Annotated in this window: 55 protein-coding genes and 1 pseudogene (1 of these 56 cut by a window edge); 33 read left to right on the top strand and 23 right to left on the bottom strand. The window is 72.7% G+C overall.

The features are described 5' to 3' along the window. Positions 1-59 precede the first annotated feature (59 nt). Both ACIPK4_RS27560 and ACIPK4_RS27555 read left to right on the top strand, forming a co-directional pair. Positions 60-2,129, top strand: a complete 2,070-nt coding sequence (locus tag ACIPK4_RS27560) for a discoidin domain-containing protein (protein WP_402317115.1) — start codon at positions 60-62, stop codon at positions 2,127-2,129. 123 nt (positions 2,130-2,252) lie between these two features. Next, positions 2,253-2,882, top strand: coding sequence for a TetR/AcrR family transcriptional regulator (locus ACIPK4_RS27555; protein ID WP_402317113.1), 630 nt, complete (start codon positions 2,253-2,255; stop codon positions 2,880-2,882). 60 nt (positions 2,883-2,942) lie between these two features. Here ACIPK4_RS27555 and ACIPK4_RS27550 read toward each other — a convergent pair whose 3' ends face one another. Next, a complete protein-coding gene (locus tag ACIPK4_RS27550) occupies positions 2,943-3,902 on the bottom strand; it encodes a LysR family transcriptional regulator (protein ID WP_402317111.1) in 960 nt (319 codons plus the stop codon). 168 nt (positions 3,903-4,070) lie between these two features. Between ACIPK4_RS27550 and ACIPK4_RS27545 the strand changes: the two genes are divergently transcribed. Beyond that, complete coding sequence (locus tag ACIPK4_RS27545; RefSeq protein WP_402317457.1) at positions 4,071-7,556, top strand: M28 family peptidase; 3,486 nt, start codon at positions 4,071-4,073, stop codon at positions 7,554-7,556. A gap of 119 nt (positions 7,557-7,675) precedes the next feature. Here ACIPK4_RS27545 and ACIPK4_RS27540 read toward each other — a convergent pair whose 3' ends face one another. Then, positions 7,676-7,954, bottom strand: a complete 279-nt coding sequence (locus ACIPK4_RS27540; protein ID WP_054225102.1) for a hypothetical protein — start codon at positions 7,952-7,954, stop codon at positions 7,676-7,678. Between the two features lie 262 nt (positions 7,955-8,216). Here ACIPK4_RS27540 and ACIPK4_RS27535 point away from each other — a divergent pair, with 262 nt between their 5' ends. The 3 genes from ACIPK4_RS27535 (at position 8,217) to ACIPK4_RS27525 (ending at position 10,742) form a co-directional block, all read left to right on the top strand. Next, positions 8,217-9,494, top strand: coding sequence for a VWA domain-containing protein (locus ACIPK4_RS27535; protein ID WP_402317108.1), 1,278 nt, complete (start codon positions 8,217-8,219; stop codon positions 9,492-9,494). Next, on the top strand, positions 9,494-10,321 hold the full coding sequence (locus tag ACIPK4_RS27530; protein ID WP_402317106.1) for a hypothetical protein: 828 nt from the start codon (positions 9,494-9,496) through the stop codon (positions 10,319-10,321). Before ACIPK4_RS27535 ends, ACIPK4_RS27530 begins: the two co-directional genes overlap by 1 nt. Before the next feature lie 100 nt (positions 10,322-10,421). Then, on the top strand, positions 10,422-10,742 hold the full coding sequence (locus tag ACIPK4_RS27525; protein WP_402317104.1) for an antibiotic biosynthesis monooxygenase family protein: 321 nt from the start codon (positions 10,422-10,424) through the stop codon (positions 10,740-10,742). A gap of 24 nt (positions 10,743-10,766) precedes the next feature. Here ACIPK4_RS27525 and ACIPK4_RS27520 read toward each other — a convergent pair whose 3' ends face one another. From ACIPK4_RS27520 to ACIPK4_RS27510, 3 genes are read right to left on the bottom strand one after another with little or no spacing between them, the layout of a single operon-like run. Further along, the gene (locus ACIPK4_RS27520) at positions 10,767-11,573 is read right to left on the bottom strand and encodes a hypothetical protein (RefSeq protein ID WP_402317102.1); all 807 of its coding nucleotides are present in this window, start codon (positions 11,571-11,573) and stop codon (positions 10,767-10,769) included. After that, positions 11,570-12,220, bottom strand: a complete 651-nt coding sequence (locus ACIPK4_RS27515; RefSeq protein ID WP_402317100.1) for a response regulator — start codon at positions 12,218-12,220, stop codon at positions 11,570-11,572. Before ACIPK4_RS27515 ends, ACIPK4_RS27520 begins: the two co-directional genes overlap by 4 nt. After that, a complete protein-coding gene (locus tag ACIPK4_RS27510) occupies positions 12,208-13,455 on the bottom strand; it encodes a histidine kinase (protein WP_402317098.1) in 1,248 nt (415 codons plus the stop codon). Before ACIPK4_RS27510 ends, ACIPK4_RS27515 begins: the two co-directional genes overlap by 13 nt. A 177-nt stretch (positions 13,456-13,632) precedes the next feature. Here ACIPK4_RS27510 and ACIPK4_RS27505 point away from each other — a divergent pair, with 177 nt between their 5' ends. Both ACIPK4_RS27505 and ACIPK4_RS27500 read left to right on the top strand, forming a co-directional pair. Continuing rightward, entirely contained in the window at positions 13,633-14,031 is a 399-nt protein-coding gene (locus tag ACIPK4_RS27505; RefSeq protein ID WP_376203097.1) for a hypothetical protein, read from the top strand. A 129-nt stretch (positions 14,032-14,160) separates the two neighbouring features. Next, positions 14,161-14,436 (top strand): hypothetical protein, encoded by a 276-nt coding sequence (locus tag ACIPK4_RS27500; protein WP_402317095.1) that lies wholly within the window; start codon positions 14,161-14,163, stop codon positions 14,434-14,436. A gap of 18 nt (positions 14,437-14,454) precedes the next feature. On the opposite strand, the gene ACIPK4_RS27495 is transcribed toward ACIPK4_RS27500, so the two are convergent. Beyond that, positions 14,455-15,114, bottom strand: coding sequence for a DUF2278 family protein (locus ACIPK4_RS27495; protein ID WP_402317093.1), 660 nt, complete (start codon positions 15,112-15,114; stop codon positions 14,455-14,457). A 147-nt stretch (positions 15,115-15,261) separates the two neighbouring features. Here ACIPK4_RS27495 and ACIPK4_RS27490 point away from each other — a divergent pair, with 147 nt between their 5' ends. Next, on the top strand, positions 15,262-15,930 hold the full coding sequence (locus ACIPK4_RS27490) for a DUF6445 family protein (protein WP_402317091.1): 669 nt from the start codon (positions 15,262-15,264) through the stop codon (positions 15,928-15,930). A 60-nt stretch (positions 15,931-15,990) separates the two neighbouring features. Here ACIPK4_RS27490 and ACIPK4_RS27485 read toward each other — a convergent pair whose 3' ends face one another. Further along, positions 15,991-17,217, bottom strand: a complete 1,227-nt coding sequence (locus ACIPK4_RS27485) for an acyltransferase family protein (protein WP_402317088.1) — start codon at positions 17,215-17,217, stop codon at positions 15,991-15,993. A gap of 277 nt (positions 17,218-17,494) precedes the next feature. On the opposite strand from ACIPK4_RS27485, the gene ACIPK4_RS27480 reads away from it, so the two are divergent. Both ACIPK4_RS27480 and ACIPK4_RS27475 read left to right on the top strand, forming a co-directional pair. Beyond that, a complete protein-coding gene (locus tag ACIPK4_RS27480) occupies positions 17,495-18,160 on the top strand; it encodes a molybdopterin-dependent oxidoreductase (protein ID WP_402317454.1) in 666 nt (221 codons plus the stop codon). Between the two features lie 154 nt (positions 18,161-18,314). Continuing rightward, positions 18,315-18,839: pseudogene (locus ACIPK4_RS27475) on the top strand (cytochrome b/b6 domain-containing protein); the annotation flags it as partial. A 143-nt stretch (positions 18,840-18,982) separates the two neighbouring features. Here ACIPK4_RS27475 and ACIPK4_RS27470 read toward each other — a convergent pair. Next, on the bottom strand, positions 18,983-20,551 hold the full coding sequence (locus ACIPK4_RS27470) for a hypothetical protein (RefSeq protein ID WP_402317087.1): 1,569 nt from the start codon (positions 20,549-20,551) through the stop codon (positions 18,983-18,985). A gap of 151 nt (positions 20,552-20,702) precedes the next feature. Continuing rightward, a complete protein-coding gene (locus tag ACIPK4_RS27465) occupies positions 20,703-20,897 on the bottom strand; it encodes a hypothetical protein (RefSeq protein ID WP_402317451.1) in 195 nt (64 codons plus the stop codon). A 525-nt stretch (positions 20,898-21,422) separates the two neighbouring features. Between ACIPK4_RS27465 and ACIPK4_RS27460 the strand changes: the two genes are divergently transcribed. Together ACIPK4_RS27460 and ACIPK4_RS27455 are read left to right on the top strand one after the other, a co-directional pair. Next, positions 21,423-22,379 carry a fibronectin type III domain-containing protein gene (locus tag ACIPK4_RS27460; RefSeq protein WP_402317084.1) on the top strand — a complete coding sequence of 319 codons (957 nt, stop codon included), beginning with the start codon at positions 21,423-21,425 and terminating at the stop codon, positions 22,377-22,379. An 84-nt stretch (positions 22,380-22,463) separates the two neighbouring features. After that, positions 22,464-24,566, top strand: a complete 2,103-nt coding sequence (locus ACIPK4_RS27455; protein WP_402317081.1) for an ATP-binding protein — start codon at positions 22,464-22,466, stop codon at positions 24,564-24,566. 144 nt (positions 24,567-24,710) lie between these two features. Here ACIPK4_RS27455 and ACIPK4_RS27450 read toward each other — a convergent pair whose 3' ends face one another. Then, the gene (locus ACIPK4_RS27450; protein ID WP_402317078.1) at positions 24,711-24,896 is read right to left on the bottom strand and encodes a DUF5999 family protein; all 186 of its coding nucleotides are present in this window, start codon (positions 24,894-24,896) and stop codon (positions 24,711-24,713) included. A gap of 155 nt (positions 24,897-25,051) precedes the next feature. On the opposite strand from ACIPK4_RS27450, the gene ACIPK4_RS27445 reads away from it, so the two are divergent. Both ACIPK4_RS27445 and ACIPK4_RS27440 read left to right on the top strand, forming a co-directional pair. After that, positions 25,052-25,489 carry an SRPBCC family protein gene (locus tag ACIPK4_RS27445; protein WP_402317075.1) on the top strand — a complete coding sequence of 146 codons (438 nt, stop codon included), beginning with the start codon at positions 25,052-25,054 and terminating at the stop codon, positions 25,487-25,489. Between the two features lie 65 nt (positions 25,490-25,554). Continuing rightward, on the top strand, positions 25,555-26,307 hold the full coding sequence (locus ACIPK4_RS27440; protein WP_402317072.1) for a hypothetical protein: 753 nt from the start codon (positions 25,555-25,557) through the stop codon (positions 26,305-26,307). 58 nt (positions 26,308-26,365) lie between these two features. Here the strand turns inward: ACIPK4_RS27440 and ACIPK4_RS27435 are convergent, their stop codons facing one another. After that, the gene (locus ACIPK4_RS27435; RefSeq protein ID WP_054225086.1) at positions 26,366-27,595 is read right to left on the bottom strand and encodes an acyl-CoA dehydrogenase family protein; all 1,230 of its coding nucleotides are present in this window, start codon (positions 27,593-27,595) and stop codon (positions 26,366-26,368) included. Positions 27,596-27,786: 191 nt separating this feature from the next. Here ACIPK4_RS27435 and ACIPK4_RS27430 point away from each other — a divergent pair, with 191 nt between their 5' ends. Beyond that, positions 27,787-28,431, top strand: coding sequence for a TetR family transcriptional regulator (locus ACIPK4_RS27430; RefSeq protein ID WP_402317069.1), 645 nt, complete (start codon positions 27,787-27,789; stop codon positions 28,429-28,431). A 53-nt stretch (positions 28,432-28,484) separates the two neighbouring features. On the opposite strand, the gene def is transcribed toward ACIPK4_RS27430, so the two are convergent. Then, the gene (def, locus tag ACIPK4_RS27425) at positions 28,485-29,048 is read right to left on the bottom strand and encodes a peptide deformylase (RefSeq protein WP_054225084.1); all 564 of its coding nucleotides are present in this window, start codon (positions 29,046-29,048) and stop codon (positions 28,485-28,487) included. A 123-nt stretch (positions 29,049-29,171) separates the two neighbouring features. Between def and ACIPK4_RS27420 the strand changes: the two genes are divergently transcribed. The 6 genes from ACIPK4_RS27420 (at position 29,172) to ACIPK4_RS27395 (ending at position 34,484) form a co-directional block, all read left to right on the top strand. Then, positions 29,172-30,410: a MurT ligase domain-containing protein gene (locus ACIPK4_RS27420; protein WP_054225083.1), complete on the top strand. Its 1,239-nt coding sequence runs from the start codon at positions 29,172-29,174 to the stop codon at positions 30,408-30,410. A 21-nt stretch (positions 30,411-30,431) separates the two neighbouring features. After that, positions 30,432-31,160 carry a type 1 glutamine amidotransferase gene (locus ACIPK4_RS27415; protein WP_054225082.1) on the top strand — a complete coding sequence of 243 codons (729 nt, stop codon included), beginning with the start codon at positions 30,432-30,434 and terminating at the stop codon, positions 31,158-31,160. 214 nt (positions 31,161-31,374) lie between these two features. Then, positions 31,375-32,400: a 6-phosphofructokinase gene (locus tag ACIPK4_RS27410; RefSeq protein WP_402317064.1), complete on the top strand. Its 1,026-nt coding sequence runs from the start codon at positions 31,375-31,377 to the stop codon at positions 32,398-32,400. A 108-nt stretch (positions 32,401-32,508) separates the two neighbouring features. Beyond that, positions 32,509-33,471, top strand: a complete 963-nt coding sequence (locus ACIPK4_RS27405) for a cytochrome c oxidase assembly protein (protein WP_054225080.1) — start codon at positions 32,509-32,511, stop codon at positions 33,469-33,471. Positions 33,472-33,503: 32 nt separating this feature from the next. Further along, positions 33,504-33,662, top strand: coding sequence for a hypothetical protein (locus ACIPK4_RS27400; protein ID WP_402317062.1), 159 nt, complete (start codon positions 33,504-33,506; stop codon positions 33,660-33,662). 111 nt (positions 33,663-33,773) lie between these two features. Continuing rightward, positions 33,774-34,484: a 1-acyl-sn-glycerol-3-phosphate acyltransferase gene (locus ACIPK4_RS27395; protein WP_054225079.1), complete on the top strand. Its 711-nt coding sequence runs from the start codon at positions 33,774-33,776 to the stop codon at positions 34,482-34,484. 34 nt (positions 34,485-34,518) lie between these two features. Here ACIPK4_RS27395 and ACIPK4_RS27390 read toward each other — a convergent pair whose 3' ends face one another. The 7 genes from ACIPK4_RS27390 to ACIPK4_RS27360 all read right to left on the bottom strand — a co-directional run bounded on the left by ACIPK4_RS27390 (position 34,519) and on the right by ACIPK4_RS27360 (position 40,969). After that, complete coding sequence (locus ACIPK4_RS27390; RefSeq protein ID WP_402317058.1) at positions 34,519-36,183, bottom strand: alpha/beta hydrolase; 1,665 nt, start codon at positions 36,181-36,183, stop codon at positions 34,519-34,521. Between the two features lie 187 nt (positions 36,184-36,370). Then, positions 36,371-37,123 carry an urease accessory protein UreD gene (locus ACIPK4_RS27385; RefSeq protein ID WP_402317448.1) on the bottom strand — a complete coding sequence of 251 codons (753 nt, stop codon included), beginning with the start codon at positions 37,121-37,123 and terminating at the stop codon, positions 36,371-36,373. Positions 37,124-37,170: 47 nt separating this feature from the next. Further along, positions 37,171-37,857, bottom strand: coding sequence for an urease accessory protein UreG (gene ureG / locus ACIPK4_RS27380; protein ID WP_054225077.1), 687 nt, complete (start codon positions 37,855-37,857; stop codon positions 37,171-37,173). Between the two features lie 66 nt (positions 37,858-37,923). Further along, positions 37,924-38,598, bottom strand: a complete 675-nt coding sequence (locus ACIPK4_RS27375; protein WP_402317054.1) for an urease accessory protein UreF — start codon at positions 38,596-38,598, stop codon at positions 37,924-37,926. Positions 38,599-38,626: 28 nt separating this feature from the next. Beyond that, positions 38,627-40,348: an urease subunit alpha gene (locus ACIPK4_RS27370; RefSeq protein ID WP_376193971.1), complete on the bottom strand. Its 1,722-nt coding sequence runs from the start codon at positions 40,346-40,348 to the stop codon at positions 38,627-38,629. Beyond that, on the bottom strand, positions 40,341-40,652 hold the full coding sequence (locus tag ACIPK4_RS27365) for an urease subunit beta (RefSeq protein ID WP_385185930.1): 312 nt from the start codon (positions 40,650-40,652) through the stop codon (positions 40,341-40,343). Before ACIPK4_RS27365 ends, ACIPK4_RS27370 begins: the two co-directional genes overlap by 8 nt. A 14-nt stretch (positions 40,653-40,666) precedes the next feature. Beyond that, complete coding sequence (locus tag ACIPK4_RS27360; RefSeq protein WP_376193973.1) at positions 40,667-40,969, bottom strand: urease subunit gamma; 303 nt, start codon at positions 40,967-40,969, stop codon at positions 40,667-40,669. 289 nt (positions 40,970-41,258) lie between these two features. Here ACIPK4_RS27360 and ACIPK4_RS27355 point away from each other — a divergent pair, with 289 nt between their 5' ends. Next, a complete protein-coding gene (locus ACIPK4_RS27355) occupies positions 41,259-41,648 on the top strand; it encodes a VOC family protein (protein ID WP_402317048.1) in 390 nt (129 codons plus the stop codon). A 23-nt stretch (positions 41,649-41,671) separates the two neighbouring features. Here the strand turns inward: ACIPK4_RS27355 and ACIPK4_RS27350 are convergent, their stop codons facing one another. Next, positions 41,672-42,121 carry an ATP-binding protein gene (locus ACIPK4_RS27350; protein ID WP_402317046.1) on the bottom strand — a complete coding sequence of 150 codons (450 nt, stop codon included), beginning with the start codon at positions 42,119-42,121 and terminating at the stop codon, positions 41,672-41,674. A 198-nt stretch (positions 42,122-42,319) separates the two neighbouring features. Between ACIPK4_RS27350 and ACIPK4_RS27345 the strand changes: the two genes are divergently transcribed. Together ACIPK4_RS27345 and ACIPK4_RS27340 are read left to right on the top strand one after the other, a co-directional pair. Continuing rightward, entirely contained in the window at positions 42,320-43,204 is an 885-nt protein-coding gene (locus tag ACIPK4_RS27345; RefSeq protein ID WP_402317043.1) for a helix-turn-helix domain-containing protein, read from the top strand. Positions 43,205-43,216: 12 nt separating this feature from the next. Further along, positions 43,217-43,438 carry a DUF397 domain-containing protein gene (locus ACIPK4_RS27340; protein WP_402317041.1) on the top strand — a complete coding sequence of 74 codons (222 nt, stop codon included), beginning with the start codon at positions 43,217-43,219 and terminating at the stop codon, positions 43,436-43,438. A 4-nt stretch (positions 43,439-43,442) separates the two neighbouring features. Here ACIPK4_RS27340 and ACIPK4_RS27335 read toward each other — a convergent pair whose 3' ends face one another. Then, positions 43,443-44,615, bottom strand: coding sequence for an 8-amino-7-oxononanoate synthase (locus ACIPK4_RS27335; protein WP_402317039.1), 1,173 nt, complete (start codon positions 44,613-44,615; stop codon positions 43,443-43,445). A 156-nt stretch (positions 44,616-44,771) separates the two neighbouring features. Between ACIPK4_RS27335 and bioB the strand changes: the two genes are divergently transcribed. Genes bioB through bioD form a run of 3 tightly spaced genes read left to right on the top strand, consistent with a single transcriptional unit; the run spans position 44,772 to position 48,031 of the window. After that, positions 44,772-46,004, top strand: coding sequence for a biotin synthase BioB (gene bioB / locus ACIPK4_RS27330; protein ID WP_402317036.1), 1,233 nt, complete (start codon positions 44,772-44,774; stop codon positions 46,002-46,004). Further along, complete coding sequence (locus ACIPK4_RS27325; protein WP_402317033.1) at positions 45,997-47,310, top strand: adenosylmethionine--8-amino-7-oxononanoate transaminase; 1,314 nt, start codon at positions 45,997-45,999, stop codon at positions 47,308-47,310. The genes bioB and ACIPK4_RS27325 overlap by 8 nt, the downstream gene beginning before the upstream one ends. A gap of 1 nt (position 47,311) precedes the next feature. Next, positions 47,312-48,031, top strand: a complete 720-nt coding sequence (gene bioD / locus ACIPK4_RS27320; protein ID WP_402317030.1) for a dethiobiotin synthase — start codon at positions 47,312-47,314, stop codon at positions 48,029-48,031. A gap of 70 nt (positions 48,032-48,101) precedes the next feature. On the opposite strand, the gene ACIPK4_RS27315 is transcribed toward bioD, so the two are convergent. Continuing rightward, entirely contained in the window at positions 48,102-48,719 is a 618-nt protein-coding gene (locus ACIPK4_RS27315) for a hypothetical protein (RefSeq protein ID WP_402317028.1), read from the bottom strand. A gap of 245 nt (positions 48,720-48,964) precedes the next feature. Between ACIPK4_RS27315 and ACIPK4_RS27310 the strand changes: the two genes are divergently transcribed. Beyond that, a complete protein-coding gene (locus tag ACIPK4_RS27310; protein ID WP_402317025.1) occupies positions 48,965-49,630 on the top strand; it encodes a class I SAM-dependent methyltransferase in 666 nt (221 codons plus the stop codon). Between the two features lie 3 nt (positions 49,631-49,633). Here the strand turns inward: ACIPK4_RS27310 and ACIPK4_RS27305 are convergent, their stop codons facing one another. Then, positions 49,634-50,059: a GNAT family N-acetyltransferase gene (locus ACIPK4_RS27305; protein ID WP_402317022.1), complete on the bottom strand. Its 426-nt coding sequence runs from the start codon at positions 50,057-50,059 to the stop codon at positions 49,634-49,636. A gap of 212 nt (positions 50,060-50,271) precedes the next feature. On the opposite strand from ACIPK4_RS27305, the gene ACIPK4_RS27300 reads away from it, so the two are divergent. The 4 genes from ACIPK4_RS27300 to purB all read left to right on the top strand — a co-directional run. Then, positions 50,272-51,612: a hemolysin family protein gene (locus tag ACIPK4_RS27300; RefSeq protein ID WP_402317020.1), complete on the top strand. Its 1,341-nt coding sequence runs from the start codon at positions 50,272-50,274 to the stop codon at positions 51,610-51,612. Then, complete coding sequence (locus ACIPK4_RS27295) at positions 51,609-52,634, top strand: hemolysin family protein (RefSeq protein ID WP_402317018.1); 1,026 nt, start codon at positions 51,609-51,611, stop codon at positions 52,632-52,634. The genes ACIPK4_RS27300 and ACIPK4_RS27295 overlap by 4 nt, the downstream gene beginning before the upstream one ends. An 82-nt stretch (positions 52,635-52,716) precedes the next feature. Further along, positions 52,717-53,508, top strand: a complete 792-nt coding sequence (locus ACIPK4_RS27290) for an SGNH/GDSL hydrolase family protein (protein ID WP_402317015.1) — start codon at positions 52,717-52,719, stop codon at positions 53,506-53,508. A 71-nt stretch (positions 53,509-53,579) separates the two neighbouring features. Beyond that, positions 53,580-53,879, top strand: the 5' portion of a protein-coding gene (purB, locus tag ACIPK4_RS27285; protein WP_030300188.1) for an adenylosuccinate lyase. It continues 1,134 nt past the right edge of the window; only the first 300 of its 1,434 coding nucleotides appear in the window; the start codon lies at positions 53,580-53,582; its stop codon lies beyond the right edge, outside the window.

The following is a 53,879-nucleotide window of genomic DNA, read 5'->3' as shown; positions in this document are numbered from 1 at the left end:
GGCTCCCCCGGACGGTCCGCGTCCTCGACCGCGCCATCCGCCGACCGATGACGTGAGTGATGACCATGACCCGAGTCCCGCACCGAAGGCGCAAACCCCTCGCGCTGCTCGCCCTTCTCCTCGCCATGGTGGCCATGGCCCTCGGCCCCGCGCCCGGCGCGGCCGCCGAGGGCGATGCCGGCTGGTGGAACCCCACGGCGCGCCCCGCGCCCGACTCCCAGATCAACGTCACCGGTGAGCCGTTCAAGGGGACGGACGCCCAGGGACGGGTGCGGGGCTTCGTCGACGCCCATGACCACATCATGTCCAACGAGGGCTTCGGCGGCCGGCTCATCTGCGGCAAGGCGTTCTCCGACCTGGGTGTGGCCGACGCCCTCAAGGACTGCCCCGAGCACTACCCCGACGGATCCCTCGCGATCTTCGACTTCGTCACCAAGGGCGGGGACGGCAAGCACGACCCGACCGGCTGGCCGACCTTCAAGGACTGGCCCGCCCACGACTCGCTGACCCACCAGCAGAACTACTACGCCTGGATCGAACGGGCCTGGCGCGGCGGCCAGCGCGTCCTCGTCAACGACCTCGTCACCAACGGGGTGATCTGCTCGGTCTACTTCTTCAAGGACCGCAGCTGCGACGAGATGACCGCCATCCGCCTGGAGGCGCAGAAGACGTACGACATGCAGGCCTACATCGACAAGATGTACGGCGGCCCGGGAAAGGGCTGGTTCCGGATCGTCACGGACTCCGCGCAGGCCCGCGACGTCGTCCAGCAGGGCAAGCTGGCCGTCGTCCTGGGTGTGGAGACCTCCGAGCCGTTCGGCTGCAAGCAGATCCTCGACGTCTCCCAGTGCAGCAGGCAGGACATCGACCGCGGCCTCGACGAGCTGTACCGGCTCGGCGTCCGCAGCATGTTCCTGTGCCACAAGTTCGACAACGCCCTGTGCGGGGTCCGCTTCGACGAGGGCGCCCTGGGCACGGCCATCAACGTGGGGCAGTTCCTGTCGACCGGCACCTTCTGGAAGACCGAGCAGTGCACCGGCCCGCAGCACGACAACCCGATCGGCCTGGCACCGGCGCCCTCGGCGCAGAAGGAGCTGCCGGCGGGCGTGGCGGTCCCCTCGTACGCGGCCGGCGCACAGTGCAACGCGCGCGGTCTCACGGACCTCGGTGAGTACGCCGTGCGCGGCATGATGAAACGCAAGATGATGCTTGAAGTCGACCACATGAGCGTCAAGGCCGCGGGCCGGGCCTTCGACATCCTCGAATCCGAGTCCTACCCGGGCGTGATCTCCTCGCACAGCTGGATGGACCTGGGCTGGACCGAGCGCCTCTACAAGCTCGGCGGGTTCGCCGCCCAGTACATGAACGGCTCCGAAGGGTTCAGCGCCGAAGCCGCACGTACGAAGGCGCTGCGCGACAAGTACCACGTCGGCTACGGGTACGGCACCGACATGAACGGGGTCGGCGGCTGGCCGGGCCCGCGCGGGGCCGGCACCCCCAACCCGGTGCAGTACCCCTTCCGCAGCACCGACGGCGGCTCCGTCATCGACAGGCAGACCACCGGGCAGCGCACCTGGAACCTCAACACCGACGGCGCCGCGCACTACGGCCTGGTCCCGGACTGGATCGAGGACATCCGGCTCGTCGGCGGCCAGGGCGTCGTGGACGACCTCTTCAAGGGCGCCGCGTCCTACCTGGACACCTGGGGGGCGTCCGAGCAGCACAAGGCGGGGGTCAACCTCGCCGCGGGCGCACCCGCCTCGGCCAGTTCCGCCGAGTGGAACCCGTTCGTCAGCTACGCGCCCGGCAGGGCGGTCGACGGCGACCGCAACACCCGCTGGGCCAGTGACTGGAACGACGACCAGTGGCTCCGGATCGACCTCGGGTCCGCCGGCGTCGTCAAGCGCGTCACCCTGGACTGGGAGCGCGCGTACGGGAAGTCGTACCGGATCGAGGTCTCCACGGACGACGCGAACTGGCAGACGGTGTGGTCCACGACCTCCGGTGACGGAGGCCTGGACACGGCGCAGTTCGCCGGCGTCCCGGCCCGGTACGTCCGCATCCACGGCGTGGGACGCGGCACCCAGTGGGGCTACTCCCTGCACGAAGTGGGCGTCTACGGCAGCTGACGGCACCGGCGCGGCGGCGGGGGCCGGCCGGATCGGACGCACCGGTCCGGCCGGCCCCGGCCCCGTCGTCCGCCCCGTCCGTCCGCTCGGGGCGGTACGTGAACGAAGGGAAACCGGATCCGCATGGCACGCATGCCGTTGGCGCAGCGGCGCCGGCAGCTGACCGAGGCGGCGATCCGCGCGATGGCCCGCGACGGCGTCCCCAGGACGACGACCCGGTCGATCGCCGCCGAGGCGGGCGTGTCACTGAGCGTCTTCCACTACTGCTTCGACTCCAAGCAGGCGCTGCTGGAATCCGTCATCGAGACGATCACCGAGCACTACCTGGCGGTGGTGAAGGAGGAGATCCGGCCGCGGGCCACCCTCCTGGAGACCGTCCGGGCCGGCTTCCGGGCCTACTGGGACCACGTCCGGGCGCACCCGGCCGAGCACATGCTCACCTACGAGCTCACCCAGTACGCCCTGCGCGAGCCCGGATTCGAGCACCTCGCGCGGCGGCAGCACGAGCTGTACTGCGCGACGTACGCCGAACTCCTCGAACAGGTCGGGGCCGGGACGGAGTTCGGGCTGCGCGTCCCCGTCCCCGTGCTGGCCCGCTATCTGGCGGCGATGACGGACGGGCTGACCCTGAACTTCCTGGTGCTCGGCGACGCCGCCGCGGCGGCGGAGATCCTCGACATGGTCGCCGAGCAGGTCGCGGGCCTGGTCCACGACGAGCGGCTGCTGCCGTCCTCCGGCCGCCGCCCCTTCTGAGGACCCCCGTCCCCGCCCTTCTCCCCCGCCCCGCCCACGCCCCGCCTGCCGCCGGTGTCCTCATCCGAGGACGGGGTGCGCCTCCGGGTGGGCGTCCCACCACGCCCGGTGGAAGGCGTTGTTGTCCACGTTGGCCAGATAGGCGGCGGCCGCCGCGCGGTAGAGGGTGTCCGCCTGTGCTGCGGAGACCGCCGCGCGGTTCCATGCCAGGCGGATCCGGCCCGTGATCGGGGTGCCGAGCAGCGGGCGCATCACCGTGCCCTCCACGGCCGGGGCCGTGGGCTGGGTCAGGGAGATGGCGCGGCCCGCCGCCACCAGGTCGTGGCGCATCTTGCGGTCGGTGATCCGGTAGCGCAGGGAGGGGGCGAAGCCGGCCTTCGCGCAGGCCTCGACCAGCGCCTCGGGGCCGCCGTCGTCGTCCTCGACCAGGGTCATCCACTGCTCGTCGGCCAGTTGTGCGAGGTCCAGGACCTCGTGCACCGCCAGCGGGTGCCGGGTGGACATCCGGATGCAGAAGGGCTCCTTGGGCACGAGGGTCCGGGCCAGGATCCCCCGGGGCAGAGCGACCTCGTGGTCGTTGACCTCGCCGTACACGATGACGTCGTACCGGCCCGCGCCGAGCATCCGTACGAGCGCGGTCACCGAGTGCTCCACGTCCACGGTGATCTCCCGCCCTGCCGGGGCCAGGTCCGTCCGCGTGAGCAGTCCGTCGATCAGGACGAGCAGGATGCAGCCGAGCCGCAGCGGGGCGTCGGTCGCCATGGCGCGGGTCTCGGCGCCGAGGGTCTCCATCTCGGTGAGCACGCGGCGCGCCTTGGTCAGGACGAACCGGCCCAGCGGGGTCGGCTCCACCCCGTGCCGGCCGCGGACGAAGAGCTCGCCGCCCGTGACCCGCTCGATCCTGCGCAGCTGCGCGGAAAGTGCGGGCTGGGAGACACCCAGCCGGCGGGCCGCGCCGCCCAGACTGCCGGAATCCGCTATCTGGCACACGGCTTGCAGATGTCTCAACTCCAGCTGCATTCCGGCAGCTTACGCAGCGTGACCCCACGACACCATAACGCGGGTCTTATGCGTGCAGGGATGTCCCAATCTCGCCATGTGCATGCCCATACTCGGCGCGAACAGCCAGCCGCACCCCCCACACACGATCGGAGTGGACTCTTGCAGCCCACCAGATGGATGGCTTCCGTGGCGGCCATGGCGCTGACCGCGAGCCTCGCCGGCACGCTGGCCACCGCCGCGTCCGCCTCGCCACAGGCCCGTTCCGCACCCTCTCCCCGGCCGACGTCCGCCGAGCGGGCGGTCGCCGCCGCCGACGCGGCCGTCCGCAGCGGCCTCGACACCCTGGTCAACTCGCCCCAGCAGCAGTACGACCGGCGCCTGGTCACCCCCTGGGTGCAGGACCTGTACTCGGTCTCCTACGAGCGCAGCTACCGCGGCCTGCCGGTCGTCGGCGGCGACGCGGTCGTCCTCGCCGACGGCCAAGGGCGCGTCCGCGCCGTCCAGTCGGCCTCCACCACCGCAGTCGACGTGGCCACCACCCCCTCGGTCACCGCCAAGGCGGCCGAGGCCACGTCGCGCGCGGAGCTGGCCAGGGTCGACAAGGTGCTCGACAGCCGGCTCGTCGTCAAGATCAAGGACGACAAGCCGGTCCTCGCCTGGGAGACCGTCCTCTCCGGCAGCACCAGGACCGCGCCCAGCAAACTCCACGTCTTCGTGGACGCCCGCACCGGAAAGGTCGTCGACCGCCACGACGAGGTCGTCGCCGGCAGCGGCAGCAGCAAGTGGAACGGGCCCAACCCGCTCAGCGTCGACACCACCGCCTCGGGCGGCTCGTACTCGCTGCGCGACCCGAACCGGCCCGGTCTGAGCTGCGCGGACTACGACAACGGCACCGTGTTCACGAAGTCCTCCGACTCCTGGGGCACGGGCAACCCGACCTCCAAGGAGACCGGCTGCACGGACCTCATGTTCGCGGCGCAGAAGCAGTGGGACATGCTGAGCCAGTGGCTGGGCCGCAACGGCGTCAGCGGCAACGGCCGAAGCTTCCCCGGCAAGGTGGGCCTCGGCGACCTCAACGCCTACTGGGACGGCAGTTCGGTCACCATCGGGCACAACAGCGCCAACGAGTGGATCGCCGGGATCGACGTGGTGGGCCACGAGTACGGGCACGCCATCGACTCCAACACCCCCGGCGGGACCAGCGGCCAGGAGGCCGGGCTCGGCGAGGGCACCGGCGACATCTTCGGCGCGCTGACCGAGGCGTACGCCAACGAGCCGGCCCCGTACGACACCCCGGACTACACCGTGGGCGAGATGATCAACCTCACGGGCAGCGGTCCGATCCGGAACATGTACAACCCGCCGGCCGTCGACAACGACCCGGCCTGTTACAGCTCCGCGATCCCCGGCACCGAGGTGCACGCGGCGGCGGGTCCGCTGAACCACTGGTTCTACCTGCTGGCCGAAGGCAGCAGCCCCGGTGGCGGCAAGCCGAACAGCCCCACCTGCAACCAGTCCGCGGTCACCGGCGTGGGCGTGCAGACCGCCGGCAAGATCTTCTACGGCGGGATGCTGCTCAAGACCAGCAGCATGTCGTACAAGAAGTACCGGACGGCGACCCTCAGCTCCGCCAAGTCGCTCGACCCGGCCACCTGCAACCTCTTCACCCGGACCAAGGCGGCCTGGGACGCGATCAGCGTGCCCGCCCAGTCCGGTGACCCGACCTGCACCCCGAGCGGCCAGAACGACGACTTCTCGATGGCGCTGAACCCGTCCTCGGGCACCGTCCAGCAGGGGGCCTCGGTCACCACCACCGTGACCACCGGCACCACCACCGGCCAGGCGCAGCAGGTGACCCTCACGGCCACCGGCCTGCCGGCCGGGGTGAGCGCCTCCTTCAACCCGGCCACCGTGCAGTCCGGCCAGTCATCGACGCTGACCCTCTCCGCCACGGCCAACGCGGCGCCCGGCTCCTCCACGGTCACGGTCAAGGGCCAGGGCCCGAGCCTCGCGCACACCGTCGACTACGCGCTGAACGTCGGCAGCACCCAGCCCGGGACCGATCCCCCGGACGTCAACGTCGCGAACGTCCAGGCCCACCTCGCCCAGTTGAACACGATCGCCTCGCAGAACGGCGGCAACCGCCGGGCCGGCAGCGCCGGCTACACCCAGTCCGTGGCCTACATCAAGGGCAAGCTCCAGGCCGCCGGCTTCACCGTCACCGAGCAGAACTGCACCTCCTGCACCTACCCGTCCAGCAACCTCATCGCGGACTGGCCCGGCGGCCCTGCCGACCAGACCGTCATGTTCGGCGCCCACCTCGACAGCGTCTCGGCGGGCCCGGGCATCAACGACAACGGCTCCGGCTCCGCGACCCTGCTGGAGAACGCGCTCGTCCTCGCCCAGAAGAACCCCACGCTGACCAAGCACGTGCGGTTCGCCTGGTGGACCGACGAGGAGCAGGGCCTGAACGGCTCGGAGTTCTACGTGGGCCGGCTCAGCAGTGCCGAGAAGGCCGCCATCAAGGGCTACTACAACTTCGACATGGTCGGCTCGCCGAACGGCGGCTACTTCATCAACAACGTCAACTCCACGACGGCAGCGCCGCTGAAGGCGTACTGGGCCTCGCTGAACCTCGCCCCCGAGGAGAACACCGAGGGCCAGGGCCGCAGTGACGACTACTCCTTCCAGCAGGGCGGCATCCCCACCTCCGGCTACGCGGCCGGTGCCAGCGCCCGCAAGACCTCGGCGCAGGCCGCCAAGTGGGGCGGCACCGCGAACGCCGCGTACGACTCCTGCTACCACAGCTCCTGCGACACGACGAACAACATCAACGCCACGGTCCTGGACCGCAGCGCCGACGGCGTCGCCTACGCGATCTGGAAGCAGGCCGTCGGCGGCGGCACCCCGGCACAGGACTTCTCGATCGCCGCGTCCCCGGCCGCCGGCTCCGCCGACCCGGGCGGCAGCGTCACCTCCACGGTGAACACCACGACCGTGAGCGGCAGCCCGCAGACACTGGCCCTGTCCGTCTCCGGCGCCCCGGCCGGCGTGACCGCGACGCTCAGCCCGGCCTCCGTGCAGTCCGGCGGCTCCTCGACGCTCAGCGTGCAGGTCGGCGCGGGCACCACGGCCGGCACCTACACCCTGACCGTCACCGGCACCGGCACGGTCACCCACAGCACGACCTACACCCTGACCGTCGGCGGCGGGGGTTCGTGCACCCCGAAGCAGGTCGTCGCCAACGGCGGCTTCGAGAACGGCAGCAGCCCGTGGACCGCCACGGCCGGGGTCGTCACCAACCAGTCGGGCCAGGTCTCGCACAGCGGCTCGTACATGGCGTGGCTGGACGGCTACGGCGCCTCCCACACGGACAGCGCCGTGCAGGCCCTGACCCTGCCCGCCGGCTGCGCCTCGGCACGGCTCGCCTTCTACCTGCACATCGACACCGACGAGAACGAGAACGTGGTCTACGACCGGTTCACCGTCTCGGTGGGCGGCCAGACCCTGGAGACCCTGTCCAACGTGGACGCGGCCCCGGGCTACGTACTCAAGAGCTACGACGTGTCCCGGTTCGCCGGCCAGAGCGTCACCCTGAAGTTCCAGGGCGTGGAGGACCAGTCGCTCCAGACCTCCTTCGTCGTCGACGACGTCACCCTCCAGGTGAGCTGACGCCCGCCTGAACCACCCCCGGGCGGCACGTGCCCCGGCCTCGCGGCCGGGGTGCGTGCCGCCCTCGGCGTCCGCGTCGGGCGACGGCGGCGGGCGGTGGGTGTCAGTAGCGGTGGGTGTCAGTAACGGCGCGGGGACATGACCTGGGGCACGGAGTCCGCTGCCTCCAGGACGCAGCGGGGGACGCCGGGCCCGGGTGTCGCGCGGACGGACACCGGTGTCGGCGGCTCGGTCGGCAGTTCCACCTGTACGGTGACGGGCCGGTCGTGGTGGGTGGTGCCGTGGCCGGTCTCCTTGCCGTCGACCAGGATCTCCACCTCGACGTGGCGGCCGGTCTCGACGGTGGCGCTGACGGAGTGCCCCGCATGATCGATGTGGAAGTGATGGCGTCGTCTCATGAGGTCGCCTCCGGCGGGCAGTGCCGATCGTCCCCCCGGTCCAGGGTAGCCGCGGGCACCCCGGGACGCAGCGCCCGGCCGGGGTGCCGGACGGGCCGGGCCGCGGGGGACGGCGGCGCGGCCGTGTCCCCGGTCTCCGCCGTGAGGAGGTTGCGGGCGGCGAGCAGCGGGTGCGGCGGCCCGTCGGAGGGGCGGAGCGCAGGTCGCTCCCCTCCCCGGGGAACGTTTTGGTTTGGCGGTCGATCCTCAATACGATCCGGCGATGATCACAAGAAAATGGGTGGCGGCCGGGGCCTGTGGCCTGTTGGCCACTGTGGCGGTCGGGCTGTTCCCGGCGAATGCCGTCGCCGGCGAACCGGTGGCGAAGGAGTCCCCCAAGGTCGAGCTGGTCCTCGACGTCAGCGGCTCGATGCGGGCGACCGACATCGACGGCAAGTCCCGTATGGCCGCGGCGAAGCAGGCGTTCAACGAGGTGCTGGACGCCACACCGGACGAGGTGCAGCTCGGGATACGGACCCTCGGGGCCACCTATCCCGGTGACGACCGGCAGCAGGGGTGCAAGGACACCAAGCAGCTCTACCCGGTCGGCAAGCTCGACCGGACCGAGGCGAAGACAGCGGTGGCCACGCTGGCGCCGACCGGCTGGACGCCGATCGGGCCGGCCCTGCTGGGTGCGGCCGAGGACCTCAAGGGCGGCGACGCCACCCGGCGGATCGTGCTCATCACCGACGGCGAGGACACGTGTGCCCCGCTCGACCCGTGCGAGGTGGCGCGGGACATCGCCGCCCAGGGCATCCACCTCGTCATCGACACGCTCGGGCTCGTCCCCGACGCCAAGACGCGCAACCAGCTGATCTGCATCGCCGAGGCCACCGGCGGCACGTACACCTCGGTGCAGCACACCGCCGAACTCTCGGGCCGCGTCAAGCAGCTGGTGGACCGGGCCGCGACCCCGGTCCTCACCCCGGTGGCGACCGAGGGTGCCAAGCAGTGCCAGGGCGCCCCGCAGCTCGGCGCGGGCCTGTACACCGACCGCGAGACCTTCGGTGAGCACCGCTGGTACCGGGTGGACGTCAAGCCCGGCCAGGAGCTGCGCGCTTCGGTGAGCATCGCCGCCGACCGCGCGGTCAACAACGACTACGGCGTCATGCTGCGGGCGACGACCGTGCACGGCCGGGAGATCGTCCGGGGGTCGGAAGCGGGTGACGGGCGCACCGACATGCTCTCGACCGGACTGCGCTACCCGAAGGCCGAGGCCGACGACGAGACGGACGGGGACGGCAAGCCGGCCGCGGAGACGGTCTGCCTGCAGGTCAGCAACTCCTTCTCGGCGCCCGCCTCGGTCAAGACCAGCCCGGGTCTGCCCGTCGAGCTGACCATCGACGTCGTCGACGGGCCCGACCACTCCGCCGACGCGGCGTCGTTCGGTCTCGGCCGCGGCTGGTGGCTGCTCGGCGTGCTGGTGCTCGCCGGTCTGCTCGCCGGTCTGCTGTGGGGCTGGATCTCCCGCTGGCGTATCTCCGTCTGGAGGACGAACTGATGCGTACCGTACGCATACTGACCGCCGCCGCCCTCGCCGTCGGGGGCGTGCTCGGCACGACCGCCGCGGCCGCGGCGGACACCCCGTCGGCGAGCGCGAGTGCGAGCCCGGGCGCCAAGGCCTCCGGGCCGAGCGAGGCCGGCACCGCCTTCCGTACCGCCACGCCGGTCCGGCCGGGCCAGCGGGCCACGGCCGACGCGTCCACCGGCGACTACCTCTACTGGGTGGTCCCGCTGGACTCGGGGCAGCGGGCCACGGTCAAGGCCACGGTGAAACTGCCTCCGTCGGCTAACCGGCACGGGGCCTCCACCTGGCAGCTCGACGTCTACGACGGGCTGCGCCGCCGCCAGGCCTGCACGTACGGCACGCAGCGGGCAGCGGCGGCCAGGGAGGCCGCCTCGGTCGAGCTGTCCTGCACCCTGCGCACCGTGCGCCCGGGTGCGGAGCCGTGGGCCAACGATCCGCTGCCCGGCAGCTACTACGTCCGCCTGACGGTCGTCGGCGTGGCCGAGGAGGACCTCGGTCTTCCGGTTCATGCCGAGGTCGAGGCCGCCACCCGGGACACGGGCGGCGCCTTCGCGGTGGACGGCGCCCTGGCGGCACCGCTCGTACCCGGCATCGGCCGGACCGCGCAGGCGGGCGCGGCGAGTTCGGCCAAGAAGCCGGCGGCCGTCGGTGAACCGGCCGACGGCTGGTCCGGCGGCCGGTGGTCCGACCGCTGGGTGTGGACCGCGGCGGGCGGAATCCTCGGAGCCCTCGCCGGCATCTTCGGCTACTCCCTCACCCGCGGCCGGGGCCGCCCCTCGCGGGTCCCGCCCCAGGCCTGACGGCCCCGGCGGCCACGGACCCGTCCGTGGCCGCCCCGGCTGGTGGCCGGCGAGTACCCGGCTAGCCTGGTGGAGGGGCCGCACGCCGAGGTGGTGGGTCATGTCCGAGAGCGACCGGTACTGGACCGCGGGGAACTGGCACGTGTCGGAGGGCCGCGAAGACGAGTTCGTCGAACGCTGGACCGCCTTCATGACCTGGACCGATGCGGCGGTGGGCGGCTTCCTCTCCGCCCGCCTGGTCCGTGACACGGCCGACCCCGCGCACTTCGTCTCCTTCGCGTCCTGGCGGGACCCGGAGGCCATCGGCACATGGCAGCGCAAACCCGACTTCCACGAGCTCTTCGGCGAGTGCCGCGCCCTGTGCGACGACGTCGACGCGGGCGGCTACGTCCTCGCCGCCGACGTCCGGCCCCGGCCGTAGGGCCGTCCTGCCGGGGTGCGTGCCTCAGTAGCCCGCATCGGCGCGGCCCGAGTCCGCCGAGATGTCCAGCCGGCCCGGCGCCGCTGGGTCGTGCATTCCGGGCGCGACGTCGCAGCGGCCCGTCCCCGCCCGGGCCGTCACCTGGAAACGGGTGGCCGTCGGCACGGTCAGCCGGACCCGCCCCGCTCCCGCCCGGGCCGTGACCCGGTCCGGCGGGGCGGCGAAGCTCGCGACGGCGGAGCCCGCCCCCGCCCGGAGGTCGGCCTGCGGCGAGGTGAGCCCGGAGGCTTCGAGGGAGCCCGAGCCGACGCTCGCCCGCAGTGGTCCGCGCAGCGCGGTCAGCAGGAGCTGCCCGGCACCGACCTCGGCGTCGACGGCGCCGGCCAGCCCGCTGACGGACACCGTGCCGGAGCCCGCCGTCACCTTCACCGGGATGCCGGCGGGCACGGTCACGTCCAGGTCGACCGAGCAGCCCGGGCCGGATTCCACGAGGCCCGCGGCCCCCGGGCAGCGGGGCGTCAGCTTCAGGGTGTCACCGAGCCAGCTCTCCTCGATCCTCGGGGCGGTCAGCGACCAGCGCACGTCGGCCTGGTAGACCACCTGCCGGTCGGAGCGGGGCGTGACGCGCACGTCGGCGCCACCCGCCTCGATCTCCACGGCGGTCACGGCCCGTTCACCGCTGGCGCCGCTCAGCGTGCCGTGCTCGGTGGACGCGTACGCCCAGCCCTGCCAGGCGGCCGGAACGAGGACGAGCACCGCGCTCAGCGCCGCGGCCACGGTCCACGCCACCCGCTGCGGACGCCACCGGGACCGGCCGGCCGCCCCGGTCACGAGGCGCCGTCCAGGAACCGCAGGACCGCGAGGACCCGCCGGTGGTCACCGTCGGCCTGCGGCAGGTCGAGCTTGGCGAGGATGTTGTTGATGTGCTTGGCGACCGCGCTCTCGCTGATGACGAGCCCGGCCGCGATCCCCGCGTTGGAGCGCCCCTCGGCCATCAGGGCGAGCACCTCGCGCTCGCGCGGGGTGAGCCGCTCCAGCGGGTCGACGCCCCCGCGGCGCAGCAGCAGCTGCGAGACGACCTGCGGGTCGAGGGCGGTGCCCCCGGCCGCCACCCGCTTGACGGCTTCGATGAACTCCTCCACGTCGGCGACCCGTTGCTTGAGCAGGTACCCGACGCCGCCCACCCGGCCCGTCAGCAGGTCGGCGGCGTACCGCTCCTCCACGTACTGCGAGAGCAGCAGGACCGCGGTTCCCGGCCACTCCTGGCGGATCATCAGGGCGGCGCGCACGCCCTCGTCGGTGAAACCCGGGGGCATCCGCACGTCGACCAGGGCGAGGTCGGGCCGGTGTTCGGCGACGGCGGCCAGCAGGGCCTCGGCGTCCCCCGTCTCGGCGGCCACCTCGAATCCGGCCATTTCAAGGACCTTGACCAGTCCTATTCGCAGCAGCACCGAATCCTCGGCGATCACAGCCCGCACGGCAGCTCCACAGTCACGACGGTCGGGCCCCCGAGGGGGCTGTTGATCAGGATGCTTCCGTCGACCGACCCTACGCGCTTGCGCAGGCCCACCAGTCCCGTGCCCCCGGCCGGGTCCGCGCCGCCGACCCCGTCGTCGGTGACGGTGATGCGCAGCACGTCGGCGGCGCGCCGGACCTCCACGCGGCAGCGGCCGGCCTTGGCGTGCTTGGCGACGTTGGCGAGGGCCTCGGACACGACGAAGTAGGCGACGGCCTCGACGGTGGGTCCGGGCCGGTGCGCCAGGTCCACGCTCAGTTCGACGGGCAGGGGCGCCCGGGCCGCGATCCCGGAGAGGGCCGCGTCGAGTCCCCGGTCTTCCAGGACCGCCGGATGCAGGCCGCGCACCAGATTGCTGAGCTCCTCGATGGCCTCCTTGGCCTCGCGGTGGGCCTCGTCGATCACGGCCTTCGCCTCGGGCGGCAGATCGCTCAGTGTGGCGCGGGCGATGCCGAGGTTCATGGCGAGGGCGACCAGACGCTGCTGGGCGCCGTCGTGCAAGTCCCTTTCGATCCTGCGGCGTTCGAGGTCGGCGGCGTCGAGGACACCGGCCCGGCTCTCGGCGAGGTCCTCGACGCGGCGTTCCAGCTCCCGGGCCCGGTTGGGCCCGAGGAGCGCGGCCGCGGCGAAGGCGTCGACCCGGGCGAGGGCGCCGGCGAGCCAGGGGGTGGCGAGGAGCAGCAGGCCGCCGGACACGGTGACGATGTCGTAGTCCCGGGTCCAGCCCATGCCGCGCTCGTCGACGGGGAGCATCCAGGCCCAGGCGTACACGCCGGCGCAGGCGGCCCCGCCCGCCCACGCGAGGACGATCAGCGCGCCGCCGACGCCGGCGAGCGGGCTGACCAGCAGGTGGTAGACGTACTGCCGCCAGGTCGACTCGGAGCGCAGCCGTTCGAGCAGGCCCCGCGCGCTCACCGGCCGGTGCTCGTGCGCGACGGCCGGTATCTCCCGCTCCAGCAGCTCCCGGAACCGGCTGCGCTGGAGCAGGGTGAGCAGCGGGCTGAGGAGCAGCACCGCGAGCAGGGCGGGCGCGGCACGGCCCGGGGCGGCCGCCGTGTACGCGAAGACGGCTGCTGCGGGCACGGCCATCGGGATCGCGGCGGTCGTGAAGGCGGTGCTCCGCCAGGCCCGCGCGGACCAGGGCGCGTGGTCGGCGAGTCGGCGAGTGGTACGCCGCAGCGCCCCGGAAAGTCCCATGCCCGTACGGTAATCGCACGGTTCGGGGGCGCTCCACCACGCTGGTGCCCGCCCGGTGGTGTAGCCAGCACCACCCCCGGTTCGGACAGTGCCGCTACTGATTCCGGTCCGCAGCGCGACCAGAGTGGTCCTCGTACCGGGGGACGGACCGCCGGCACCGGAAGGAGATCCACCGCCATGACTCTCGTCGCCCCGCACTGCCGGCCGCGCCGCATGCCCCGTCCGGCCACGCTGCTCACCGGCGCCGGGGTGGCCCTGCTGCCCTGGATGGTGGTGCTGTCGAGGACGCTGCCGCAGAGCGCGGAGGTCTCGAACTGGGCCACCGCCTGGATCGGGCTGGACGCCCTGCTGGCCGCCGGACTGACCGGGACGGGGATGCTGCTCGGGCGCCGCGACCCGCGTGCGGCGCCCCTGGCCGCGGCGACGGCGGCGCTGCTGGTGGTGGACGCCTGGTTCGACGTGACGACCGCGTCCGGCGGCGGCGCCCGGGCGACGGCCGTGGCCCTGGCGGTGTGCGCGGAGCTGCCGCTCGCGGCGGTCTGCGCGGCGGTGGCGGCCCGCCGCCCGGTGTTCTAGCGTCGGAAGGGCGGGGTGACCGGTGCGTCGACGGGCCGTTGCCCGGGGGCGCCCGCGCCGCGCCGCCCCCGCCCGTGGTCCGGCGCACCGGCGGGCCGCGTGACCGACCGAGAGAGCAGGTGCATCCGCATGCGTCCGTCGGCCCGTATCCCCAGCGTCCTCGCCGGTTTCGTCCTGGCCGTCGGCGGCGCCCTCCTCGCCGTCCCGCCAGTCGGTGCGGCGGCCCCCACCAGCGTCCAGCAGTGCGAGCAGTACGTCGTACAGCACGGCAAGCAGGTCACGGACGGCGTGGGGCAGGCGTGCTACGAGGGCCAGATCGGCAACCAGACCAGCTGCGCCGCGAGCCTCCAGGCGATCGGCTACTCCGCGGACATCGCGTCCGGGGCCTGTCGCGCGGCCCACTAGGCGCCCGTCGGACGTACGTCAGAGCGGGTGGCCGTCGGCGTCGGTGGGTTCCCTCTGGGTGGAGAACCTGGAGATGAAGACGTCGAAGAGGCCGTCGGGGCGGCGCGTCATCGTGGCCCCGTCCTGCCAGACGCCGTTGTCCGGCCACCACTGGCTGCCGTAGGGGTCGCCCTGGTTCTGGTGGATGTCGTGCATGCCGAGCCCCTCGTCGAACGGCTCGCCGAAGACCAGGACCTGCCGGCCCACGACGAGGATCGGTTCCAGGGCCTGGGAGGCCTCCAGGTAGGAGCCCGTCGTCCAGGGCCGGGGCGGGTTCAGCCGGTCCAGGATCCGCTGGACCCACTGCGGCGGGTGGCCGCCCAGCAGACAGCCGGGGCGGTCCGCGAGCGCGGGGTGCCGGAGGTAGTCGAGCGCGCCCGATCCGGAGGTGCGGGCGAGGTCGTGGTAGCCGGGGGCCGGCGAGGCGACGGGGTCGAGCACCGAGGCGTGCAGGGTGAGGACCTTCCACTGGACGCCGGTCGTGGACTGCTTGCTGTCCACGTCGACGGCGCACGCGTAGCGGCCGGCGGGCGCGTCGACCTCCAGGTGGACGTGGAACCAGCGGCCCTGGTCGTCGGGCCGGTCGCGGAAGTGGCGGTGCAGGGTTCCGGACAGCACTCCGTAGTTTTCGAGCGGCATGCCGCCAGTGAACCACCCGGTCCGCCCGGCGGCGGGCGCCCGGCCCGCAGGCGTGTCTGCGTGATCCCCCAGCCATGGCGAACAATTGACGCAACGTTGACTCCCCGTGGAGCGAGCCGCCCGGACCCGGTGACTACGGTCCGTCCCATGCCCCTACCTCCTCCCCTCCCGGTCCTGCCGTACCGCAAGCCGACCCGCGGGCGCGACTACTGGGTGCTGGACGACGTACTGCCGGACCCGGCCGCCATACGGGAGCGCTGCCTGGCCAAGGACGACTGGACCGAGGGATATCCGCACAAGCCCGAGAGCTGGCCGGGGCTGCGCGCCATGCCGGGTCTGGAGCCCGCTGAACTGGCGCTGGTGGAACGGCTGGTGCGCAAGTCGACCGGCGCCCCGAAGATCTGGGCCGAACGGCCGGCGGGCGGCGGCACGTTCAACCACAACTGTGTCCAGGTCGTCGGCGAGGGCGAATCCGAGCCCCGTCCGCACACCGACTCGCGGAACCTGTGCCGCTACGCCGCCGTGCTCTACCTCAACCCGGACGTGCCGAAGGACTGCGGGACCAGCTTCTACCGCCAGAGCCTGCCCGGCGGCGCCCTGGGCGGCAACCAGGTGATCGCGCCGCACAACAACCTGGTCGACGCGCTCGGCACCCGCTTCGTCTCCCCGGATTCCTTCACCGAGGACGTACGGGTCCCCCACCGCGCCAACCGGCTGCTGCTCTACTCCGCGAACCTGATCCACAGCGCCACCGGCTACTGGGGCAAGACCCTGGAGGAGAAGCGGATGACGGCCGTCTTCTTCTGGAAGGCGTAGCACGGCGACACGTGGTGCCGTCGTCCGTGCACGAACGCCCCCGGCCGGCCGGAGGCACCCTCACCGCCGGCCCCACGGATGACGGCGAGTGTCCTCTGCGAGCCCGCCACCCGGCCCCGCCCACGTGACGATGCGTTCCGCCCCGGGCGCCGCCGCCTGGGCCGGGACCGGTACGGGCTGCGCGGACACCCGGCGGATGTCGTGCACGGCGCGCCGCAGACCGGTGCGCAGCCGGCGCCCCAGGGGACGCTCTATCAGCCGGTGGACGAGCCAGGCGAGCACCACCATGACCGCGGTCACGCCCAGCACGAGGGGGACGGGCCGCACGTCGTGGCGGAGGTGGTGGATGAACGTCAGCCCGGCCATCATGTGGATCAGGTACAGCGGATAGGTGAGCGCTCCCGCGTGCCTCAGCCAGCGCCACCGCACCCGGTCGAAGGCGCCGAGGGCGATCCCCGCCATGACGAGGAACCCGCAGGCGATGACGACGTGGGCCGGCCAGACCGGCGTGTGCGCGGCGACGCCGCGCCCCAGGTTGCTGATCATCCGGCCCTGGACGTAGCTCTGCGCGAGGACGAACTGGAGGCCGGCGATGCCCCACAGGACGGCATTGGGCCCGAAACGGCGCATGAGGTGGAAGGCGATCCCCGCGATGAAGTACGGCGAGAACGTCGGGATCGCGAAGAAGGACAGCACTCCGCTGTCGGCGGTGGGCGCCACCACGCCGGCCACCGTCCACACCGTGCAGAAGACCACGCAGTTGCGGTAGGTGACGCCGCGCACGACGACCAGCGCGAACAGGGCGTAGAACTTCAGCTCGACGAAGAGGGTCCAGTACGCGTCGTCGATGTGCGGCACCTTCATGCCGCCCTGGAGCATCGACAGGTTCACCACCACGTCGCTGAACGCCTTGACCCCGCGCACCTCCGGCCAGGCGAACAGGACGCCGGCCGTGAACAGGACGGCCGCCCAGTAGGCGGGGAAGAGACGCGAGATGCGGGAGGCGGCGAACTCGCCCACACCGCGGTCCCAGGCACTCATGCAGATGACGAACCCGCTGACGACGAAGAAGATCTCCACGCCCAGCCAGCCGTAGGCGGCGCAGGCGCTCGCGACGGGGAAGACGGAGGCGGCCGGTTCTCCCCAGCCGCTGTCGAGCGCCAGGTAGTGGTAGCAGAGGACGGACAGTGCGGCGACGATCCGGACGCCGTCCAGGGCGGCCAGACGGGCGCCACCGCCCGGCACGACCCCCGGCCCGGGGTGTCCGATGGCTCTCGACGCGCTCATACCGTGGTTGCCGCTTCCTTGGGTGACTGTCCGATGAACAGATTTGATCAACGGGCACCCTACCGGGCACCCCGACGGCCACCCCTGCCCGCAGGACGAGGTGTGACGGAAGTCTGACGGACGGCCGCCGGGCCTGGTGCGGGAGCGCCGGCGGTGGTCGAATCGGCCCGTGAGCCCCGCACCCGCACCCCCGCCCCGGCAACCCGGCCCCGACCTCGACCTCGACCTCGACCCCGACGGCCACGGCACACCGATCGGACGCCGTCTCGTCCTCGGCATGGCCGGGCTCGGTGCGGCCGGGCTGGTCGCCGCCCCGTACCTGCAGGGCGGCTTCGAGTCGTTCCTCGGCGCCGCCTCCGACAAGGACCCCACCGGCCTCACCGGCCTGCTGCCGAACGGCGGCGGGTTCCGCTACTACTCGGTGGCCTCCTCCGTCCCCGAGCGCGGCCCCGAGAACTACCGGCTCACCGTGGACGGCCTGGTGGAACGCCCGACGACGTACACCCTCGACGCGCTCCAGCGGCTTCCGCAGACCCGGGTGGTGCGGGACGTCCAGTGCGTCACCGGCTGGCGGGTCCCCGGCACCCCCTTCGAGGGAGTGCCGCTGGCACGGCTGCTCGACGCCGCGGGAGTGCGGCCGCAGGCGCGGGCCGTGCGCTTCAGCTGTTTCGACGGCACGTACACCGAGAGCCTGACCCTCCCCCAGGCCCGCCGGGACGACGTCATGGTGGCGCTGCGCATGCAGGACAAGCCGCTGGGCCACTCCCACGGCGGTCCCGTCCGGCTGTTCGTCGCCCCCATGTACTTCTACAAATCGGCGAAGTGGCTCTCCGGCATCACCCTCACCCATGACGTCGAACCCGGCTACTGGGAGCGTCTCGGCTACGACGTCGACGCCTGGGTCGGCCGGTCGAACGGACGCGACGATGCCCCGACCGTCTGAGCCCGCGCCGCCCGGACCCGCACCCTCCGGGGCCGCACCCTCCGGGGCCGTACCTTCCGGGGCCGCACCGTCCGGGGCCGCACCGCAGCGTCCCGGGAGCGTTCGCCGGTTCAGCCGTGCAGAACGGTGGATCCACCGGGCCACCGCCGCGCTGATGGGCCTGTGCGTCGCCTCGGCGGCCTGCCTGTACCTGCCCGCGCTCGCCGAACTCGTCGGCCGACGGCATCTGGTCGTCACCGTGCACGTCTGGTCCGGGCTGCTGCTCGGTGTGCCGTTCCTGCTGGGGCTCGCCTCACGGGCGTTCCGCGCCGACCTGCGGCGCCTGGGCCGCTTCGGGCCGCACGACCGGGTCTGGCTGCGGGCCGCCCTGCGGCGCGACCGGGTCACCGCGCGGCCCGCCGGCAAGTTCAACGCCGGGCAGAAGGTGTACGCGGGCTGGCTGGCGGGGGCGGTGCTGGTGATGACGGGCACCGGCGCACTCATGTGGTGGACCGGCCTGGTCCCCCTCGTACAGCGCACGGCCGCCGTCTTCGTCCACGACTGGCTGGCCCTCGCCGTCGGTCTCGTGCTCGCCGCGCACATCGGCAAGGCCCTGGCCGACCCGGAGGCGCGCCGCGGGCTGCGCACGGGCTCCGTCGGCCGGGCCTGGGCGGAGCGCGAGCACCCGCTGTGGCGGCCCGAGCGGGCTGACCGGGCCGAGCACGCCGGCCAGGCCGAACAGATCCCACGGGTTGAACAGGCCGAACGGGCCGAACGGGCCGGTCCGCACCGGGGATGACCCCGCGGGGCCGGCCACCGGCCCCACGGAGGTCGTTCGGCGCGTCAGCCGCCGTCGCGCACCGCGACGATGCCGTTGAAGACGCCGACGTACGCGGTGCCGTCGGGGCCGAGGGTGATCGGCGCCCAGTTGTTGTCGTACAGCGGGCCGGTGCCGGTCAGCTGCCGCCAGCGGCGCTCACCGGTGCGGAAGTCCACCGCCGTGAGGTACCAGGCGTCGATCCCCCAGGCGTTGGGCTCCTTCTCGTAGAAGTAGAGCAGCCCGTTCCCGGTGGAGAGCTTGGGGACGACGGACGGCGAGCGGATCGCGCTCTGCCACACCGTGTCGCAGCCGCTGCCGTCGGCGCGCACGTCGATCCGGCTGACCCCGCCGACGACCGACTTGCCGAGCAGCAGGCTGGTGAGGTTCTCGTAGCCGTAGTTGTTCTCGACGACGATGCTGTTGCCCCAGGTGATGAGGGAGTTGTCGGTGGTCGAGGCGCCGCTGCCGAACACGGGCACCGTGCAGACCAGCCGCCGGTCGGCCGGGACGTCCGTGCCCCGCCGGTAGACGAGGACGTTCATCCGGTCGTCGGCGTTGTCGGTGATGGCGACGTAGCCGTCGCCGAAGAGGTCCGGGGTGGTGCCCGAACCCTGGTTCACGGAGCCGGGTTTGGTTCCCGTACCGCGGTCGTAGGTCTGCCGCCACTGCACTTCGGGGGTGCCGTCGTCGGCGGCGCGGAAGCTGTAGAGGGCGTGGTCGGAGACGATCGACACACCGTCCCGCGCGACCGAGAACGAGTTCTGGATCTCCTCGCCCGGGAGCCGGATCGAGTGGATCCGGGCGGTCTGCGGGTCCACGGTGCCCACGCGGCCCTGGCGGGTGACCCACCAGATGCGGCCGTCCCAGTCGGGCATCACGGAGGTCACGGGGTCGCAGGTGCCGCTGGGCCGCAGGTTGGTCCAGGTGACGCAGTCGTGCGGGACCTGGCCGGTGAGGTCCCAGTCGTCGTCCACCGTGAACGTCCAGCTGCCGTCCGGGCGCTGGGCGTGCGAGAGTCGCAGGATGTGCTGGCGCGAGTCGGCGAGGACCGCCCGGTCCCGGTCGTCCAGGTAGAAGTAGGCGCCGCCCGAGGTGTCCTTGAAGATCTTCGAGAAGTCGAGCGAGGTGATCGCCTCGACCGTCGAGGAACGCTGCGGGAGCTGGTGTTCCGCGAGCGTGGCCAGCGTACGGGGGTCCAGGAGCTTGACCTTGAAGCCGGTGAAGGTGCCGCAGACGGTGACCAGCCGGCCGCCGGCGTCGAAGGTGGCGGTGGCGCATTCGCCGCCCAGGGCCGCGATCTTCTCGCTGGTCACCTGCGGGTTCCGGCCGAGCGGCCCGGACCACGGCGAGGTGGCGCTGCCCCCGGCGTCGGAGTGCATGCCGCTGCGGCCGTTGGGCGCGAGGAAGGGGTGCTGGGGCGGGGCTTCGCCGGGCAGCGGGGCGGGGGTCGCGGGGGCGCCGTCGTAGTGGCCGACCAGGCGGTGGCCGGGGGTCTGGGGTATCGACTCGGCCTGGGCCGGGGAGATCCCGTACATCGCGGTGAAGACGATGAGGGCGGGGACCACGGCGCAGTTCAGCGCTCTTCGGAACATCCGGAGTTCCTCCGTTCTCTTCAGTTTTATTGACAGTGCGTATGACATCGCGCCGCCGCCAGACGCTAGATCGCACGGCCGGAGGAGTCCATGGGGGAGCGGGATGATTCATGTAGGCGCAACAGTCGGTCAACACGGACCTCCCGGGCGCCTACGGGCGCAGCGCCGAGACGACGTCGGCCGTGGCCGACAGCCCGTCGTGGATGGTCGCCGCCATGCTGCTGCTCGCGAGGTAGAAGCCGAGCAGTACGCAGACGAGGGCGTGGGAGAACTTGAGGCCGCCGCTGCGCACGAAGATCGACACGAGGACGAGGAGCAGCACGACCAGGGAGAGCGAGATCACCATCGTTACCTCCTGAGAGCGGCGCCCATCCTGGCGCAGGAGGGGGTGCCTTCGGGCGAAACACGTGTCCGCCGTACGGGTGTTGACCGTCCGTGACGGGCGACCGGTGCTTGACGATCTCGCCCCGGTGGTTCGTACGGTCGCGCCGGCGGCCAGGCGGTGGCGGATCGTGGCCGACGGCGAGGAGCCGGGCCGGTCGTCGGCGCGGCACTCCTCGACCACGCCCAGCAGGGCGGCAGTTGTCGAGGAGTCCGGCATCAGGCTCATCTCGCCGCAGAGCGGCCTGCGCAGGGCGCGGCACCGGGGTGCGGGCCGGGCAGGCGCGTTGCAGCAGTCCGCGCCGGCCTCGCGGGGCGCCGGGAAAGCGGATCCGGCCGGGACCGACACGCGCGGCCCACGCAGCATCCCCCTCGCGCCTCCCATCGGCCTGACGCGAAAGGCCGTGGTGCACGGGCCTTGCCGCGCCGCCCGCACCCGTGCCATATATGTCTAGACCTTTACGACGAAGCGGAAGCCGAGGAGGGCCCCGTGCGACGCACCGCCCCCCTGCTCGCCCTCTGCCTGACCGCTGCCGGGCTCACCGCCTGCTCGTCGGCCGACACCAGGCCCCCGGCGGCTCCGGCCGGGATCACCGCACAGGCCGGCAGCGCCACGTCCGTGCACGTCATGTGGCAGGCGGCGGCCCCGGCCGACGGGGTGACCAACTACCAGGTCTTCCAGGCGGGACGGCTGGTGCGCGAACTGCCGGCCGACCGGACGATGGTGGACGTCACGGGCCTCGCCCCGCAGACCGCCTACGTCTTCACGGTCCGGGCCCGGGACGCCGCCGGGAACACCTCCGGCCCCAGCGCGTCCGCAGCGGCCACCACCCCGGCGGCCAAGGCCGAGGACCACCAGGCCCCCACCGCCCCGGCGCGCACGACGGGCCGCGCGGACGGCCCCCGGGCCGCCACCCTGTCCTGGGCCGCGGCGAGCGACGACACCGGCGTCACCGCGTACGACGTCTACCAGGGCGGCATCCGGATCCACACGACCGGCCCCGGCGAGAGCGCCACCACCCTGACCGGCCTCCAGCCGGACACCGTCTACACCTTCACCGTCCGGGCCCGCGACGGAGCGGACAACTCCTCCCCCGACGGCCCGGCGGTGGAGGTGACCACCCCGCCCTCCGCGGGACAGGGCCCGGGCACCGCGCCCACCGAGTTCACCGCGACCGCCTCCCCCGGCGCCGTCACCCTGACCTGGACGGCCCCCGACACCGGCCGGCCGACCGCCGAGTACGAACTCCACGTCAACGCGAAGCCCGTCACCGTCATCCAGTTCGGCGCCGGCGCCGTGCCCCCCTCCGGGGCCGCCCGGGTGGAGTACCGGCTCACGGTGACCGAACCGGCCGGCACACCGTGGTCGCTCAAGCTCCGCGCCCGGCTGCCCGACGGCAACTGGGGGGCCTTCTCCGCGGAGCGGAGCATCGTACTCGCGCCGTGAGGCGCACGGCGGGCGTCCCGGCAACGTGACAGCAATCCGGACGGAACGGCACGGCCGAACGAGAAGATCGCGCACAATACATCCGTGTTCGGTGAGTACGCGTTCAACACAGACCACCCGGATTCCGCGGAACCCGAAGACGATTTCGGGCCGGAACCCGCCGTCCCCCCGGGGAACCTGCCGCCCGATCCCGGTGGCTTCATCGGCCGCGAGAACGAACTCGCCGAACTGCACTGCCTGTTGCGCTCCCGCAGGCTGACCACCCTGACCGGGGTGGGCGGCGTCGGCAAGTCCCGCCTCGCACGGCGGGCCGTGGGCGACCCCGAACAGGCACGGCCCGACGGGGTCTGGTGGGTGGCGCTCTCGCCCCTGCGCGATCCCGGCCTGCTCACGACGACGGTCGCCCACGCCGTCGGCCTCACCGACCACTCCGCCCGCCCCCTCGACGAGGAGCTGTGCGCGTGGATGGCCGACAAGGAACTGCTCCTCGTCCTCGACACCTGCGAGCACATCGTGGCCGAGTGCCGCCACCTCGTGGGTGAACTCCTGCAGTCCGCGCCCGGACTGACGGTCCTGATCACCTCCCGGGAGCCGCTGGCCAGCCCCTGCGAAAGGGTCGTCGAGGTCTGCCCGCTGCCCTGCGACGGACCCGACAGCGATGCCCTCGCCCTGTTCCGCGCCCGCGCGGTCGCCGCGTCCGCGCAGGCGGCCGCGGCCTTCGACGACCCCGGCCGGGCCGGTCTCGCGGCCGAGGTGTGCCGCCGCCTCGACGGGATCCCGCTGGCCCTGGAACTCGCCGGGGCCCGAATGCGGTTGTGGACGCTGGAGCAGATGGCGCAGCGCCTCGGCGCCCGCTTCGCCGTGCTGTCCGACACCCGGCCCGTCCTCCAGCACCGGCACCGGACGATGCGGACCGCGATCGGCTGGAGCCACGAGCTGTGCGAACCGGTGGAACGGCTGCTGTGGGCCCGGCTGTCCGTCTTCACCGGGGACTTCGACGTCGCTGCGGCCCGGGCGGTGTGCGCGGGTGGTCCGCTGCCGGCCTCCCGCGTGGAGCGGGTGCTCGCGGGCCTGGTCGCGAAGTCCGTCGTGCGACGCTCCGCGGAGCGGGGCGCGGGCGCCCGCTACCGCATGCTGGACACCATCCGCGAGTACGGCCACGACTGGCTGGCCGAGCTCGGCGAGGTGCAGACCGTCGCCGACCGGCACGCCCACTGGTACGCGGCGCTCAGCCAGGCCGCCGGCCAGGGGTGGCTGAGCCCCGAACAGGTGGACTGGTACCGCAGGATGACCGCCGAGCACGCCCAGCTGCGGACGGCGCTGGAGCACCTCCTCGGCGCCGATCCGGTGGCCGCGCTCGACATGGCCGGGGCCCTGTGGTTCTTCTGGTTCTCGTGCGGACACGTGCACGAAGGCCGAGGCTTTCTCGAGCGGGCCCTGCGCACGGCTCCGGGCACCGGCGCCGCGTACACCCAGGCGCTGTGGGCGCTCGGGCTGACCGCGCTGCTCCAGGGGGACATGGAGGCGGCCCGCGAGCTGGGCGGCGAATGCACCCGCGCGGCGGCCCGGCTGGCGGATCCCGAGCCGGAGCTGCGCGCGGCGTACCTGCACGCGGTGTCGGTGCTGATGCCCGGAGACCCCGTACGGGCGCTGGAGCTGGCGGGCCCCCGGGCGCGGGCCGGGCACGGCGGCCGGACCAGCGGGCCGGGCTGGCTCCTGTGCCGGCTGGCCACCGGCTACGCCCTGTGCGACCTGGGGCGCTTCGAGGAGGCCGCCGAGGAGGCGCGGGGACTGCGGGAAGCCTGCGCCGAGCTGGGCGAGCGCTGGCTGCGGGCGTACGCGGACTACGTGCTGGCCGTCGCGGCGCTCGGGCTCGGCCAGCACGGGGAGGCGGCGCGCCACGTGCGGGCGATGCTCTCCGGCAAGCGGCTGCTCGGCGACCGGTTCGGCATCGCGCTGGGTCTGGACCTGCTCGCGGCGGCGGTGGCGGCCCTGGGCGACGGGGAACTCGCGGCCCGGCTGCTGGGCACCGGGCACGCCTGGTGGCGCACCGTCGGCAGGCCGCAGATGGGCTCACCCTCGCTGACGGCCCTGCGGGACCGGGGCGAGCAGCAGGCCCGCGCGGCGATCGGGGACGATGCGTACGAGGCCGCGTTCCTGGGCGGAACCACAGCGCCCACCGGCTGAACTCCGGCCGGTGGGGCCGCGTAACGCCGGGGCTCCCGTCAGTACGGGAGGGGTCTGCCCGACGGTGTGCGCAGGTCCAGGTCTCGGGGTGCGGGCTTGGGGACGGGCTTGCGGATCAGCTGCTGGCGCATGCGGCCTCCTCGCTCAGACCAGGGCCGGGCGGCGGGGTTCCACCGCACGGCCGTCGGGGAGCAGCTCACCGGTGTCATCGAAGATCACCAGGCCGTTGCAGAGCAGACTCCAGCCCTGTTCGGGGCGGAAGGCCACGATGCGGGCGGCATCGTGATCGGCGTCATCGGCGGACGGGCAGGGGGGCTGGTGGGAGCACATGGCGCACCTCCTCGCAGAGTGGGGCGGGAGGGCCGGTGGTCACCCGGTCGAATCCGCGATCCACGGTGGCGGTGAGTATTACTGATCGCCGCCCCCGGACGGAACCCATATTCGGGGTCCAGTTCAGGGTGTGTATGCCCGCTTACCATGCGCTCATGCCCGGTATCCGGATCATTCACCGAACCTCCCTCCCGCCCGCCGAGGCCTGGCGGCGGGTCACTGACTGGAAGCGCCACGGCGCACAGGTCCCGCTCACGCGGACGATCATCGGGACGGAGCCGCCCACGCGCGTCGGAACACGCTTCACGGCGCGCACGGGCGTGGGGAGGATCACGTTCGACGACCCCATGGAAGTCGCCCTCTGGCAGCCCCCGGCCGACGCCGCCCCGGGGCTGGTCCGGCTGGAGAAGCGCGGCCGCGCGGTCACGGGCTGGGCGGAGATCGGGGTCCGCCCCGGTCCGGCCGGCGGATCGGTGGTGGAGTGGCGCGAGGAACTGCACGTGCGCGGGCTGGGGCGCCGCTTCGACCCGCTGGTCGCGGCGGCCGGCCGGCTCCTGTTCTCGCGGGCCCTCGCCCGGCTGCTGCGGGGGTGACGGCGCGGGCTAGGGTGCCGTGATCACCGAGCACCCGTTGATCACCGCGAGACCGAGGAGAACCCGTGGCCACTCCGCCACCGCAGCACGGCGCCGGCCCGTACCACCCCTACGCCCCGCAGCAGGGCGGCCCCCACGGCCCGTACCCGGTGCCGCAGCAGTGGGGCCCCTACGGCGCCCACCCGGTGCCGGGCGCCCCGGCCGGCTGCCGCCTGTGCGGGGCCGAGCCCGCCGCGCAGGCCACCGTACGGGGGCACCAGGGCATGCTCGTCCTGATGCGGTTCCTGCGCCAGGAGGGGCCGTTGTGCCGCGACTGCGGGCTCGCGACCTACCGCAGGATGTCCGCGGACACGCTGTGGCAGGGCTGGTGGGGCCCGTTGTCGGTGTTCATCACGCCGGTCACCCTGCTGCTGAACTTCGGCGCCCGGGCGCGCTTCCTCAGGCTCGCTCCCCCGGCGGGGGCCATCCTGCCCACCCTGGACCCGGGCAAGGCACTGTGGCGGCGACCGCCGGCGCTGGTCTTCCTCGTGGCGGCCGTGCTCATCGCCTTCACGCCGCCCACCTTGCTGCTGCTGGGCCTGACGCTGTCCGGGGAGGACAAGCCGCCGGCGCTGATCACGGGTCAGTGCGTGCGCAACGAGGGCGACTGGAAGGACCAGAAACTGCTGGTCACCGACTGCGGCTCGCCACTCGCCCAGTACCGGGCCACCCGGCCCGCGGACGCGCCCGGCGGCGACTGCGCCCCGCGCGACTTCCTCGCCAAACCGCAGTACAGCGAGGGCGGCGACCAGCTCACCTGCCTCACGCCGCTGCGCTGACGGGCCGGTGCCCCCGGACACCCGAGGCGTCCGGGGGCACCGCAGCCGCGGTCCCGGGCTAGCGGATCGGCATCTCCGAGAGCGTGCGCGCGATCACCAGGCGCTGGATCTCGCTGGTGCCCTCGAAGATGGTGTAGATCGCGCTGTCGCGGTGCATGCGCTCCACCGGGTACTCGCGGGTGAAGCCGTTGCCGCCGAGGATCTGGACCGCCTGCGCGGTGACCTTCTTGGCGACCTCGCTCGCGAACAGCTTCGACATGGAGCCCTCCGCCGAGGTGAAGGGCTTGCCCGCGACCGCCATCCAGGAGGCCCGCCACACCAGCAGGCGGGCAGCGTCGATCTGGGTCCGCATGTCCGCGAGCTGGAAGGCCACGCCCTGGTTGTCGATGATCGGGCGGCCGAACTGCGTACGGGTCTTGGCGTAGTCGAGGGCGACCTCGTACGCCGCGCGCGCGGTGCCGACGGCCATGGCGCCGACCGCGGGACGGGAGGCCTCGAAGGTGGCCATGGCCGCGTTCTTCACCCGCTCGCCGCCGCCCGCCCGGGCCCGCTCGCGAGCCCGCGCGAGCCGCTCGTCCAGCTTGTCCTTGCCGCCGAGCAGGCAGGACCCGGGGACGCGTACGTCCTCCAGGACCACCTCGGCGGTGTGCGAGGCCCGGATGCCGTGCTTCTTGAACTTCTGGCCCTGCGACAGGCCCGGGGTGTTCGGCGGCACGATGAAGGAGGCGTGGCCCTTGGTGCCGAGCTCCGGGTCGACCACGGCGACGACGATGTGGACGTTGGCGATGCCGCCGTTGGTCGCCCAGGTCTTGGTGCCGTTCAGCACCCACTCGTCCTTGGCCTGGTCGTAGACCGCCCGCGTGCGCATCGAGCCGACGTCCGATCCGGCGTCCGGCTCGGAGGAGCAGAAGGCGGCGACCTTCACGTCGTCGGGGGTGCCGTACATCTGCGGGATCCAGGTGCCGATCTGCTCCTCGGTGCCGTTGGCGACGACGCCGATGGCGGCGAGCCCGGTACCGACGATCGACAGGGCGATCCCCGCGTCACCCCAGAACAGCTCCTCCATGGCCATGGGGATGCCGAGGCCGGTAGGGTCGAAGAACTGCTGGGCGTAGAAGTCGAGCGAGTAGATGCCGACCTTCGCGGCCTCCTGGATGACGGGCCACGGAGTCTCTTCGCGCTCGTCCCATTCGGCGGCGGCGGGCCGGATCACATCGGCCGCGAAGCCGTGGATCCAGTCCCGCACCTGCTTCTGGTCGTCATTGAGCTCCATGGTGAACTCCGCCATGTCCCCTCCAGCTGTGCATCCACCAGTGCGTTACTAGCGGTAACCCTTACGGTGGCCACAGTCTGTTACCGGCGAGTAAGCACTGTCAAGCAGAGTCGTTCCCCGCGCAGCCGATTCGTTCGCGAGGGTGTGCGGGGTGTTACGTTGCGTGGGCGTCACGCACCATCGCAAGGGCGGGGAGAGAACACGTCATGGACACCACTCAGCAGACCGGGGAACCGGGAGCGGCCGAGCGCCGCAGGCGGGAGCTGCTCGAAGCGGCCGACCGGGTCGTCCTCCGGGACGGCCCCAAGGCGTCCATGAACGCCATCGCCGCCGAGGCCGGCATCACGAAGCCCATCCTCTACCGGCACTTCGGCGACAAGGCCGGGCTCTACCAGGCCCTCGCCGTCCGGCACACCGACGCCCTGCTCGACTCCCTGCGGGCCGCGCTCGACGCCCCGGCCGAGCGCCGCAGCCGCGTGGAGCACACCCTCGACACGTATCTCGCTGCCATCGAGGCCCGGCCGCAGGTGTACCGCTTCCTGATGCACCCGGCCGAGGATTCGCACGCCGCGGAGCGCGGCTTCGACGTGGGCCTGCACTCGGCCCCACTGCTGCGCAGGCTCGGCGAGGAGCTCGCCCAGGTGATCGGCGAACGCGTGGACCTCGGCCCCGGCGGGGAACGGCTGGCCCGGATCTGGGGCCACGGCATCGTCGGCATGATGCACGCCGCCGGAGACTGGTGGCTCGGCGAGCGCCCGTGCGAGCGCGCGGAGTTGGTGGCGGGACTCACCGATCTGCTGTGGGGCCGCCTGGCCACGGCGGGCAACCGCGAGGACGGCCCGGGCTTCTAGTGCTGTGACGGCCGCGGGGTCCGCCGGTCGCTCCGGGAGGGGCGGGACCGCGCTCAGCCCCGCGCGGCCGCGCCGGCCCGCGCACCCCACGGCGTCCTGCGGATCGCCCGCCGCAGCCGCCGGGCGCGCATCCCGGTGACCCGGTCCGCGTAGACCGTGCCGTCGAGGTGGTCGCACTCGTGCTGGAGGCAGCGGGCGAAGAACCCGGTGCCCTCGATCCGCACGGGCGCACCCGCGGAGGTCACCCCCTCGACGACCGCACGGTCGAAGCGGACCGTGCCGGCCTCCAGGCCGGGCAGCGACAGGCAGCCCTCGGGGCCGCGGAACTCGTCCCCGTCGGCCGCCACCAGGCGCGGGTTCACGATGTGCCCGACGTGGCGCACGTCCTCGTCGTCGGGGCAGTCGTACACGAACACCCGCTGCCCGACGCCGATCTGGTTCGCGGCGAGGCCGACGCCCTCGGCGGCGTACATCGTCGCGAACATGTCCTCGATGAGCCGGTCGAGGGCCGGGCCGAATTCGGTGACCTCCGCGCAGGCCGAGTGGAGCACCGGATCGCCCAGCAGGCTCATGGTGCGGACGAGGCCGGTGGTACCGGGAATGGGGCGCTGTCGCATGGCCGTAAGCGTACGACGGGCGAATATATGAGGAGATCCGCGGCGCCCCTGGGGCGCCGCGGTCAAGGCTCCGGCCGGTACTGGATAGGCTGGGGCCGACCGACGCTAGGAGGACAAGGGACGATGGCAGGCAACACAGAGCCGCTTTCGCCGCGGGCCAAGCTGGCCGTGACGGCGGGCAAGGCCGCGGCGGCGGTGTCGCGGGCCGCGGGACGCGGAAGCGGATCGGTGATCGGTGGCAAGGTCGCACTCAAACTCGACCCCGATCTCCTCGGAGCGCTCGCGCAGCATCTCGACGTCGTCCTCGTCTCCGCGACGAACGGCAAGACCACGACGACCCGGCTGATCGCGGAGGCCCTGCGGGCCAGCGGCCCGGTCGTCTCCAACGCCCTCGGCGCCAACATGCCGGCCGGCATCACCTCCGCCCTCGCGGGCGGCTCGGACGCCAAGTACGGCGTCATCGAGGTGGACGAGAAGTACCTGGCCGGGGTGGCCCGGGACGTCACCCCCAAGGTGATCGCCCTGCTGAACCTCTCCCGCGACCAGCTGGACCGCGCGGCCGAGACCCGCATGCTCGCGGAGAAGTGGCGCGAGGGCCTCCAGGGCTCCAAGGCCGTCATCGTCGCGAACTGCGACGACCCGCTGATCGTGTGGTCGGCCTCGTCCTCGCAGAACGTGGTGTGGGTCGCCGCCGGCCAGGAGTGGAAGGACGACGCCTGGTCGTGCCCCTCCTGCGGTGGCGTCATGCAGCGCCCCGGCGACGACTGGTTCTGCGGCGAGTGCGGTTTCCGGCGCCCCACCCCGAGCTGGGTGCTGTCCGGGGACCACGTGCTGGACCCGCACGGCAGCGCCTGGCCGATCCACCTCCAGCTGCCCGGCCGCGCCAACAAGGCGAACGCCGCCACCTCGGCCGCCGTGGCCGCCGTGTTCGGCGTCCCGCCGCAGGTCGCGCTGGAGCGGATGTACCAGGTCCAGGCCGTCGCCGGCCGCTACGACGTGGTCAGCTTCCAGGGCCGTGAGCTGCGCCTGCTGCTCGCGAAGAACCCCGCGGGCTGGCTCGAAACGTTTTCGCTGATCGACGGTCCGCCGGCGCCGGTGATCCTCTCGGTGAACGCCCGCGGCGCGGACGGCACCGACACGTCCTGGCTGTGGGACGTGGACTACCCGCGGCTGGCCGGCCACCCGATCTTCGTGATCGGCGACCGCAAGCTGGACCTGGCCGTCCGCCTGGAGGTCGCCGGCCTGGACTTCCGGGTCTGCGAGACCCTCGACGAGGCCGTGCAGCTGGCGCCGCCGGGACAGATCGAGCTGATCGCCAACTACACCGCCTTCCAGGACGTGCGCCGCCGCGTCGGCAACTAGTCACCCATAGAGGACAAGAGCATGAGCGACAACAGCCTGCGTCTGGTGTGGGTCTACCCCGACCTGCTGAGCACGTACGGAGACCAGGGCAACGCCCTCGTGGTGGAGCGCCGGGCGCGCCAGCGCGGCCTGGACGTGCAGCGCGTGGACGTGCGCAGCGACCAGCCCATCCCCACCTCGGGCGACATCTACCTGATCGGCGGCGGTGAGGACCGGCCGCAGCGGCTCGCCGCGGAGCGTCTGCTGCGCGACGGCGGTCTGGAGCGGGCCGTCTCGAACGGGGCGATCGTCTTCTCCGTCTGCGCCGGCTACCAGATCCTCGGCAACGAGTTCGTCAACGACATGGGCGAACGCCAGGAGGGCCTCGGCCTGCTGGACGTGGTGACCGTGCGCGGCGAGGGCGAGCGGTGCGTGGGCGACGTCCTGGCGGACATCGACCCGCGCCTGAACCTGCCGCAGCTGACGGGCTTCGAGAACCACCAGGGCGTCACGCACCTGGGCCCGACCGCGCGGCCGTTCGCCCGCACCCGTCTGGGCCGCGGCAACGGCACGGGCGACGGCACCGAGGGCGCGTACAACGACACGGTCTTCGGCACGTACATGCACGGCCCCGTGATGGCCCGCAACCCGCAGATCGCGGACCTGCTGCTGAAGCTGGCCCTCGACGTGAACGCGCTGCCGCCCATCGACGACCGGTGGTACGAGGCGCTGCGCGCCGAGCGGATCTCGGCGGCCACGCAGCCCGCCTAGCACCGCGCCGGCCGCTCATCCGGGCGGCCCCGCCATCAAGTGTTCGGCCCGGTTTTCCCTTGGGGGAACCGGGCCGACGTGGTTTCGCACGACGAGTGTGACCAGCATGTGGAGGATGGTTCAGTCCACCGCTCCACCGCTTGTAGGGTGGCCGTAGTTCCAACCGGACGACGTGGTCCGGTCGTCGGCCCACGTTGCAAAGGTTCTTCCTGCCATGCGCATTGGTGTGCTCACTTCCGGCGGCGACTGCCCCGGCCTCAATGCCGTCATCCGCTCCGTCGTGCACCGCTCCGTCGTCGATCACGGAGACGAGGTCATCGGCTTCCACGACGGCTGGCGCGGACTGCTGGAGTGCGACTACCGCAAGCTCGACCTCGACGAGGTCGGCGGCATCCTGGCCCGTGGCGGCACGATCCTGGGCTCCTCCCGGGTGCAGCCCGCGCACCTGCGCGACGGCGTCGAGCGGGCCCGCGGGCACGTCGCCGACCTGGGGCTGGACGCCATCATCCCGATCGGCGGCGAGGGCACCCTGAAGGCCGCGAACCTGCTCTCGCAGGCCGGCCTGCCGATCGTCGGCGTCCCGAAGACCATCGACAACGACATCGCCTCGACGGACGTCACCTTCGGCTTCGACACCGCCGTCGGGGTCGCCACCGAGGCCCTGGACCGGCTGAAGACCACCGCCGAGTCCCACCAGCGCGTGATGGTCGTGGAGGTCATGGGCCGCCACACCGGCTGGATCGCCCTGCACTCGGGCATGGCCGCGGGTGCGCACGCCATCGTCGTCCCGGAGCGCCCGTTCGACATCGACGAGCTGACGGCGATCGTCGGCGAGCGGTTCTCGGCCGGCAAGCGGTTCGCGATCGTCGTGGTCGCGGAGGGCGCGAAGCCGCGGGCCGGCTCCATGGACTTCCAGGAGGGCGGCACCGACCAGTACGGGCACGAGCGCTTCGCCGGCATCGGCAACCTGCTCGCGGTCGAGCTGGAGCGGCGCCTGGGCAAGGAGGCCCGTCCGGTCATCCTGGGCCACGTCCAGCGCGGCGGCACGCCGACCGCGTACGACCGGGTCCTGGCCACCCGCTTCGGCTGGCACGCGGTCGAGGCGGCGCACCGCGGCGAGTTCGGCATGCTGACGGCCCTGCGCGGGACCGAGATCGAGATGGTCCCGCTCGCCGACGCCGTGCAGACCCTCAAGACGGTCCCGGCGGCGCGCTACGACGAGGCGCAGAACGTTCTGTGATGTTCCCCCCGTTCTACGCGTCACTCCTTTAACGGGTGCCCCCGGACGATTTCATCTCCGGGGGCGGCATTACTGTGGTGGGGCACCACAGGTCAAGGGAGTGGACAGATGGATCACAGCGGTCACGGCATGGACATGCACATGGACATGGACCTGCCGCCGTTCACTCTCGGGCGCGGGCTGGAGTTCTCCTTCGACGCGTTCTTCCTGATCGGCTCGCTCGTGGGCCTCGGCCTGTACCTGTGGGGTGTGCTGCGGCTGCGGCGCCGCGGGGACGCCTGGCCGCTGGGCCGGACCATCGCCTTCACCTCGGGCGTGCTGACCGTGGCCCTGGTGATGTGCACCAAGCTGAACGACTACGGCATGGTCATGTTCAGCGTGCACATGATCCAGCACATGGTCATCAGCATGCTCTCCCCCATCCTGCTGCTGCTCGGCGCGCCGGTGACGCTGGCGCTGCGCGCGCTGCCGCCCGCCGCGCGGGGGGTCAAGGGTCCGCGCGAGCTGCTGCTGATGCTGCTGCACAGCCGCTACATGAAGGTGATCACCCACCCGGTGTTCACGATCCCCCTGTTCATCGCCAGCCTCTACGCCCTGTACTTCACCCCGCTCTTCGACTTCCTGATGGAGAGCAAGGCCGGGCACATCGGCATGATGGTGCACTTCCTGGCCGTCGGCCTGGTCTTCTTCTGGCCGATCATGGGCGTGGACCCGGGGCCGCACCGCCCCGGTTACGTGATGCGGATGCTGGAGCTGTTCGCCGGCATGCCGTTCCACGCCTTCTTCGGCATCGCCCTGATGATGGCGAGCGAGCCGATGATCAAGACGTACTCGGACCCGCCGGCCTCCCTCGGCATCGATCCGCTTCTCGACCAGCAGTGGGGCGGCGGCATCGCCTGGGCCTTCAGCGAGATCCCGTCGGTGCTGGTGCTGATCGCGCTGGTCTACCAGTGGTACCACTCGGAGCAGCGGGCGGCGAAGCGCTCGGACCGGGCCGCGGACCGCGACGGCGATCAGGAGCTGGAGGCGTACAACTCGTATCTCGCCTCCCTCCAGGCGCGTGGCCAGTAGCGCACCGGCACCTTCGCGCGCGACCATGGGGCATGACCGGATCCGTTAAGGCGATGGCCGTCATGACCTTCGCCGCTCTGGTGGCCGTCGCCACGTATTCCGTGGCCATCGGCAGCAACGGCTGGCTGTGGTTCGGCTGGGTGCTCCTCGGCCTGCTGACCGCCGGCATGGCGGCGTCCCGCAAGCCCTGACGCCCGCGTCCGCGCGGCCCCCTCCGGCACCGGCGGAATTCCGCTGCGCCATGCCCATCCGGCACCGTCTCGGGCACACTGACCTGACCCCAGGTGAAGGGAAAACGCCCGGTGTTCTACCACTTGCTCAAGCACGTGCTGCTCGGTCCGCTGCTGCGACTGCTCTTCCGGCCGCGCATCGAGGGACTGGAGAACATCCCGGCGGAGGGGGCCGCGATCGTCGCGGGCAACCACCTGTCCTTCTCCGACCACTTCCTGATGCCGGCCATCCTCAAACGCCGGATCACCTTCCTCGCGAAGGCCGAGTACTTCACCGGTCCCGGGGTGAAGGGGCGGCTGACCGCGTTCTTCTTCCGCAGCGCCGGGCAGATCCCGGTGGACCGCTCGGGCAAGGACGCCGGGCAGGCCGCGCTGCGCGAGGGGCTGGGCGTGCTGGCCAAGGGCGAGCTGCTGGGCATCTACCCGGAGGGCACCCGGTCGCACGACGGACGGCTGTACAAGGGCAAGGTGGGCGTGGCCGCGATGGCGCTCGGGGCCGGGGTGCCCGTCATCCCGTGCGCGATGGTCGGCACCTTCGAGATCCAGCCGCCCGGGCAGAAGATCCCGAACATCCGGCGGGTGACGATCCGCTTCGGCCGGCCGCTGGACTTCTCGCGCTATGCCGGGCTGGAGGGCGAGCGGGCCGTGCTGCGGGCCGTCACCGACGAGATCATGTACGCCGTGCTCCAGCTGTCCGGCCAGGAGTACGTGGACCGGTACGCCGCCGAGGTCAAGGCGGAAGAGGAGGAGGCACGGAAGAAGGCCCGGCGCAGGTCGCGCTGAGCCCTCTCCCGTGCCCTTCATGCCACCGTCCGGCTTAGCGGACGGCCGGCAGCTCCTCCTGCGCCGGGAGCGCGGACGCCGGAGCCTTGGCGAGCGACTTCGCGGCGGCCGGGGCCGGGGGGACCGGAGTGGCGTGCGGACCGCACTTCACGTCCTTGGCGTCGACCTTGCCGGTCAGCAGGTAGGCGTCCACCCGGGTGTTGATGCAGGGGTTCACCAGGCTGGTGACACCGTGCGAGCCGGCGTTCTGCTCGGTGATCAGACGCGAGCCGGCGAGACGGCGGTGCATCTCGACGCCACCCTCGTACGGGGTGGCGGCGTCACGCTCGGACTGGACGATCAGGACCGGCGCCAGGCCGCGCTTGGCGCCGACCTCGATCGGGTTGCTCTGCTTGGCCTTCCAGGTCGCGCAGGGCAGGTTCATCCACGCGTTGGACCAGGTCAGGAACGGGTACTTCTCGTTCAGCTTGGTGTTGTCCCGGTCCCACTTGGCCCAGCTGGTCGGCCACTTGGCGTCGGCGCACTCGACCGCGGTGTAGACGGCGTTGCTGTTCTCGGACGCGGCGTTGCCCTTGGTGTCCGACATGTCCGGGGCGATGGCCTCGATCAGCGGCTTCTCGTCACCGGCGGCCCAGGCGCTGAACGCCTGCGCGACCGGGACCCACGAGGAGTCGTAGTACGGGGCGCCCTGGAAGAAGCCGATGAGCTCGTTCGGGCCGACGACGCCGCCGAGCGGGTTGGCCTTGGCCTGAGCGCGCAGCTGCTGGTACTTGGCCTCGACCTTGGCGCGGGTGTCACCGAGGTGGAAGACGGAGTCGTACTTGGCGACCCAGTCCTGCCAGTCGTTCCAGCGCGTCTGGAAGGCGACGTCCTGGTCCAGGTTGGCCTGGTACCAGATGTTGTCCGTGTCCGGGTTGACCACGCTGTCGACGATCATGCGGCGCACGTGGGTCGGGAAGAGCGTCGCGTAGACGCCGCCCAGGTAGGTGCCGTAGGAGACGCCGAGGTAGTTCAGCTTCTTCTCACCGAGGGCGGCCCGGATGACGTCCAGGTCGCGCGCGGTGTTCGGCGTGGTCATGTGCGGCAGCATCTCGCCGCTGCGCTCCTTGCAGCCGTCCGCGTACTCGGCGGCGAGCTTGCGCTGGGCGCGCTTGTCCGCCTCGCCGGACGGGACCGGGTCGGCCTTGGGCGCCTTGACGAACTCCTGCGGGTCGATGCAGGAGATCGGGGCGGAGTGGCCGACACCGCGGGGGTCGAAGCCCACGAAGTCGTAGGCCTTGGAGGTGTTGACCCACAGCGGGCTCTTGGTGGTGACCCGGCGCGGGAAGCGCATGCCGGAGCCACCGGGGCCACCGGGGTTGTAGATGAGCGCGCCCTGACGCTCCTCCTTGGTACCGGTGTTGCCGATGTGGTCGACCGCGAGGTCGATGGTCTTGCCGAACGGCTTGGCGTAGTCCAGCGGGACCTTGACCCAGCCACACTGGATCGGGGCCTCGAAGCCCCAGTCGGCGGGGCAGTCCTTCCACTCGATCCCGGTACGGGCGGCGCGGGCGGCGGCGAGCTGCACGCCCAGCGCCTCCGGGACCGAGCTGCTCCCGGCGGCCGGGGCCGCGGAGGCGGACGGCGCGAGCAGCAGGCCCGCAGCCAGCGCTCCGGTGATCAGAGTGGCAGCGCTCCCCAGCGCTGCAGTGCGTATCACGTGGTTGTTCCCCCTGCGTCAGATCCGGCCGCACGTGGCCGGGTCGGTCGGGTCGGTCGGTGCACAGGGATCCTTTCGTCTGACCTACACCTGACAACAGAGCAAGGTCACGTTCTTTGCCAACCCGATAACCGGAAAGGCGTGTACCGCTCAGCGGTGTCTGATTCGTCCCAGGTTCGCTCAGCGATTACCAGCCGTACGTTCGACACGCCACGTCGAGTACCTCGCGCAGCCGCAGCGCATCGGGAGCCAGAGCCGTCACGAGGACGGCGGGGCCCGCCAGCGGAGTGACGGCCGCGAACTCCCCGAGCACCGCGGGAGCCGGCGCCGACACCGCGAACGCCGGGTCGACGACCAGGAGCTGACCGAGCGCCCGGTGGCCGGCCAGCCCCGCCGGACCGTCCCAGCCCCCCGGTGCGCCCGGACCGCAGGCCAGCTCCTGATCGAGCAGCACCCGGCCGCCCAGGGTCACGCTGAGCCTGCTCCGCAGCAGGCCCGGCTCCTCCCCCGTACGGCCCAGCACCTGCTCCTCGCGCAGCAGCAGCCGGGCCGTGGGGGCGAGTTCGGCCCGGGTGCGCACCCGCAGGTGGCTGCCGCGCACGGAGACCAGGGGCTCCGGCAGCCACCGAACGGCCGCGTCCTCGGCCAGGGTCAGCCGTACGTCGTAGCGCGCGGGCTCACCACCGCGGCCGGGCAGCGCCAGGGTGGCGGCCGCCGAGGCCAGGGCGAGGCGGGCGCCCGGGCCGGCGGCGGCCTCCACCGCGAGGTGGTCCCCGCCGAGCGGGGCGGTCATCGCGCCGACCAGCATCACGCCCGCTTCGGCTCCCGCGCCCCGGGTGCGGCGCAGCGCGAGCGGCCCGTCACCGGACAGCAGCGGCAGGGCGGTGCCGCCACGGCCGTCGGCGACCGCGGAGATCCGGGCGGTGGCCCGTACGCCCATCGGGCTCGCAAGCGGACGCGGCGGGGCGGCCGGGGGCGCGACGGTGCTCACCGGGCGGCCCAGGCGGCGATCCGCCCGCGCACCCACGCGGCCACCGGAGCCACGCCCTCCGCGCCGCGCAGCGACTGGAAGGCGACGGGGAGTTCACCGCGCTGCTCGGCGGCGTCGCGGGCCATCCGGTCCAGGTCGGAGCCCACGTAGGGGGCGAGGTCCGTCTTGTTGACGACGAGCAGGTCGGCGGTGGTCACGCCGGGGCCGCCCTTGCGCGGGATGTCGTCACCGCCGGCCACGTCGATGACGAAGATCTGGGCGTCGACGAGGCCGCGGGAGAAGGTGGCGGTGAGGTTGTCGCCGCCGGACTCGACGAGGATCAGGTCGAGCGGCCCGACCGTCTCCTCCAGCTCCTCCACCGCCTCCAGGTTGGCGGAGATGTCGTCGCGGATGGCAGTGTGCGGGCAGGCCCCGGTCTCCACCGCGCTGATCCGCTCGGGCGGCAGGACGGCCTCGCGGAGCAGGAACTCGGCGTCCTCCCGGGTGTAGATGTCGTTGGTGACGACGGCCATGGACAGCTCGGAGCGCAGGGCGCGGCAGAGCGCGGCGACGGTGGCCGTCTTGCCCGAGCCGACGGGTCCGCCGAGTCCGATGCGCAGGGCGCGGCGCGAGCCGTCCGCCCGTACGGGCTCGGCGCTGTGGGTGTGGCGCTGGGGGTAGGTCACGCCGTGGTCGAGGTGCATGGGGATCTCCAGGAGGTCTTGGAGGTGGTCGGGGGGTGGGGAGAGCGCGCGGCGGGCGGCGGGCGGTCAGGAGGCGAACAGCCGGACCGGCCAGGCCGCATGGGCTTCCGCGGCGATCTCCAGGAGCGGCGAGGACGCCGCGGGCAGCGCGTCCGGGCCCTCCCGCAGGGCCAGGTCCGCGGCCCGCGCGGCCCGTCCGGAGACGGCGTCGAGCTCGGGGGCGAGGCGGGCCAGCACCCCGCTCGCCTCGAAGGGGTCGAGGCCGAGCAGCCGCACCGTCGCGGTCGCCGGCCCGCTGACGCTCTCGTACGCCGCCACGTGCGCGGCTTCCGCCGGCCCGAGTCCGGCCGCCCGGGCGGTGAGCCCGAGCACCACCGGCTGGTGCGCACCGCGCGGGAAGGCCACGGCGAGCGCGTCGAGTTCGGCGGAGGGCCACGTGGCCCGGGCGGCCCGCAGCAGCTGCCGGCCCAGCCGCCGCGCCGCGGTGCGCAGGGCGGGCGACGGGGTACGGGCGTCGGCGGCGGTGTCGAGCACCGCCGGGTCGAGCCCGCTCGCCGCGGCCGCGGCGAGCGAGGCGGCGACGAGCCCGGCCGTGTGGAGCCGGCCGCGGCAGAACTCCTCCAGGGTGGCGGCGTCGTGGATCCGGCCGGCCTTGCAGGCGGCTTCGGCCCCGCCGGAGTGTGCGTGCCCGCCGGCGGGGAAACGGCCGTCGGCAAGCACGAGCAGCGCGGCGAGGCTCATCGGGTCGCGCCCATCGGAACCATCCCTTTCAGAACAGGAAGTATCGCTGGGCCATGGGCAGTTCCACGGCGGGTGCCGGTTCCACGACCTCGCCGTCGATGGTGACGGTGAAGGTGTCGGCGTCGACCTCGACCCTCGGCATGGCCTCGTTGTTGCGCATGTCCGCCTTGCCGACCTTGCGGGTGCTCTCGATGGCCACGAACTGCTTTCCGAGACCGAGCCGTTCGGGCAGCGCGTCGTCGAGGGCGGCCTGCGCGGTGAAGTTGACCGAGTTCAGCCCGGGGGCCCGGCCGTGGCTGGCGAACATCGGGCGGGGCAGCACCGGCTGCGGGGTGGGGATGGAGGCGTTGGCGTCACCCATCTGCGCGTACGCGATCTGGCCGCCCTTGATGACCACTTCGGGCTTGACCCCGAAGAACGCGGGCGTCCACAGCACCAGGTCGGCGAGCTTGCCGGTCTCCACCGAGCCGATCTCGCGGGCGAGGCCCTGCGCCACGGCGGGGTTGATCGTGTACTTGGCGACGTAGCGGCGGGCGCGGTGGTTGTCGGCGGGTCCGTCACCGGGCAGGAAGCCGCGCCGCCTCTTCATGACGTGGGCGGTCTGCCAGGTGCGCATCACGACCTCGCCGACGCGGCCCATGGCCTGGGCGTCGGAGGAGATGATGGAGATGGCGCCCATGTCGTGCAGGACGTCCTCGGCGGCGATCGTCGAGGGCCGGATCCGGGACTCCGCGAAGGCCAGGTCCTCGGGGACCGCCGGGTTGAGGTGGTGGCAGACCATCAGCATGTCGAGGTGTTCCTCGATGGTGTTGACGGTGTGCGGCCGGGTCGGGTTGGTGGAGCTGGGCAGGATGTTGGACTCGGAGACCACGGTGATGATGTCGGGTGCGTGCCCGCCGCCCGCGCCCTCGGTGTGGTACGAGTGGATGGTCCGCCCGGCGATGGCGGCGAGGGTGTCGCCGACGAATCCGGCCTCGTTGAGCGTGTCGGTGTGGATGGCGACCTGCGCGCCGGTCTCGTCGCAGACGCTCAGGCAGGCGTCGATGACGGCGGGGGTGGCCCCCCAGTCTTCGTGGATCTTGAAGCCGAGGGCGCCGCCGCGCAGCTGGGAGTACATGGCCTCGCGGGACATGGTGTTGCCCTTGCCCAGCAGGCCGATGTTGACCGGGTAGGACTCCAGGGCCGCGAACATCCGGGCGAGGTGCCAGGGTCCGGGGGTGACCGTCGTGGCCTTGCTGCCCTCGGCGGGCCCGGTTCCGCCGCCGACGAGGGTGGTGATGCCGGAGGCCAGCGCCTCGTCGATGACGGTCGGCGAGATGAAGTGCACGTGGGTGTCGATGGCGCCCGCGGTGACGATCTTCCCGTTGCCCGCGATGATCTCGGTCTCGGGGCCGATCACGAGTGCCCGGTCCACCCCGTCCATGGTGTCGGGGTTTCCGGCCTTGCCGATGCCGCAGATGCGGCCGTCGCGGATGCCGACGTCGGCCTTGACGATGCCCCAGTGGTCGATGACGACGACACCGGTGATCACGGTGTCGGGAGCGCCCTCGGCCCGGGTGGTGCGCGCCTGGCCCATGGACTCGCGGATCACCTTGCCGCCGCCGAACACGGCCTCGTCACCGGAGCGTCCGGGGCCGCCGCTGAGGTCCTGCTCGATCTCGACGAAGAGATCGGTGTCGGCGAGCCGGATGCGGTCGCCCGCGGTGGGTCCGAAGAGGTCGGCGTACGCGCGGCGGTCGAGCTCAGCCATCGAGCGGCCCCCCGGTCTCCCCGCGCAGTCCGGGTACGGTGCGCAGCCCGGCGAGCGGTACGAGTTCCACGGCGACCGGGATGCCCGGCTCGAAGCGCACGGCGGTGCCGGCGGCGATGTTGAGCCGCAGCCCGCGGGCCGCACGGCGGTCGAAGTCGAGGCCGGGGTTGGCCTCGGCGAAGTGGTAGTGGGAGCCGACCTGGACGGGGCGGTCGACGGCGTTGAGTACGGTCAGGCGGGTGACGGGCCGGCCCTCGTTGAGGCGCACCGGGCCGTCCCCGTGGACGATTTCACCAGGGATCATGCGGTTCCTCCCCCTCAGACGATCGGGTCGTGGACGGTGACGAGCTTGGTGCCGTCCGGGAAGGTCGCCTCGACCTGGACGTCGTGGATCATCTCGGGGATCCCCTCCATCACCTCTGCGCGCGTGAGCACGGTGCGGCCGGAGGCCATGAGCTCGGCCACGGTCCGCCCGTCGCGGGCGCCTTCGAGGATGTGCGACGTGATCAGGGCGACCGCCTCGGGGTGGTTGAGGAGGACCCCGCGCGCCCTGCGCTTCTCGGCCACGTCGGCGGCCACGTGGATGAGCAGTCGTTCCCGCTCGTGGGGTGTCAGTTGCACTCGTATCACCAAGTTTCCGGGACAAGATCGGCATCGCGCCGGGCCGACCCTAACGGCCTTCAACACTTTGTTGACCTGCGCGTATCCGAGCCAAGCGTGTCTTGCCCAACGAAGGGAAAGGCTTTCCGTCCCTCGCACCACCGCTTTGCCGACAGATGGGTGATCATTGACGGAAGACGGGGGGCATCACGGTAAGGCCCGTGTTTTTCCGCCGCGTTAACCCACGTTTCGTGCAGGCGTCCGGTTCAACCCGCGGCCGGCGCCGCAGGATCCGTCACCGAGGAGACGCATGTTTCTCAACCCGGTCCGGCACATCACCTTCCACGCCCTCGATCCGTACAAGGTCGCCACGTTCTGGTCCGCCGTCACCGGCTTCCCGATCCACCCGGACGACGTCGAGGGCGATGAGGAGATCCTCCTGGACCCGGGGCAGCCGGGGGTCCCCGGACTGCTGTTCATCCAGGTGCAGGACCCCAAGTCCGCGAAGAGCCGGGTCCACCTGGACATCCAGCCGCCCACCGGCACCCGGGACGAGACCGTCGAGCGGCTGATCGGGCTCGGGGCGAAGCTGCTGGACGACCGGCGCCGGGCGGACGGCTCCGGCTGGGCCGTGCTCGCCGACCCCGAGGGCAACGAGCTGTGCATAGAGCGGAGCGCCACGGAGCGCGGGCAGGGCTGAAGGAAGGAACCCGCCGGTCCGGCTCAGCAGCCGGTGACGCTCTTCGCCGGGGCTCCGACGGGCCAGGGAAGGGCGATCCAGACGGTCTTGCCGCCGTCCTCGGTGGGGCTGACCGAGAGCCGGCCGCCCGCCTCCGCGGTGAGCCAGCGGATGATGACCATCCCCCGGCCGTTGTCCTGCTGGACGGCGGCCGGCAGGCGCCGGGGCCAGCGCGGGTGGCTGTCGGTGACCCCGATGCGCAGCCACTCGCCGCGCTCCAGACGGATGTCGACGGTGAAGGTGGGGGACTGTCCGAACGTGTGCTGCACGGCGTTGGTGGCGAGCTCCGAGACGATCAGCCGGACGCTGTCCGCGGTGTCGGCCTCGTCGGGCAGTCCCCATTCACCGAGCACCTCCGCGACGTAGCGGCGGGCGGTGGCGACCGAGGCCGGATCGCTCGGCAGAGTGACGGATGCTTCCTGGTGGTCTGCCATGACGACGGTCCCTTTCCCACCGGGGCGGAACCGCCCCGGATCTGTGCTGGACGCCAGAGTGCCACCCATCCTCCCGCCGGTGCTGCCGTTCCCCCAAGATATGCATATATCTGTCGCTCAATGCGGTGAACTCTGCTACGGAAGAGCGTATTTGGACGGCAGACTGGTGCGAGCTGTGCCGGTGGAATGGAGGCGGGTATGCAGCACGGTCCCGCGGTGCGTCGGCGCAAGCTCGGCGAGGAACTGCGCGCGCTGCGCGACCGGACCGGCCTCACCAGTGGTGAGGCCGCCCGGATCGCGGGATGGCACCAGTCGAAAATCAGCCGCATCGAGACGGGCCGCAGTGGCGTGAAACCGGAGGACATCCGCCTCCTGCTGGACGTGTACGCAAAGGTCGTCAGCCCCGAGCAACGGGCGCTGCTGGAAGCCCTGTCGGCTTCGGCGGCCGGACCGGGGCCGGGCGGCGAGGCGGGGCGCGGCCGCCAGTGGTGGCACGACTACCGGGGTCTGCTGCCCCAGGAGTACCGGGACTTCATCAGCCTGGAGGCGGGCGCCCGCTCGGCCCGGACGGTCGAGCTCTCCGTGGTGCCCGGCCTGCTGCAGACCCCGGAATACGCGCGGGCGGTGACCCGGGCCGCACTGGGCGGGCTGCCGGAGCCGAAGGTCGACGCGCTGGTCGACGTACGGCTGGCCCGGCAGTCGGTGCTGCGGGCCGACCCCCCGCTGGAGCTGAGCGCCGTACTGGACGAGGCGGTGCTGCGGCGGCAGATCGGCGGGCCCGGGGTGATGGCGGCGCAATTGCGGCATCTGGTGCAGGTGTCCCGGTTGTCACAAGTGCGGCTGCAGGTGCTGCCGTTCAGCGTGGGGGGTCATCTCGGCCTGACCGGACCATTCGTCATCTTCTCATTTCCGAACATCGCCGATCTGGATGTGGTGGTACTCGACCATTTGACGAGTAGCCTCTATCTGGAGCGGAAGGAAGACCTCGAGGCGTACAGCGCCGCATTCCGCACCATCCAGGCGCACGCCCTCCCGCCCCAGGACTCGTCGGATCTCATCAGCTCACTCGCTGACGACGCGTAAGGAGGCACCCCCGTGTCCGCAACCCCCCTCTACACCAGCGGACTTCTGATCAGCGCGCGGTGGCGGCGGAGCAGCCGCAGTACCGGAATGAACAATTGCGTGGAAACGGCCGTCCTCGCCGGCGGCCTGCTGGCCGTCCGCGACTCCAAGCGGGCGGACGGCCCGGCCGTGCTCTTCACCGGGCCGGCCTGGCACGGCTTCCTCGCATCCGTACGGGCGGACGTGCTCGCGTGACGCCCTAGCGGTCCGTGGCTCCGGCCGGGGCGGTCCCCAGGATCGTCTCGACGGCCCGGTCGATCTCGTCCCCCGTGAGATCGGCCCGCGCGGTCAGCCGCAGCCGGGAGATGCCGTCCGGCACCGACGGCGGACGGAAGCAGCCCACGGACAGACCTGCCTCGCGGCAGTCGGCGGCCCAGCGCAGTGCCGCCGAAGCCGACGGGGCCCGTACCGACACCACGGCCGCGTCCGGCCGGGCCGCGGTCAGGCCGGACGCGGTGAGCCGCCCGTACAGCCGGTCCGCCACCTCGCGGGCCCGCTCCGCGCGCTCCGGTTCCCGCCGCAGCAGGCGCAGGCCCGCCAGCGCCGCGCCGGCGGCGGCCGGTGCCAGCCCGGTGTCGAAGATGAAGGTCCGGGCCGTGTTGACCAGGTGCCGGATCACCTTGGCCGGGCCGAGCACGGCCCCGCCCTGGCTGCCCAGGGACTTGGAGAGCGTGAGGGTGGCGACCACCCCGGGCGCACCCGCGAGCCCGGCGGCGTGCAGCGCTCCCCGGCCGCCCTCCCCCAGGACGCCCAGCCCGTGGGCGTCGTCCACGACCAGGGCGGCGCCCGCCTCCCGGCAGGCGGCCGCGTACGCGGCGAGCGGGGCGGCGTCCCCGTCCACCGAGAACACCGAGTCGCTGACCAGCAGCGCCCTGCCCTCGTGCGTGGCGAGCGCCTTGCGCGCGGCCTGCGGATCGGAGTGCGGGATGACCTCGATCCCGGCGCGGGAGAGCCGGCAGCCGTCGACGATCGAGGCGTGGTTGCCGGCGTCGGAGACGACGAGGGTGCCCCGGTCGCTGAGCGCGGTGACGGCCGCCAGGTTGGCCGCGTACCCGGAGGACAGGACGAGCGCGGCCTCGAATCCGCAGAAGGCCGCCAGCTCCCGCTCGAGCTCCGCATGAAGCTCGGTCGTACCGGTCACCAGCCGGGATCCAGTGGCCCCGGCCCCCCACCGCTCGGCGGCCTCGCGTGCGCCGCGTACCGTCTCGGGGTGCCGGGAGAGCCCGAGGTAGTCGTTGCTCGCCAGGTCCAGCAGCGGCGAGGAGGCCGGGCGGGGGCGCAGCGTCCGGACGAGTCCGGCCTGCTCACGGGCCCGCTCCGCGTCGTCGATCCAGGCGAACACGTCATCGGGCTCGGGGCTGTACAGACTCATCGGCACGTCCTCGTGATTTGTCGGCTGTCCACAGACGTGCCTGACCCTAACGGCCGCCACTTGAGTCCCAGGTGTGGCGATACACACACTCCGTTCCGGCCATGTTGTGCGATCTCTCCTTGGCCGGGAGTGCTCGTGTGGTCCAGGATCGGCGTCATGGACCTGCTGAACACCCTGGTGGACAAGGGGCTGCGGCGCGAGCTGCCGACCCGCGAAGAGGCGCTCGCCGTACTGGCGACCTCTGACGATGAACTGCTCGACGTGGTGGCCGCGGCCGGCAAGGTGCGCCGCCAGTGGTTCGGGCGCCGGGTCAAGCTGAACTACCTGGTCAACCTGAAGTCCGGGCTGTGCCCCGAGGACTGCTCCTACTGCTCCCAGCGTCTGGGGTCGAAGGCGGAGATCCTCAAGTACACGTGGCTCAAACCGGACGAGGCCTCCCAGGCCGCGGCGGCCGGTGTCGCGGGCGGCGCGAAGCGCGTGTGCCTGGTGGCGAGCGGGCGCGGCCCGACGGACCGCGACGTGGAGCGGGTCGGCAAGACGATCGAGGCGATCAAGGAGCAGAACGAGGGCATCGAGGTGTGCGCGTGCCTCGGTCTGCTCTCGGACGGCCAGGCGGAGCGTCTGAAGGACGCGGGTGCCGACGCCTACAACCACAACCTGAACACGTCCGAGGCCACGTACGGCCAGATCACCAAGACCCACACCTACGCGGACCGGGTCGACACGGTGCAGAAGGCGCACGCGGCGGGCCTGTCCGCCTGCTCCGGACTCATCGCGGGCATGGGCGAGAGCGACGAGGACCTGGTCGACGTCGTCTACTCGCTGCGCGAGCTGGACTCGGACTCGGTGCCGGTCAACTTCCTGATCCCCTTCGAGGGCACCCCGCTGGCCAAGGAGTGGAACCTCACCCCGCAGCGCTGCCTGCGGATCCTCGCGATGGTCCGGTTCGTCTGCCCCGACGTGGAGGTCCGGATCGCCGGCGGCCGCGAGGTGCACCTGCGCTCGATGCAGCCGCTCGCGCTGAACATCGCCAACTCCATCTTCCTCGGCGATTACCTCACCAGTGAGGGCCAGGCGGGCCAGGCCGACCTCGACATGATCGCGGACGCCGGCTTCGAGGTGGAGGGCGCCGGTACGACGACCCTCCCGGCGCACCGCGCCGACGCGGCCGCCGCGGCCCACGGGCCGTGCGGGTCCTCGGCGGCGCAGGCGGGCTGCGGCTCGGCGTGCGGCGGCTGCTCGGGCCACGAGCACGAGGCCGTCCCCGCGCCGACCGCGGCTCCCGAGCCGGCCGCGGCACCGGCCCAGGCTCCGGCGGGCGAGGTCCGCCCGGACCTGGTGGCCGTCCGTCGTCGGGGCGCGGGAACGGACCTCGCGCCCAATGCCTGATCAGCACCACACGCTGCCGGCCGCGGAACTGCTCGCGCTGGACCGGCAGCACGTCTGGCACCCCTACGGCCCGATGCCCGGGCGGCAGGATCCGCTGGTCGTCTCCTCCGCCTCGGGCGTCCGGCTGCGGCTGGCCGAGCCCTCCCAGGGGCGGGACGAGCTGGTCGACGGCATGTCCTCCTGGTGGTCGGCGATCCACGGGTACAACCACCCGGTGCTGAACGAGGCCGTGACCGAGCAACTCGGTCGGATGTCCCATGTGATGTTCGGCGGGCTCACCCACGAGCCCGCCGTCCGCCTGGCCACCCGGCTGGTCGAGATCACCCCGCCGGGCCTGGAGCACGTCTTCCTCGCCGACTCGGGGTCGGTCTCGGTCGAGGTCGCGGTGAAGATGTGCCTCCAGTACTGGCGCTCCATCGGCCGCTCCGGCAAGACCAGGCTGATGACCTGGCGCGGCGGCTACCACGGGGACACCTGGACGCCGATGGGCGTCTGCGACCCCGTGGGCGGCATGCACGACCTCTGGTCGGGGATCCTCCCCCGCCAGCTCTTCGCCGACGCCCCGCCCGGCGGCTTCGACGCACCCGTGGACCCCGCGTACGTCGACCACCTGCGCTCCCTGATCTCCGCGCACGCGGACGAGCTGGCCGCGGTGATCGTGGAACCCGTGGTCCAGGGCGCGGGCGGCATGCGCTTCCACAACCCCGGCTACCTGCGGGTGCTGCGCGACCTGTGCGACGAGTACGACGTCCTGCTCATCCTCGACGAGATCGCGACGGGCTTCGGCCGCACCGGCGCGCTGTTCGCGGCGGACCATGCGGGGATGACCCCGGACGTGATGTGCCTCGGCAAGTCACTGACCGGCGGCTACCTCACGCTGGCGGCGACGCTGTGCACGGAGCGGGTGGCGGCCGGGATCTCCCGGGGCGCCGTCCCGGTCCTCGCGCACGGCCCGACGTTCATGGGCAACCCGCTCGCCACGGCCGTGGCGCTGGCCTCGATCGACCTGCTCCTCGGCCAGGACTGGCAGCGTGAGGTCAAGCGGATCGAGGCGGGGCTGCTGGAGGGCCTGGCCCCGGCACGGGACCTGCCGGGTGTCCGGGATGTACGCGTCCTGGGCGCGATCGGCGTGGTGCAGCTGACCCACGAGGTCGACGTGGCCGCTGCCACCCGGGCGGCGGTCCGGGAGGGCGTGTGGGTGCGCCCGTTCCGGGACCTGGTCTACGTGATGCCGCCGTTCGTGACGGGCGACGCCGACGTGGCCCGCATCTGCCGCGCGGTGTGCGCGGCGGCGGAGGTGGGCTGACATGACGGTGCTCATGGTCTCGGGCACGGGCACGGAGATCGGCAAGACGGTGGTCACGTCGGCGATCGCGGCCGCCGCGGTCGCGTCGGGCCGTTCGGTGGCGGTCCTCAAGCCGGCCCAGACGGGCATGGAACCCGGCGCCCCGGGTGACGCCGCGGAGGCGGTCCGGCTGGCCGGACCGGCGGTCACGGCGGCGGAACTGGCCCGCTATCCGGAGCCTTTGGCGCCGGACACGGCGGCCCGACGGGCGGGCCTGCCCACGGTCTCGCCGGAAGCCGTCGCGGAGGCTGCGGACCGGCTCGCCCGCTCCCACGACCTGGTCCTGGTGGAGGGCGCGGGAGGCCTGCTGGTCCGCTTCGACGAAGCCGGCCACACCCTCGCGGACGCGGCGCGCCTGCTCGGCGCCCCCGTCCTGGTGGTGGCCCCGGCGGCGCTCGGCACCCTCAACTCAACGACCCTGACGGCCGAGGCCCTCCGGGCGCGGGGGCTGGATTCCCCGGGCGTGGTCATCGGCAGCTGGCCGGCGGAGCCGGACCTGGCCTGCCGCTGCAACCTGGCGGACCTCCCGTCGTCCTCGGGGCTCCCGCTGCTGGGCGCGGTCCCGGAGGGCTCGGGGTCCCTCTCCCCGGAGGCCTTCCGCACGGCGGCCCCCGGCTGGCTGTCCCCCGCCCTCGCGGGCACCTGGTCCCCGGAGTCGTTCCTGACGACCTGGCGGCCCTGATCCGGACCCGGAACGCATCCGGCCCGGCGGCGCCTCACGGCCCGCCGGGCCGTCGGCGTCCCGGCGTGTTTCAGTGCCCGCCCCGGGGCTCGTGGCAGCCGCTCTCCATATAGGCCCCGTGGGCCTCCACCTGCACCGGCACACTCACGCGGCCCGTCACGCACGGTCCGCTCTCCGGAACCCTCAGGACGAACGAGAGGTTCCCCGGGCCGGAGCCGGACACGTCCCCGCTCTCCGGCCTGTATCCCATCCCGCTCAGGAGCCGGCTGAGCTCCTGCACCGTACCGGGTGCGCCCTTCCCGTCGGCGCCGCCCAGCGCCGCCCTGATCCGCGCGGCGTGCGCGTCTCCGCGGCAGCGGTCCTGGGGGCTGAGCGGGAACTGGCTCTTGTACCCGTGGTTCTCCGCGTACTTGCGCGCCTCCGGGTCCGTGGGCAGGTCGCCCGGCGGGGCCGACGGGACGGCGGTGGCCTTGTCCGCGCACACCCTGGCCACCTCGGGGAACAGCGCGTCGTGGCGGGCCACCGCGGCCGCCTGCTGAGCGGCGTGGTCCGGGGTCTGTGCGGAGGCCGGGGCGGGGGACGGGTCCCCGGCCCCGCCGCTCCCGTAGACCTTGGTGCCGCAGCCGGTCAGTACGAGCACTCCTGCGGCGAGCAGCACGGCGCCGGCGGTGGTGGTACGGAAGGTCACTGGGTCTCCGCTTCCTGGGGTGGGCCCCGGCGGGCGGGGCGGCTCCGGTTCCTGTGATCACCCGATTGTCGCCACCGCACGGCTCCGGACTCCTGAGTACGCGTACTCAACCGGCCGACGCACGGGGGCCGGCCGGAGGGCGGACGGGCGGACGGACCGGCGGACGGGCGGTTGCGGGCCGCCGGGAGGGGAAACAGCCCGGCAGGACGAACGCGCCCGCCGCCACCCCGCCCCGGAGGTTCGCCATGCCCGCCTCACCTCGCGACCCGGACTCCGTCGACCACCCGCTCTTCGCCCGGTTCTACGCCCGGTTCAGCACCACGGCCGAGACCCGCGGCGGTATCGGCCCGCTGCGCCGCGAGCTGCTGCACGGCGTGTCCGGCCGGGTCATCGAGATCGGCGCCGGCAACGGCCTCAACTTCGCGCACTACCCGCGCGCCGTCTCCGAGGTCGTGGCCGTGGAACCGGAGCGGCGCCTGCGCCGGCTCGCCGCCGACGCCGCCCTGCGCGCCGAGGTCCCGGTCGACGTGGTGCCGGGTGTCGCCGAGGCTCTCCCGGTCAAGAGCGAGGCGTTCGACGCCGCGGTCGCCTCGCTGGTGCTGTGCACCGTACGGGACCTGCCCCGCGTGCTCGCCGAGCTCCACCGGGTGCTCCGCCCCGACGCCGAGCTCCGCTTCTTCGAGCACGGCCGCGCACCCGCCGCCGGCATGGCCGCCGTCCAGCGCGCCCTGGACCGGAGCGTGTGGCCGCGCCTGTTCGGTGGGTGCCACACCTCCCGGGACCCGGCCGCGGCGATCGGGGCCGCCGGATTCAGGTCGCTCTCGTACCGCAGCTTCCGGCTCCCCGAGCGCGGGCCGGCGCTGCCGAGCTCGTACTGCGTGATCGGGTCGGCCCGCCGCGGGCCCGGGTAGGACTCAGAGGCCGAGGGGCTTGACCCAGCGCGTCCAGTGGTCCTCGGGGTGGTACCCCGCCGCATCCCACGCCCCGTGCGCCTGCTGGTTGCGATCGAGCACCATCGCGTCGGCGCGCCGTCCGCCGAGTTCGAGGAAACGTTCCTCCGCGGCGGCCAGCAGAGCCGACCCGATGCCCCGGCGCCGGTGCGCCGGGTGCACCGCGAGGCGGTACAGGTGGCAGCGCCAGCCGTCGAAGCCGGCGATCACGGTGCCGACGAGCTCGCCGCCCTGCCGGGCGAGCAGCAGGGCGTGCGGATCGCGGGCGTGGAGCTGCTCGACGCCGGCGAGGTCGTCGCTGATACTCGTTCCCTCGGCGGCGGTCTTCCAGAAGTCGAGCACTGCGGCGAGGTCGGCGGCCGACGCGGGACCGATACGAAGATCACTCATGTCCGGATCCCACCATCCGGGTGCGCTCCGCCAAAAGTATGATCCCTCCCCTTTGCCTTTCCTTTACCATGGTGGCAAGCAGTCGACCGACCCGAACGAGTCGACCGACCGAACGAAAGGTGTGAGCGTCCGCCCATGGGCGAGCCCCCCAGTACCCGACATCGCGCGACACCCCTCCTCCTGGCTGATCATGGGACGGAGGTGACCGACCGATGACCGAAGCGCTTCTGCTCCTCGTGGCGCTGCTGCTCTGCCTCGCCTGCGGAGTCTTCGTCGCGGCCGAGTTCTCGCTGACCACCGTCGAGCGCAGCGAACTCGAACAGGCCGCCGAGCGCGGCGAGCCGGGCGCCGAGAGCGCCCTGGCCGCAGTCCGGAGCCTGACGTTCCAGCTCTCCGGCGCCCAGCTCGGCATCACCGTGACCGGCCTGGTCATCGGCATGATCTCCAAGCCGTCGATCGCCGCCCTGCTCCAAGGCCCCTTCGAGGCCATCGGGCTGCCGGCCGGCGCCGCCGCCTCCACCGCCCTGGTCCTGGCCACCGTGCTGTCGACCGTCGTCCTGATGGTCGTCGGCGAGCTGGTGCCCAAGAACTGGGCGATCTCCTCCCCCTTGGCCATCGCCAAGCGGGTGGCCACCATGCAGCGGCTCTTCAGCCGCGCGTTCCGGCCGTTCATCAGCCATCTGAACAGCACGGCGAACCACACGGTCCGCCGGTTCGGCATGGAGCCCGCCGAGGAGCTGGCCTCCGCCCGCACCCCGCAGGAGCTGGTGGCGCTCGCCCGGCACTCCGCCAAGGCCGGCGCGCTGGAGAAGGACACGGCCGAGCTGTTCGTGCGGACCCTGAACCTGGCCGATCTGACCGCCGAGAACGTCATGACCCCGCGCGTCCAGGTCACCGCCCTCGACGCGCAGGCCACCGCCGAGGACGTGGCGAACGCGACGCGCGCGACCGGCCTGTCGCGCTTCCCGGTCTACCGGGGCAGCCTCGATACCGTCGTCGGCACCGTCCACATCAAGGACGTGGTCGCGCTGCCCGCGGGGGAGCGCCACCGCCGGCCCGTCTCCCAGCTGATGCGCGAACCGCTCCTGGTCCCGGAGTCGCTGACCGTGGACCGGCTGCTCGACCTGCTCTCCGGCCGCCGGACGATGGCCGTGGTCATCGACGAGTACGGCGGCACGGCCGGCGTGGTGACCCTGGAGGACATCGTCGAGGAGGTCGTCGGCGAGGTGCGCGACGAGCACGACCCGCACGAGACCCCGGACCTGGCCCCCGCCGGTACGGACGCCGCCGGGCGCCGCCTGTACTCCGCCGACGGCGCCGCGCGCACCGACCAGCTGGAGCGGATCGGACTGCGCGTGCCGGACGGCCCGTACGAGACGCTCGCCGGGCTGATAGCGACCGAACTGGGCCGGATCCCGGCCGTCGGCGACCGCATCGAGCTGGGCGGCTGGCGGCTCGACGTCGTGGACGCCAGCGGGCGGCGGGCCGCGCGGGTGCTGCTGCACGCGCCGGCCGAGCCGTCGCAGGACAAGGGTGGGGAGGGAGCCCGATGACGGTGCTCCAACTGCTGATCGGCGTGGCGACCCTGGTCGTCAACGCCTTCTTCGTCGGCGCCGAGTTCGCGCTGATCTCGGTGCGGCGCAGCCAGATCGAGCCGTACGCCGAGCAGGGCGACCGGCGGGCGCGCGCCGTGCTGTGGGCCCTGGAACACGTGTCGGCGCTGATGGCCGCGGCCCAGCTGGGCATCACCCTGTGCACCCTGGTCCTGGGCGTGGTGGCCGAGCCGGCCATCGCACACCTGCTGACCCCGCTGTTCGACCTGGTGGGGGTGCCCTCGGGGGTGACGCACGCGATCTCGTTCGTGATCGCGCTGGCGCTGGCGACGTACCTGCACATGCTCTTCGGCGAGATGCTGCCGAAGAACGTCGCCCTGTCCGAGCCCGTGCGCACCGCGCTGCTGCTCGGCCCGCCGCTGGTCACCCTGACCCGGGCGCTGAAGCCGGTGATCTTCGCGGTCAACGCCTTCGCCAACCTCCTGCTGCGGCTGCTGCGGGTGGACGTGAAGGACGAGGTGGCGGCGACCTTCTCGGACGACGAGCTGGCGCGGATCGTGAAGGACTCCAGCGCGGCCGGGCTGATCGACGGCCGGGCGAGCGAGCGGCTGCACGACGCCCTGGAACTGGGCCGGCGGCCGGTCACCGACGTGGTGATGCCGCTGGACCGGGTCGTCGTGGCCCGGGAAGGCATCACCCCGACGGGCCTGGAGCAGTTGTCGGCCGAGTCCGGGTACTCCCGGTTCCCGGTGATCGACGCGCAGGGCGGGATCCTGGGGTACCTGCACGTCAAGGACGCCCTCGACGCGCACGGTCCGGAGCGGGACGAGCCGTTCCCGGTCTCCGCGCTGCGCCCGATCGCCCAGGTGCGGGCGGAGACCCCGCTGGACGACGTGCTGACCGCGATGCGGCGCAGCCGCACGCACCTGGCGGCGGTCCTCGGCTCGGGCGGGACGATGACGGGCCTGGTCACGATGGAGGACGTGCTGCGCGAGCTGTTCGGCCGGCCAGCCTCCGCCTGACCCGGCTGCCGCCGCTGCGGTGCCCCGCTGCGGTGCCCCGGCCCTGCACGGCCGGGGTACCGCGCGGTAGCATCGCTCCGCCATGGAGATGAATGCGTCTTACACCAGTTTCGTCGCGGTCGGCGACTCCTTCACCGAAGGCATGTCCGACCTGCTGCCCGACGGCTCCTACCGGGGCTGGGCGGATCTGCTGGCCGCCCGCCTGGCGGCGCGCGAGCCCGGCTTCCGGTACGCGAACCTCGCGGTCCGCGGGAAGCTGATCGGGCAGATAGCCACCGACCAGGCCCCGGTGGCGGCGGCGATGGGCGCGGACGTGGTGACCCTGGTCGGCGGCCTGAACGACGCGCTGCGGCCGAAGGTCGACATGGGCCGGGTGCGCGGACACCTGGAGGAGGCCGTGGGGCTGCTGGCGCCCACGTGCAGGACGCTGGTGCTGATGCGCTCGCCGGGCCGCAACGGGCCGGTGATGGACCGCTTCCGGCCGCGCATGGAGGAGCTCTTCGTCATCATCGAGGAACTCGCCGCCCGGCACGGCGCCCTGGTCGTCGACCTGTACGGGGCCGCGGCGCTCGCCGACCCCCGGATGTGGGACGTCGACCGGCTGCACCTGACGGCCGAGGGCCACCGACGGGTGGCGGAGGCCGTCTGGCAGGCGCTGGGCCTGCCGCCCGAGCAGGACTGGCGCACCGAGCTCCCGGCCGCCGCGCCGCCGGGCTGGGCCGCTCGCCGCTCGCAGGACCTGAGTTTCGCCCGGCAGCACCTGCTGCCGTGGGTGGGCCGCCGGCTGACGGGCCGCTCCTCCGGAGACGGCCGCCCGGCCAAGCGCCCGGAGCTGCTGCCCTTCGAGGCCGCCGCGGCCGAGCGGCTCTCGTAGCAAGGCACAATCCGGGGCGGGGCCGCCACCTGCGTAAACGCACAGCTGCGGCACAAGTAGAATCCCTACACGTGACAGCCAAGCCCCGCATCCCCAATGTCCTGGCCGGCCGCTACGCCTCCGCGGAGCTCGCCGTCCTGTGGTCCCCCGAGTACAAGGTGACGCTGGAGCGGCGGCTGTGGCTCGCCGTGCTCCGCGCCCAGAAGGACCTCGGCATCGACGTCCCGGACGCCGCCCTCGCCGACTACGAGCGCGTCCTGGAGACCGTCGACCTCGCCTCCATCGCCGAGCGCGAGAAGGTCACCCGCCACGACGTGAAGGCCCGCATCGAGGAGTTCAACGCCCTCGCCGGCCACGAGCACGTCCACAAG

The sequence above is a fragment of the Streptomyces sp. NPDC086989 genome (assembly GCF_044745505.1).
Classification (GTDB): Bacteria; Actinomycetota; Actinomycetes; order Streptomycetales; family Streptomycetaceae; genus Streptomyces.
This window is presented reverse-complemented; position numbering and strand designations above follow the sequence as displayed.

What these genes read in the sequence shown, in the direction of transcription:
- ACIPK4_RS27560 (WP_402317115.1), top strand. Translation starts at nt 60, where the DNA reads ATGACCATGACCCGAGTCCCGCACCGAAGGCGCAAACCCCTCGCGCTG.
- ACIPK4_RS27555 (WP_402317113.1), top strand. Translation starts at nt 2,253, where the DNA reads ATGGCACGCATGCCGTTGGCGCAGCGGCGCCGGCAGCTGACCGAGGCG.
- ACIPK4_RS27550 (WP_402317111.1), bottom strand. Translation starts at nt 3,902, where the DNA reads ATGCAGCTGGAGTTGAGACATCTGCAAGCCGTGTGCCAGATAGCGGAT.
- ACIPK4_RS27540 (WP_054225102.1), bottom strand. Translation starts at nt 7,954, where the DNA reads ATGAGACGACGCCATCACTTCCACATCGATCATGCGGGGCACTCCGTC.
- ACIPK4_RS27535 (WP_402317108.1), top strand. Translation starts at nt 8,217, where the DNA reads ATGATCACAAGAAAATGGGTGGCGGCCGGGGCCTGTGGCCTGTTGGCC.
- ACIPK4_RS27530 (WP_402317106.1), top strand. Translation starts at nt 9,494, where the DNA reads ATGCGTACCGTACGCATACTGACCGCCGCCGCCCTCGCCGTCGGGGGC.
- ACIPK4_RS27525 (WP_402317104.1), top strand. Translation starts at nt 10,422, where the DNA reads ATGTCCGAGAGCGACCGGTACTGGACCGCGGGGAACTGGCACGTGTCG.
- ACIPK4_RS27510 (WP_402317098.1), bottom strand. Translation starts at nt 13,455, where the DNA reads ATGGGACTTTCCGGGGCGCTGCGGCGTACCACTCGCCGACTCGCCGAC.
- ACIPK4_RS27505 (WP_376203097.1), top strand. Translation starts at nt 13,633, where the DNA reads ATGACTCTCGTCGCCCCGCACTGCCGGCCGCGCCGCATGCCCCGTCCG.
- ACIPK4_RS27500 (WP_402317095.1), top strand. Translation starts at nt 14,161, where the DNA reads ATGCGTCCGTCGGCCCGTATCCCCAGCGTCCTCGCCGGTTTCGTCCTG.
- ACIPK4_RS27495 (WP_402317093.1), bottom strand. Translation starts at nt 15,114, where the DNA reads ATGCCGCTCGAAAACTACGGAGTGCTGTCCGGAACCCTGCACCGCCAC.
- ACIPK4_RS27490 (WP_402317091.1), top strand. Translation starts at nt 15,262, where the DNA reads ATGCCCCTACCTCCTCCCCTCCCGGTCCTGCCGTACCGCAAGCCGACC.
- ACIPK4_RS27485 (WP_402317088.1), bottom strand. Translation starts at nt 17,217, where the DNA reads ATGAGCGCGTCGAGAGCCATCGGACACCCCGGGCCGGGGGTCGTGCCG.
- ACIPK4_RS27480 (WP_402317454.1), top strand. Translation starts at nt 17,495, where the DNA reads ATGGCCGGGCTCGGTGCGGCCGGGCTGGTCGCCGCCCCGTACCTGCAG.
- ACIPK4_RS27470 (WP_402317087.1), bottom strand. Translation starts at nt 20,551, where the DNA reads ATGTTCCGAAGAGCGCTGAACTGCGCCGTGGTCCCCGCCCTCATCGTC.
- ACIPK4_RS27465 (WP_402317451.1), bottom strand. Translation starts at nt 20,897, where the DNA reads ATGGTGATCTCGCTCTCCCTGGTCGTGCTGCTCCTCGTCCTCGTGTCG.
- ACIPK4_RS27450 (WP_402317078.1), bottom strand. Translation starts at nt 24,896, where the DNA reads ATGTGCTCCCACCAGCCCCCCTGCCCGTCCGCCGATGACGCCGATCAC.
- ACIPK4_RS27445 (WP_402317075.1), top strand. Translation starts at nt 25,052, where the DNA reads ATGCCCGGTATCCGGATCATTCACCGAACCTCCCTCCCGCCCGCCGAG.
- ACIPK4_RS27435 (WP_054225086.1), bottom strand. Translation starts at nt 27,595, where the DNA reads ATGGCGGAGTTCACCATGGAGCTCAATGACGACCAGAAGCAGGTGCGG.
- ACIPK4_RS27430 (WP_402317069.1), top strand. Translation starts at nt 27,787, where the DNA reads ATGGACACCACTCAGCAGACCGGGGAACCGGGAGCGGCCGAGCGCCGC.
- def (WP_054225084.1), bottom strand. Translation starts at nt 29,048, where the DNA reads ATGCGACAGCGCCCCATTCCCGGTACCACCGGCCTCGTCCGCACCATG.
- ACIPK4_RS27420 (WP_054225083.1), top strand. Translation starts at nt 29,172, where the DNA reads ATGGCAGGCAACACAGAGCCGCTTTCGCCGCGGGCCAAGCTGGCCGTG.
- ACIPK4_RS27415 (WP_054225082.1), top strand. Translation starts at nt 30,432, where the DNA reads ATGAGCGACAACAGCCTGCGTCTGGTGTGGGTCTACCCCGACCTGCTG.
- ACIPK4_RS27410 (WP_402317064.1), top strand. Translation starts at nt 31,375, where the DNA reads ATGCGCATTGGTGTGCTCACTTCCGGCGGCGACTGCCCCGGCCTCAAT.
- ACIPK4_RS27405 (WP_054225080.1), top strand. Translation starts at nt 32,509, where the DNA reads ATGGATCACAGCGGTCACGGCATGGACATGCACATGGACATGGACCTG.
- ACIPK4_RS27400 (WP_402317062.1), top strand. Translation starts at nt 33,504, where the DNA reads ATGACCGGATCCGTTAAGGCGATGGCCGTCATGACCTTCGCCGCTCTG.
- ACIPK4_RS27385 (WP_402317448.1), bottom strand. Translation starts at nt 37,123, where the DNA reads ATGGGCGTACGGGCCACCGCCCGGATCTCCGCGGTCGCCGACGGCCGT.
- ureG (WP_054225077.1), bottom strand. Translation starts at nt 37,857, where the DNA reads ATGCACCTCGACCACGGCGTGACCTACCCCCAGCGCCACACCCACAGC.
- ACIPK4_RS27375 (WP_402317054.1), bottom strand. Translation starts at nt 38,598, where the DNA reads ATGAGCCTCGCCGCGCTGCTCGTGCTTGCCGACGGCCGTTTCCCCGCC.
- ACIPK4_RS27370 (WP_376193971.1), bottom strand. Translation starts at nt 40,348, where the DNA reads ATGGCTGAGCTCGACCGCCGCGCGTACGCCGACCTCTTCGGACCCACC.
- ACIPK4_RS27365 (WP_385185930.1), bottom strand. Translation starts at nt 40,652, where the DNA reads ATGATCCCTGGTGAAATCGTCCACGGGGACGGCCCGGTGCGCCTCAAC.
- ACIPK4_RS27355 (WP_402317048.1), top strand. Translation starts at nt 41,259, where the DNA reads ATGTTTCTCAACCCGGTCCGGCACATCACCTTCCACGCCCTCGATCCG.
- ACIPK4_RS27350 (WP_402317046.1), bottom strand. Translation starts at nt 42,121, where the DNA reads ATGGCAGACCACCAGGAAGCATCCGTCACTCTGCCGAGCGATCCGGCC.
- ACIPK4_RS27345 (WP_402317043.1), top strand. Translation starts at nt 42,320, where the DNA reads ATGCAGCACGGTCCCGCGGTGCGTCGGCGCAAGCTCGGCGAGGAACTG.
- ACIPK4_RS27335 (WP_402317039.1), bottom strand. Translation starts at nt 44,615, where the DNA reads ATGAGTCTGTACAGCCCCGAGCCCGATGACGTGTTCGCCTGGATCGAC.
- bioB (WP_402317036.1), top strand. Translation starts at nt 44,772, where the DNA reads ATGGACCTGCTGAACACCCTGGTGGACAAGGGGCTGCGGCGCGAGCTG.
- ACIPK4_RS27325 (WP_402317033.1), top strand. Translation starts at nt 45,997, where the DNA reads ATGCCTGATCAGCACCACACGCTGCCGGCCGCGGAACTGCTCGCGCTG.
- bioD (WP_402317030.1), top strand. Translation starts at nt 47,312, where the DNA reads ATGACGGTGCTCATGGTCTCGGGCACGGGCACGGAGATCGGCAAGACG.
- ACIPK4_RS27310 (WP_402317025.1), top strand. Translation starts at nt 48,965, where the DNA reads ATGCCCGCCTCACCTCGCGACCCGGACTCCGTCGACCACCCGCTCTTC.
- ACIPK4_RS27305 (WP_402317022.1), bottom strand. Translation starts at nt 50,059, where the DNA reads ATGAGTGATCTTCGTATCGGTCCCGCGTCGGCCGCCGACCTCGCCGCA.
- ACIPK4_RS27300 (WP_402317020.1), top strand. Translation starts at nt 50,272, where the DNA reads ATGACCGAAGCGCTTCTGCTCCTCGTGGCGCTGCTGCTCTGCCTCGCC.
- ACIPK4_RS27295 (WP_402317018.1), top strand. Translation starts at nt 51,609, where the DNA reads ATGACGGTGCTCCAACTGCTGATCGGCGTGGCGACCCTGGTCGTCAAC.
- ACIPK4_RS27290 (WP_402317015.1), top strand. Translation starts at nt 52,717, where the DNA reads ATGGAGATGAATGCGTCTTACACCAGTTTCGTCGCGGTCGGCGACTCC.